Origin of the sequence: Massilia aurea (assembly GCF_040790145.1) — a bacterium.
Classification (GTDB): Bacteria; Pseudomonadota; Gammaproteobacteria; order Burkholderiales; family Burkholderiaceae_D; genus Telluria; species Telluria aurea_C.
The window spans coordinates 57672-115342 of sequence record NZ_JBFMMP010000014.1 but is presented as its reverse complement, the minus strand read 5'-3'; the positions used below and the strand labels follow the sequence as shown (position 1 = coordinate 115342).

Below are 57671 nucleotides of genomic sequence, written 5' to 3'. Positions count from 1 at the left end.
TTCGGCGGTCTCGCGGTCGCGGATCTCGCCGACCATGATCTTGTCGGGGTCATGGCGCAGGATCGAGCGCAAGCCCTTGGCGAAGGTCAGCCCCTTTTTTTCATTGACCGGGATTTGCAGGATGCCGGGCAGCTGGTACTCCACCGGGTCTTCGATGGTGATGATCTTCTCGCGCCCGTTATGGATTTCGGTCAGCGCCGCATACAGCGTGGTGGTCTTGCCCGAACCGGTGGGGCCCGTCACCAGCAGCATGCCGTAGGCTTCCTGGGCCAGGTGGCGCAGCGTGACGAGCGACGGCGCATCGAATCCCAGCGCCTCGAGGGTCAGCGAGCCATACGCTTCGATCATCGCGCGCTTGTCCAGAATGCGAATCACCGCGTCTTCGCCGTGGATGCTCGGCATGATCGATACGCGCAGGTCGATGTCGCGCCCGGCCGCCTCGACCCGGAAGCTGCCGTCCTGCGGCACGCGGCGTTCCGCGATATCGAGTTCGGCCAGCACCTTCAGGCGCGAGATGATGTGCTCGGCCAGCTCGATGCCGCCCACCGTCGTGGCGTGATCGAGCACCCCGTCGACGCGGTACTTCACGGCCAGGCCGCCGGCCGTGCTTTCGAGGTGGATGTCGGAGGCGCCGGCTTTCAGCGCATCGTACAGCGTGGAGTTGACCAGCTTGACGGCCGGGCTGCCCGCTTCGGACACCGACGCGAACGACAGCACGGTGCCGATCTTGCCGTCGCGCCGGCCGTCGGCGGCGCCGCCCACGAGCGAGTCGACGGCGCGCGCTGACTCTTCTTGCTTGGAGAGGTAGGCCTGGATGTCGGCCTGCTGCGCCAGGCACAGTGCAAGGGGTCGGCCAGGCGTGGCGCGGGCCTGGGCGCCGAGCCATGTCTGCAGGTCGAGATCGAACGGATCGGCCACCACGCCGACCAGGCGACCATCGGCGTGGCGCAGCAGCGCGCAGTGGCGCGACAAGGCCTGCGCCAGCGGCAGCAGGTCGAACGCCGGTGCGAGCAGCAGCATCTCGCCTGTTTCCATCACCGGCAGCGCGAACAGCGCGGCCAGGCCGTGCACCAGGTCGCGCGGCCCGCGGCCGCTCAGCGCTTCCAGTTCGGCCACCAGGCCCCGGCGCGACACGGTCGCCGCCGCGCGGGCCTGTGCCAGGATCGCGGCATCGAACGGTTCACCGGCCACGATGTCGAGGTGCGCGGTCACGACATGTCTCCGGCCAGGTCGAAGATCGGCATGTACAGCAGCACCACGATGGCGCCGACAACCAGGCCGATGGCGGCCATCAGGAGCGGCTCGAAGGTACGCGTGAAGCGGTCGATCCAGCGCCCGATCTCGCCGTCGTAGAACGCCGCCGACTGGGTCAGCATTGGCCCCATCTCGCCGGTGCGCTCGCCCACGCGCAGCATGCGCAGCGAGATCGGCGTGGTCAGGCCATTGGCCTCGAACGCGTTCGACATCGGCTGGCCCGACTCGATCGCCGCGCGCGCGGCTTGCAGGTTCTTCGCCAGATGCGGGGACACCATCTGCTGCACGGTATCGATGGCGCCGACGATCGTGATGCCGCCCTCGGTGAGCATGCCAAGCGTCAGGTACAGGCGCGAGAGTTCATACACGCGCGCACGCTCGCCGATGCCCGGCACGCGCCGCAGCAGGCGGCCCATGTCGCCGCTGCGGCGCAGGTGGCGAACGCCGGCCACGATGGCGGCGATCGCGAGCACGGTGCCGATCAGGATCGCCGTACCATGGCCGGATGCGAACTGGCCCCAGTCAAGCAGCAGCTGCGACATCCACGGCAGGTTGCGCCCCGCGCCCTGGTACACCTCGGCGAATTTGGGCACGACATAGCCGATCAGGAAGCCACTGACACCCCCACCCACCATCAACAGGATCAGCGGATAGATCGAGGCGCTGACGATTTTCGCGCGCACGGTGTCGATGCGCTGTTGGTAGTCGATGTAGCGCGTGAGCGCGCGCGGCAGGTCGCTGGTGCCTTCGGCGGCGCGCACGATGCCGATGTACAGCGGCGGGAACAGCGTCGGCTGGGCCGCCAGCACGGCCGAAAAACGCTTGCCTTCACGCAGCCCTCCGAGCAGCCGTTCGAGCACGGCGCGGGTGGGCGCGGCGCTTTCCTTTTCCAGCAACGCTTCGAGGCTCTCGACGATGCCCAGGCCCGCATTCAGGAGCGCCAGCAGCTCTTGGCTGAACAGGACGAGGGACAGCCTGGCGCCGCGCGAACTGGCCAGGCGCGCGCCACGCGCCGGTTCGACGGCGCTGACGAACAGTCCGCGCGCCTCGACCTGGCGGCGCGCATCCTGCGCGTCGAGCGCATCGACGACGAGGTTGGCGATCGACATGTCGGGCGCAAGGGTGCGAACGGCGAACTGCATGGGCGGCGCTGTCAGGTGGGTGATGCGAAAAACGTCGTTCAGTTCGACGTGATGTCGGCGTTGTCGCCGGCGCCGCCGGGTTGGCCATCCTTGCCGAGCGAGAGCACTTCGTACTCGGCCCGGGCGCCGGGCGCGCGGTACTGGTACGGGTTGCCCCAGGGGTCGGGTGGGACGGCTTTCTTTAGGTAAGGACCATTCCATTTGACACCGGCGCTCGGTGGCGCCGTCATCAGCGCGGCCAGGCCTTCTTCGGTGGTCGGGTAACGGCCGACGTCGAGCCGGTAGGTATCGAGCGTCTTGTCGAACGCGTCGATCTGGGCCTTGGCCGCGGTAACTTCGGATTTGCCGAGCTGGGAGAAATACTTCGGGCCGACATAGGCAGCCAGCAAACCGATGATCACGATCACCACCAGCAACTCCAGCAACGTGAACCCGGCGCTGCGATGTGCGGCGCCCCGTTTCATAGCAAAAACCATCGACCGACTCCTCGTTTACTTCACTGAATAAATCCCTCTGAACGGTAACACGCTGCATAGCACGAGGACAACTCTTGTTTAGCGATAGCACCCCAATGGAAAACCGGTGACCCCACGCATACGGCGATGAGCCTTCTTACCTTTAGTAACAATCCAGAAATCATCCGTATGACATAAAGCGACAAAACAAAGATCACCCGCAGTCAACGCCAAATTTAATCAATGATATTTATCAAATCTCAAAATTTTTATCGTTGAAATTTTTTAAACTTAAGTTGTTTCTATTGAAATATTTATTGGCAACGTAACGCCAGGTAGCCCCCCCCACCACGTCTCGCCGTATCGGGCGAGAAACATTTCAACGACAAAGGCACATCATGACCCGGCACGCGCGATTGGCTTCACCGACCTTCAGCCTTACCTTTGCAACGTTCTGCGGCGCTGCCGCCCTGGCCGCGCCGGCCCAGGCCGCAACCATCGGCTTCGAGAGCGGCTATGGCGCCGTCGCGCATGGCGAAAGCTATCAGGAGTCGGGCTTTTCGATGTACTTCGACGCCAACCGCCTCGGTGCCGACAGCAGCAGCGCGGTGGGCGCCTTTGTCGATGGCAGCGACCCGTGGGCCTGCGACATGGCGTGCCCGGTGAATAATGCGAGCAGGTACTACGGCGCGTTCAACGACAGCGTCGTCTGGATCACCGCCGATGACGATAATCCGTTCCGCATGCTGGGCCTGGACGCCAGCTTCATCGGCCACACAACCGAACTGGGCGGTTATCCAGCGGTGGCCGGGCTGCTGCGCGCGCAAGGCTTTCACGCCGATGGCACCTCATCCATCGTGACGCTGGCCCTGGACGGGCCGTCGAGCGGCGGCTTCGAGTTCGGCGCCTACGGCCTGGGTGCATTCAGCCAGCTGGCGTTCGTGGAAATCGCCTTGTTCGGTTTTGTTTGCAACCTCTCGGGAAATTGCTCGCCGTTCGGCACCAACCAGGGACAGTTTGCGATCGATAACGTGAACCTGGAGCTGGCCGAGGTCGCCGACGTGCCCGAACCGGCGAGCGCCCTGCTGTTCGGCCTCGGCCTGGCCGGCCTGGCCGCCGGTGCCCGCCGCCGCAGGAACAATCACGTCGCCAGCGCCTGATCCCCACAACGCCTCCAAGGAACGAACCATCATGACACTCCGTCCACTTTCCGCAGCGGTACTGCTGGTCTTGTCCAGCCTGACGATCACCGTCCAGGCCGACGACGTGCGCCGCCCCTATATCGTGCAACTGGCCGACAGGCCGGTTGCCGGCTACCTTGGGGACATCGCGGGCATGCCCGCTACCCAGCCGGTCGCTGGCGCCCGTCTCGACCTCGCGACCCAGAATGTCGTGCTGTACAACACCTACCTGATCCGCAAGCAGGCGGCCGTGCGCGCCGTCGTTGCCGGCGCCCCGGTGCTGCATGCGTACAGCGTGGTGCTGAACGGCTTTGCCGCCATGTTGACCGACGCCGAAGTGCGCACCCTGCTGGGGCGCACCGACGTGGTCACGATCTCGCCCGACGTGCCGCGCGAACTGACCACCACCTACACCCCGACTTTCCTGGGCCTCGATCGACCGGGCGGCCTGTGGTCGCAACTGGGCGGCCAGGGCGCTGCCGGCGAAGACATCATCATCGGCATCGTCGATGGCGGCATCTGGCCCGAGCACCCATCGTATGCCGACCGCGTTGACGCCAACGGCAAGCCGACCTTCGCCACCAGCGGCACGGTCGCGTACGACGCGCCGCCTTCGCGCTGGCAAGGCACGTGCCAGACCGGCGAAGGCTTTACCGCCGCCGATTGCAACAACAAGCTGATCGGCGCCCAGTATTTCGACGCCACCTACCGCTCGGGCAGCCGTGTCAGCCACTGGACCGAGTTCAATTCGTCGCCACGCGATTCGATCGGCGGCACCACCGGCGAAGGCGGCCACGGCACCCACACCTCGACCACGGCCGGCGGCAATGCCCGCTCGACCGCGATCGTCGGTGGCGTTCCCATCGGCGAGATGAGCGGCATGGCGCCGCGCGCGCGGATCGCTTCGTACAAGGTGTGCTGGACCTATCTCGATCCGGCCCAGGCCAATGGCCGGCGCAACGCCTGCTTCATTGGCGACAGCGTGGCGGCCATCGAGAAAGCCGTGGTTGATGGCGTGCACGTGATCAATTACTCGATCAGTGGCGGCGAGTCGATCATCGACCCGGTCGAGCAAGCCTTCTTCAATGCCTCGAACGCCGGCGTGTTCGTCGCCGCCTCGGCCGGCAACGCCGGTCCGGCGAATTCGGTCGCCCACATCAGCCCGTGGCAGGCGACGGTTGCCGCCTCGACCCACAACCGTGAACTGCAGGCCACGGTCACCCTCGGCAACGGCGCCAGCTATCGCGGCGCGTCGATGAATTCGACGGCGGTGGGGCCGGCGCCGGTCATCACCGCCGAATCGGCCGCCCTGCCGGGCGCGAACCCGGTGTTCTCGGCCCTGTGCTACAGCGCCGGCAGCAACGGCGGCCAGCCCGTGCTCGATCCGGCCAAGGTGACCGGCAAGATCGTCACCTGCACCCGCGGCACCAATGCGCGCGTGGACAAGAGCCTGGCCGTGCAGGAAGCCGGCGGCGTCGGCATGGTCCAGATCGACAACGGCGCCGGCCTGGTGGCTGAAGTGCATGCGGTACCGACGGTGCACGTCACCGCCACCGACGGGGCCGCGATCAGAACGTATGCCGCGACGCCTGGCGCCACCGCGTCGATTTCGACCTTCGTCATCGGCACCTCGAGCGTGCCGGCGCCGATGATGGCCAGTTTCTCGTTGCGCGGCCCGAACCGCTATGACCCGAACGTGCTCAAGCCCGACCTGACCGCGCCCGGCGTGGACATCATCGCCGCCGTCTCGCCGGACCTGACCGAGGCCCAGCGCCTGTCCTTGACCACCGGCACGCTCGCACCGGTGCCGCTGGCCTGGGCGTCGTACCAGGGCACGTCGATGTCGAGCCCGCACGTGGCCGGCCTGGCCGCCCTGCTGCGCCAGCGTTATCCAGATTGGTCCCCAGCCATGATCAAGTCGGCCCTGATGACGAGCGCCACCGACACCGCCCCTGATGCGATCGACTCCGGCGACACGCGCGGCCGGCTCCCGTTCGGCCAGGGTGCGGGCCACGTGAACCCGAACGCGGCGGTCAATCCGGGTCTGGTGTACGACATCACCGAGCTCGACTATCGCAAATACATGTGCGGCGCGGGTGTTGCGGCCCAGTGCGGCGCTGGCAGCATTGCCGGCTACGACCTGAACCTGCCATCGATCGCGGTCGGCAACGTGCTGGGCACGGTCACCGTCAACCGCTCGGTGACCAATGTCAGCGCCAGCGATTCGACCTACACGCCGACAGTGGCCATCACGGGCTTCACCGCCACAGTGAGCCCGGCCACGCTGGTGGTGCCGGCCGGCGCGACGCGCCAATACAGCGTGGTGCTCACGCGCACCAACGCCGCGGACGATGTGTGGCAGTTCGGTTCGCTGACCTGGTCGGACGGCGCCCACCGCGTGCGCAGCCCGATCGTGGCCCGTTCAGGCCGCCTGATCTCGGCGCCCGCCATGGTCGTGAGCGACCGTGCCAGCGGCGGCAAGTCGTTCTCCATCAGCACCGGTTTCGCGGGCAAGATGGGCGTGACGGCCGGCGGCATGAAGGAAATCAACCGCCTTGCCGGCACCGTGGACACAGCCGACCAGGGCGTCTTCGCGAGCCGGGAAACGATGCGGCAGGCCTGCCTGGCCGGCGTGCCAGGCGTGTCCGTATCACGCGTGGTCGTGCCGGCCAATGCGATGGTGGCGCGCTTCGAACTGTTCGATCGCGACACCACGGGCAACGGCATGAATGACCTCGACCTGCTCGTGCTCGACGGTGCAAACGTCGACGTGGGCTACTCGGGCAACGGCACGTCGGACGAGATGGTCACGTTGATCTCGCCAGGCGCCGGCACCTATACGGTGTGCACGCTGGGCTACGATACCGTGGACGGGGACGTGATCGGTTTCGGCCTGCATGCCGGCGTCGTCAGCACGACCGATCGCGCCTACAACTTCAAGGCACTGGTACCAAGCCAGGTATACGTCGGCGGCACGGCGACGGTCACCACGAGCTGGTCGGGGCTGCCAATCGGCACACGTCACCTGGGCGCGATTCGCCTGCTCGAACCAAGCGGCGCCATCGCCACGACCACGCTCGTGCAGGTCGAAACGGACGGGCCAATCCCGCGGGCAGTGGCAAGCCAGCGCAAGAAAGACCTCGGCCGGTAAGCGAATTGAGATGGTGTAATTAATTGGTGTCAAAAGACAAAGCGCGCCTCGGCGCGCTTTGTCTTTGTTGCGAGAAAAATTTAGTTGGCTGGCGCGCCGTTGCCCAGCTGGCAGGTACCTGCTACGCATACCGCACCTGGATCGGCCTTGAGCATGCAGGTCGAGACCGCGCCGCTGGCCGTGAGCTCGGCCTTGGTTTCGGCGTACGAGCGTTCGGACAGCGCGCGCAGCGCATTGGCGTCGCTCTTTTGCGTGGAATACGCCAGGTATTCCTGCGGACCGCCGCACGCCATGGCGCCCACCGGCAGCGAGCGGCATTGCGCGTTGTCGCTACAGGTCGGGGTGCCGATCTGGCGCCGGATGTCGGCCAGCGTGGCCGCAGGCGCCCTGCTGATGGAGGTTTCGCCCTTGACCTGGGCGCGGACGGGGCCTTGCGCCTGGGTCGTGCAGGCGGCGCAGCTGACTAGCAGCAATAGTAAGAGTTTGTTCATGCGGCCATCTTCGCGTGCAGGCGCCATGCGGTCAAGCGAATCGCATCCGTTGACCCGGCCATTACGCCCGTGGAGGACTGTCGCGTTCATGCCACGGCAGGCGCCGCATGGGAATAAATCTCCACACGAAATTTAATGGCACTCTCGCCACGAATTTCCCATCGGCATACAAAATCCGAGAACGTCGTCGATTTCGCTTTCCAAGAACTTAATATTTCGTGTTCACAAATCGCATTTTGTTGGCCTACGGAAAAATTTTCTCGCTACAATCGGCGCGTTACTGACCGCTTTATCGAGTTCTTCCATGCCGCGACTTCGCATTCTTCCCGCACTCTGCCTCGCCAGCGCCCTCGGCGCCTGCGGTGGCCAGTACAACATCGACCCAGCGCTTTCCCTGGCGACGACCACGATGGCGGCGCCAGCGCCGACCGCGACGACACCCGTCACCGCCCCCGTGGCCGTAGCCCCCAGCCTGGCCACGGCCAGCATGCCGGCCCCGGATTGTGCACCCGAAGGCTGCGCCAGCCTGCGCATCATCGACGGCAATGCCGAAGCCTGGCGCATCGACGCCGCACGCCGCAGCGAGCGCGACGCCGGCCAGCCACTGACCTGATCCGGCGTGATCGGTTAGAGCAGGCGCAGCGCCAGGCAGCGCGCCACGGCATGGGCCCGGTTCGCCACGCCGAGCACCCTGTAGCTGCGCTGCAGATGGTTCTTCACGGTGAGCGCGCTGATACCGAGCTGGCGCGCGACTTCGTCATTGCTGCGCCCGGCCCGCACCCCATCGAGCACCGCCAGTTCACGTCCGCTCAGCGGACGCACCGGCGTGCTGAGCGCCTCATTCCCGCTGGCGGCAGCGATCGGCATACGCAGCAATCCAAGATGCAGGTAGGGCAGCAGCAATTGCAGAAAATACGCCTGGCGCGTGTCGGGCCGTGACGGCATGCCCAGCAGCGCGAACACGGTGCCGATCGCGCCCCGCCCCGCGTTGCCATGCACGAGCCCATGTACGAGCCCATGTACGAGCCCATGTTCCACACCCGCCGCGCGCAGGGCAACGTCGTTCGCATCGACCACGATGGGCGCGGCGCACCCAGCCTGCCAGCGCGCCACCAGCGCCGGCGCCACCCGGGCCTTGAGCGCCGCCAGCGCAGCGCGGTCGAGCACGGTGCGGTGCAGGCACTCGACATGGTCGATCGTGCCCGCCGCATCGAGTTGCACGCACAGCATGATCTCGTGCGGCAGCAGCGCCTGAAAGGCGCCCTGGGTCCACAAGAACAGCTGGCGCCGCTCAGTCAGGCCGACACCCGACTCGATGGTGCGCAGCAGATATTCCTGCTCGCGCTTGTCGAGGATGGTCATGCCGCGTCCGCCAGGGTGGGTAGCCCAGCCGCGAAGCGGTAGCCGGCGCCGCGCACCGTCTGGATGCGCTCGCCCTGCCCGTCCGGGCCCAGCGCCTGGCGCAGGCGCCCGACGTGGGTGTCGACGGTGCGCTCATCGAGCACCGCATGCCGGCCCCATACCCGGTCGAGCAATTGCGGCCGCGAATGCACGCGCTCGGGATGGCGCATCAAAAATGCCAGCAGGCGAAATTCGATGGGCCCGAGCATGATCGGGCGGCCACCGGCGCTCACTTGCAGCGTGTCCGGATCGAGGTGCAGACCGCCGTCCCGCATCTCGGCGGCGCCGGCCGGCGCCAGGCGCCGCAACACCGACTGCGTGCGCGCCAGCAATTCGCGCGGGCTGAACGGCTTGGTGACGTAATCGTCGGCGCCCGATTCCAGCGCCAGCACCTTGTCGGCCTCGGCGCTGCGCGCCGTCAGCATGATCAGACCCAGTCCACGCGTGCGCGCGTGAGCGCGCAGCCGGCGCACGAGCGTCTCGCCGCTCTGGCCCGGCAAGTCCCACTCGATCAGCACCAGGTCCGGCAAGCCGCGCGCCAGGCGCACCAGCGCCGCTTCGGCATCCGGATAACAGTCGACCAGATAGCCGGCGCTGCCGAAGTTGAGTCGCAGTAGTTGCTGGACGGCGGGGTCGGGATCGACCACGAGAATCTGGACTGGCATGGTGGCATATGTAATGTCTGCGCGACAATACGATGACTATGCCCCAAGCCTTCGATGTTTATAAATACAATTTGTTTAATGTATTTAGATATTTAAAGAATAAATAAGGCGCAGCGCCCTGTCGGTCGCTGCGCCTTATTGGCTGCAATCGCGAGGCTCAGCCGCGCTGCTGCAGGCGACGGGTGGCGCCGATCAGCAGCAGGCCGGTGGCCAGCAGCAGCCACTCGCCTGGTTCCGGCACTTCGGCGACCTGGGCTACTTGCACCAGCCCCGGCGCGTTCACGGTAACCGCATCCGCGGTACCCGCAATGAGGTCGATCGTGAACAGCTCGGCGTCGGCGCCGAGGTAGGCGTCGAACGTGTCGTTGAGCAGCGCGACGCTGAACAGCGTGCCGAACAACTCGTCGCCGAGGTCAAAAGCAACGTCAAACGAGAACAGCCCGCCGAAAGTCACCGCCTGGGTGAAGAAATTCTCTCCGGTGCTATTGCCCAGCAGCGCGCCAGTGGCCACGTCGCCACTGGCATCGCCGACATGCGTCGCATCGCCCAGGAAACTACCGCTGAAGTTGCTCACACGCGCCGTGGACTGGCCCATGTCGCCACCACCGTTGAAGCCCAGGTCGAGAAAGCCGGTGCTACCGGCAAACGACGTCGTGTCGAGCGAGACCCGATACAGCGGGCCGGCCAGCGCGGCCGGTGCGCCAACCGCAATCGAGAACGCCAGCAAGGCGCGAAGGAACAGAGCGTAAAGGTTGTGCATGATATTTCCTGTTAAAGCGCGCCGGAGACCAGCTGCGGGGTGTAGGTGATGGACCGTTTGGCGCTGTTGGTGAACGTGGTCGTGAAGGTCACGCTGGCGCCCGGTGCGATGCTCGCCTGCGGCAGCGTCAGATACGGCGCGCCGCCACGCATGCCACTGCTGTTGTCGAGCGAAACGCCGGCTGGCAAGCCCTGCATGACGAAGTGCAGCCCCCCGGTGAGCAACGTGGCGCTCGTGTTGGTGACAGTGACCTTGCCGCTGTATTTGCCAGTGACCCGGTTGATGGTAAAGCCGCCCACGTCGACGTTCACGGCGGACGTGACGTCGCTGAAGGCCGGCGTCAGGTTCAGGCTCACCACCAGCGGATCGTGGTCCGACGCGCGGTAGGCGTTGTTGCGATACGGATCTTGCGCGGTATCGCCCAGGTTGTAATCGATGGTTTCCGGCTCATCCGCATTGCTGTGCCATTCGGCGGCGCCCGCCACCTGGCCCGCCAGAGAGCTGCTTGCCAGCGCGTGGTCGAGGTAGCCTGACAGGCCGTCGAACACGTACGAGTACGGCATCGCGTTCGGCCGCACGAAGCGTTCGAGCAGGTTGACCATGCCGGCCACGCCGGTCAGGTGGTTGATCGGGCTTTCGAACGCGTAGGCGTTCAGGTCGCCGATGACCAGCACGTCGGGGTCGCCCGCCGCCGCCACCACTTGCGGGATGAAGAACGAGGTCAAGCGCTGGGCCTGCTCGGTGCGGGTACGGTCCCAGCAACCTGCGCCATTGCCCGGATCGGTATCGCCAGCGCCGGCGCCGCTGCAGCCGCCCTTGGATTTCAGGTGGTTCACGATCACCGAGAATTTGCCGCCGCCATTGCTGGCCATGAAGGTCTGGGCCATCGGCGGACGGTTGTTGACCGCGTTGCCGTCCGACAGCGCGCCGCCCGCCAGCGACACGACCGACGGCTTGTAGATCATCGCCACGCGGATCGCATCGGTCCCCAGCGAGGCTGGCTGCGGCACGACGGCATACTTGCCCGGCGCCGTGGCGGCGTTGAGCTGCTCGACCAGGTAGCCCACCGCGATGTCGCGGTTGTTCTGGATTTCCATCAGGCCCACCACATCGGCGTCAAGCGCGGCGAGCGACGCGACGATCTTGTCGCGCTGGCGGATGAATTCGGCCTCGTTGTTCGCACCGCGGCATTCGCCGGCCGATGTCGAGTTGCCGATGGCGCAGCCCTGCCCCGTGCGGCCCCAGGCGTCGCGGCCGTCGGTGAAGGTGGTGAAGAAATTGAGCACGTTCGCGCTGGCGACCTTGACGCCGGCCGGCAGCGTCGGCGCCGGGGTGCGCTCGTTGCTGCGGGCGAAGGTCGGGGCGACTGTCGGCTGCAGCTTGAAGCCGGCACCGCCACCGCCCAGCGCGCCATAGTCGATCACGCCCGTCAGGTCGGTGACGGTGTCGCCGACGCGCACGGTGCCGTCGTCGGCCAGGTACGGAATCACGGCCGGCGCGACAAAAATGCCGTCGTCCAGCACGATCTGGTTGGCCAGGTGCTCCTGGTACAGCGCCGCTGCTTCAGGCGAGCCGAACGGGAAGCGATTGGTCGGATTTTCGCGGCGGCCATTGGCCAGGATTAGTTCGCCCCGGTCGCCCAGGTTGCGATTGCCATTCACGGTCAGCGGCGAGGTGAAGCGCACCAGCATGCCTTCGACGCTGGCCAGGTCGGCGTTCGGCAACACGATATTGGTCGGGGTGACGGCCGGACCCGCGCCCAGGCGCTCGACGCCGGTGACGTTGGTGAACTCGGTGTAGGTGCGGGCGGCGCCGGTCGGGCGGTATTCGACAATCGTGCCCGTCACGCGCACCAGCTCGCCGATCGGCGCATCGGTCGGCGTGCCGAAAACATACAGGCCGTCCGACGTCGAGGGGTCGCCATCGCCCGCAGCATCCTGGATGAAGAAGCCGTTGCCGACCTTGGCCGTAATCACGCCCTGCGTGGACTGGATCGTGTTGGCATACGGGCTGGTCGGGCCGGAACCCTGGATCGCCGGAATGCGCAGTTCGCCAGCGACATTGACGGCGACGGTGCAGGTGTCGACGTCGCCCTCGGCATTGCCGAACTGGACCTGGACCGGATAGCTGCCGGCGGCCAGGGTATCGGCGACGACCAGGCGCGCTTCGGCGCGCCCGCCCACGGCGCCGGCCGCTGCGAAGTCGATCAGGCTGATGCCGGGACGTGCGCCGGCGATGATGCTGGCGCTGTTGACGATGCTGTCGCCATCGATGGCCGACAGGATGGCCGACGAGCTGCTGCCCTGTGCGACCTGGAGCGCCGCCGGGCAGGTCAGCACGATCGGCTGGACGATCGGACCGCCGCACGACTGGATGGCTGAACCCATGCTGCGCGGGCCGGCCACCGGGGCGGCGGCAAAGTCATCGCGGTTGTTGTCGGTGTCCTGGCAACCGAGCGCGGCGCGCTGGATCGAGTTGACCGTGGACGGCGCCGGCGCCGGTGCGCCTTCAGCGTGGTTGGCGCTGCCGAAGCCCACGAGGTCGACCAGGTTCGTGCCCGCACCCGCCGGCATCTGATTCACGCTGCTTGACAGTGCCACCTTGCCACCGCCGGCGGCCATGTCGAAGCCGCTGCTGGTGATGTCGCCCGCGCCCACCGACGCGCTGCCGGCGTTGGTGCCGGTACGGCCCACCATCAGGAAATACTGACCCGGCTGCAGTTCCACGGCCGGCAGCCGCGTCACCGAACCCCAGGCGGTGCCGGTTGCGGACTGGTATTGCAGACTCATGCCATCCAGATTGACCGGCGAAGCGCTGCGGTTGAACAGCTCGACGAAGTCGTGGCTCCACTGGCCGCCACCGTTATTCGAGTGGGCGTACAACTGGCTGATCACGACGTTGCCCGGGGCGGCCCAGGCCGTCGCGGCAAAGCCCGCGATCAAGGTCGCCAGCAGCGTACGCCGTGGCATGAAGGATGCAAAGGTGGTCATGGATTCCCTGTTGGTTGTCATGCAAGACATGCTTGCGGCATTCATTAACAAATTCATAGTAAATGCGCAAATTGACAACATGATGACGCAGCATTGGTCCGAAAGAACCAATCTTCAACATGCATACAACACAATCTGGAAATGCCTGCTCAGGAAGATCGTCGTCGCAGCGCGGCCCAGCCCAGCATGCCAAGGCCGCTGAGGAACATGGCCCAGGCGCGGGGTTCGGGAATCGGCGCGACTGCATAGATTTCAAGCGCGTTAATGCGCATGAATTGCCCGCCATAGGTGCCGTCGATGATGCTGCGGCCTTCGAAGTCGGGGTCGCCGTAGGTCAGTTGCCACGAAATCGAGGTAGTCAGAAGGTCATCGACAAACAGGTCAGGGCCGGCGCCGAACGTGGGGCCATGGTCGAACCAGTTATAGGTCTGGCGCGACCCCTGGCTGGGCAGGATGTGGCTGGTGGGAACCTGGCGATACACGGCTGGATCGCTGTAGTTGAAAATGAAGCCGGTGCGTTGCCAGTCGCGTTCGGTGACGTGCCAGCCGTCGTTGGAAAACCAGCTTTGCGGGTTGTAGCCGCCGACGATCCAGCTGGCGCCGGCACTGTCGCTGACGCTCATGAGCGTAAAACTGCTGCCGCGCCCGTCGACAGCCGCGTGAAAGTCGAGCGAATCGTCGCCTGCCTGCCGCGTATAGAGATTGTCGAGGGACAGAGGGCCGGCCCCGAGCCAGCGTTCGAGCTGGCCGTACAGAACCTGGTCGAGCAACGGCGCATCTTGCGCCGTTGCCGGTGCTGCCAGACTAGCCAGGATGGCGGCCGCAACGACCGCCGCAACGTTCGCTTTCATGATGCCCCCTCGCCGAGACTCGAGAAGGCATTGTAGGCCACGTGCGGCGGGCCCTTCACACCGTAGCCGCAGTTACATTGCCGAAAAAAAATGCCGTACAAGACGGCATTTGTTCTGCATCCAGCGCGGCTGTTACGCCCGCTTGTAGATGTCTTCGAAGCGGACGATATCGTCCTCGCCGAGGTAGCTGCCCGACTGCACTTCAATGATGTGCAGCGGCAGTTTGCCCGGATTTTCCAGACGGTGGTTCATGCCGATCGGGATGTACGTCGATTCGTTTTCGGACAGAAGGCTGACCGTATCGCCGCACGTCACGCGCGCCGTGCCCGACACCACGACCCAATGCTCGGCGCGGTGATGGTGCATCTGCAGCGACAGCTTCTCGCCCGGCTTGACCGTGATGCGCTTGACCTGGAAACGGTCGCCCGCATCGATGCCTTCGTAGTGGCCCCACGGACGGTACACCTTGGTGTGGTGCAAGTGCTCGGTGCGCTCTTTCGACTTCAGGTGCTCGACCACCTGCTTGACGCGCTGCACCTGGCTCTTGCTGGTGACCAGCACCGCATCCTGGGTTTCCACCACGACGATGTCTTCCAGGCCGACCACGGCCACGATGCGGCTTTCGGCGCGCACCAGCGAGTTCTTCACGCCATCGAGGTACACATCGCCGCGCTGGGCATTGCCGTTGACATCCTTCGGCTGCGTTTCCCACAGGGCTGACCATGAACCGACGTCGTTCCAGCCGATGTCGGCCGGCACGACCGCCGCGTCGCGCGTGTGTTCCATGACCGCGTAGTCGATCGAATCGGACGGGCATGCCGAGAAGGCGGTTTCGTCGAGACGGCAAAAGTCGAGGTCGCGGTAGGCGGCGTGCATTGCCTGGCTGGCGGCGGCGGCGATTGCCGGCGCGTGCTCTTCGAGCTCTTGCAGGTAGCGCGCGGCGCCGAACATGAACATGCCGCTATTCCAGTAATACGTGCCTTCGGCAACGAAGCCTTCGGCCGTGGCGGCATCTGGTTTCTCGACGAAGCGCGCCACGTTGTAGCAATCGCTGCAATCGGCCACCGGCTCGCCGCGGCGGATGTAGCCATAGCCGGTCTCCGGGGTTTTTGGCACGATGCCGAACGTGGCCAGCTTGCCGGCCGCGACCAGGCGGGTGGCGCGCTCGACCGCTTCACGGAATGCCGGGGCATTCTCGATCACGTGGTCGGCCGGCAGCACCAGCATGATGGCTTCCGGGTCGATTTGCTGCAGATGGTGCGCAGCAGCGGCCACTGCCGGCGCCGTATTGCGGCCGACTGGCTCGAGCAGGATGCCGAGCGGCGTGATGCCCACTTCGCGCAACTGCTCAGCCACCATGAAGCGATGATCATTGCCGCACACCACCAGTGGCGCCATCAAACCCGGCCAGTTCGTCACACGCAATGCAGTGTCTTGCAACATGGTTTTGTCGGCAACCAGTGGCAGTAACTGCTTCGGCAGGACGGCGCGCGACAGTGGCCACAAGCGGGTCCCGGCGCCGCCGGAGAGGATGACTGGATAGATCTTCATGCGCTGACTTTCTCTTTCTGTAACTCGTTGGTGTCCGTGGTGTCCTTGCGGCGCGAACGACGACGGTCGCGCGCATTGAGCCACTCTTCGGAAGAATACTCGGAAGCGTGCTTCATTTCGCCTTTTCGGTCGACACTGTATTCCTTAAAGACAATCATTTCATTTAATGTTACATCATGCAACACCCGGGTGTACTCGAACAGTACGCTACGCACGACCTCGGCGCCCTCGCAGATGTGGCTGCCGTGACCGATCCAGGTCGGGCCCACGATGCGGGTACCGGCCTCGACTTTGCAGCCGGAGCCGATATACACCGGGCCCTCGATCGTCGTGCCTTCCCAGTCGATGCTGGTGTTCAGGCCCACCCAGACGCCCGGCTTGATCTGGATGCCCGGCACGTCCATGTGGTTCACTTCGCCGGTCAGCACGGTCTGCAGCACTTCCCAGTAGTCGCTCATGGTGCCGATGTCGAGCCAGTTGAATGGCCGGCCCTGGGCATAGAACGGCAGGCCACGCTCGGCCAGCAGCGGGAACAGTTCCGAGCCGATGTCGAACGAGACGCCTGATGGAATCAGGTCGATGACTTCAGGCTCAAAGATATAGATGCCGGTGGAAATGAAGTTCGACTTGGCATCGGCCTCGGACGGTTTTTCCTGGAATTCCTGGATGCGGCCGTCTGCATCGGTCACGACCACGCCGTACGACGAGACTTTGTCCCATGGCACTTCCTTGGTGATGACGGTGGCCATCGCGCCCTTGCGACGGTGTTCCATCAGAGCCGCTTTCAGGTCGAGGTCGATCAGCGCATCGCCGCACAGCACGACGGTGGTGTCGTCGAAGAAGCCGCCGAACTCCTGGATTTTCTTCATGCCGCCGGCCGAGCCGATCGGCATCGGCACGACTTCGCCATCATCCTTCGTGTAACCCTCGAACGAGTAACCGATCTGGACGCCGAACTGTTCGCCTTCGCCGAAGTATTCTTCGATTTTCTCATGCAGCCAGCTGACGTTGACCATGATTTCGGACACGCCATGTTTCTTGAGGTGATCCACCAGGTATGCCATCACGGGCCTGCCCAGCAGCGGGATCATCGGTTTTGGCAGGTCGTAGGTGAGCGGACGCACGCGCGTCCCTTTGCCTGCGGCGAGAATCATTGCTTTCATTCGATGTTCCTTATTTGGCAGTGGTTTGATAGCGCCATACATCGGCGCACATTTGAGCGACATCACGTTCGGCCGTCCAGCCGAGTTCTTCACGTGCCTTGGCCGGGTCGGCATAGCATTTCGCCACGTCGCCGGGGCGACGGTCAACGATCTGGTAGGCGACGGTGCGGCCGCTGGCCGCCTCGAAGGCGCGAATCATTTCCAGGACGCTGTTGCCCCGACCGGTGCCGAGGTTGTAAGCGACGATGCCCGGACCCTTGCCCAGGCGATCGAGGGTCTTTACGTGGCCGATGGCCAGGTCGACGACGTGGATGTAATCGCGCTGGCCGGTGCCGTCCGGCGTGTTGTAGTCGCCGCCGAAGACCGACAGCTTTTCGCGCTGGCCATTGGCGACCTGGGCAATGTAAGGCACCAGGTTGTTGGGAATGCCGCTCGGCTCTTCACCGATCAGGCCGCTCTCGTGCGCGCCCACCGGATTGAAGTAGCGCAGCAGCGCAATGCGCCAGTCGGGCTGGGCCCTGGCCAGGTCTTGCAGGATCTCTTCGATCATCAGCTTGCTGCGGCCATACGGGTTGGTGGCCGACAGCGGGAAGTCTTCGCGGATCGGCACCGAGGCCGGATCGCCATACACCGTGGCCGACGACGAGAACACGAGCGACTTGCAATCGAATTTGGCCATCGTTTCAAACAGCACGACGCTGCCCGAGACATTGTTGTCGTAGTAGCGCAGCGGCTCGGCCACCGACTCGCCGACCGCCTTCAGGCCCGCGAAGTGAATGACTGCCTCTGGCTTGTGCTCGGCAAACGCCGCTTCCATCGCCGCGCGATCGCGGATGTCCGCGTTGACAAAGGCGAACGGCTTGCCGCTGATGCGCTGCACCCGGTCGCGTACCGACAATTGGGCATTGGACAAGTTGTCGAGCACCACCACGTCGTGGCCTGCGCTTTGCAGTTCGACGACGGTATGCGAACCGATGTAGCCAATGCCGCCAGTAACGAGAATCTTCATGTGTTTGCTCTCTGCCTTCGTTTTCTGTGATGAATTACTGTGTGCAACCGCCTTATTTCCCGCTTTTTTTTACGTTCTTGCTTTTTACCACTTTCCTATTATTTGCCATTTTTACATTGTTCACCACTTCTTTGACGAAAAGCCAGAGAAAGGCCACGTCGTCGATAAAGTAGCGCCGCGCCATGCGGCGCGGCTCTTGCAAAAACCGGTAGAACCATTCCAGTCCTGACCTGCGCATCCACTGCGGCGCCCGCTTGATATGGCCGGCCGCCACGTCGAACGAGCCGCCGACACCCATCGCGAACGGCACCCCCATCTCGGCCAGGTATTTGCCGAGAAACTGTTCTTTCTGCGGCGACGAGATCGCCACGAACAGCAGGTCGGCCCGGCTGGCGCGAATCTCGCGCGCCACCTGCGCCGCTTCGTCATCGCCCTGCCAGTAACCGTTGCGCACACCGGCAACGATCAGGCGCGGATGATGACTAGAATACATCTGTGCGACCCTGCGCACGATATCTTCGCGTGCGCCCAGCAGAAACACGCGCCAGCCCTCGCTCGCGGCGCGCTCCATCAGTGCGTCGAACAGGTCGATGCCGGCCACCCGCTCCTTCAATGGCCGCCCCAGCAGGCGCGACGCCCACACCACCGGCATGCCATCGGCGCTGACAAGGTCGCATGCGTTGATGATGCGACGCAGTTCCGGATCGCGGCTGGCCTTGACCAGTTTGTCCACATTGACCGCCACATGCTGGTGCGGCTGGCCGGTGCGGACAAAGCCGGCGATCGTGTCCAGCGTCTGTTGCAACGAAAGATTATCTATTTTACAACCCATCAGGCTGATGTGCGCGCGCGTGTTCACGAAAATATTGCCGGTCGCTTTTTTCGTCACGCCAGCTCCCGCGCCAGGATGGCGACGATGCGGCCGGCGGCGTGGCCGTCCCACAGATGCGGACGGCGGCCCCGCTTGCCCCGGCCGGCCAGGATCTTGCGCGCCTCGTGCAGGATGGCGGCCGGGTCGGTGCCGGCCAGCACGTTCGAGCCCTCGTCGATCGTGACTGGCCGCTCGGTGTTCTCGCGCAGCGTGATGCAGGGCACGCCCAGGGCCGTCGTTTCTTCTTGCAGCCCGCCGCTGTCGGTGAGCACCAGCGCGGCATCCTTCCACAGATCGAGAAACGCCATATAGCCCTGCGGCGCGGTCAATGCAATATGCTCGCCCAGGTCAATGCCGAATGCGGCGATATTGGCACGCGTACGGGGGTGGACCGGAAACACCAGCGGCAGCTCGCGCGCGAGCGTACGGAGTGCACCGGCGATGCGGGCAAAGGTGGCGGGGACGTCGACATTGGATGGTCGGTGCAGCGTGACGACACCGTAGCGCCCTGCTCCGTGGCGCGCCTTGAATCGGCCTGCCTCGCCGCCGCCCGTGGCGGGCGACAATTGCGCCACCTGGTGCAATACATTGTCGACCATCACGTGGCCGACGTAATGCACGGACGCGTCAAGCTTGCCTTCGCGCCGCAGATGCTCGAGCGCGGCCGGCTCGGTGACGAAAAACCAGTCGCTGATGCTGTCGGTGACGAGGCGGTTGATTTCTTCCGGCATCGACATGTCGCCGCTGCGCAGGCCAGCTTCGACATGGGCCACGGGAATGCCGAGCTTTTTGGCGGCGATGGCGCAGGCCAGCGTTGAATTGACATCGCCGACGACCAGCACGGCGTCGGGGCGCTCGCGCAGGCACAACGTCTCGAAGCCAACCATGATCCTGGCGGTTTGTCCGGCATGGGTGGCGCTGCACGCGCTACCGGCGTCGGCAGCGTCCAGTGTCATGTCCGGCGGCGGGATGCCGAGCTCATCGAAGAACACGTCGTTCATGGTGCGGTCACTGTGCTGGCCTGTGTGCACGAGCTTGAAGGCAACCCGACCGTCGGCGCGCAGGGCGCGCACGATCGGTGCAATCTTCATGAAGTTCGGGCGGGCGCCGGCGACCAGATAAAGCAGCATGGAACGATTCTCGGGCTTAACTATTTATCATCGATCAATGTGATGGTAAACCTGCATTCGACCGGCACGGCGGACGATACGGTCGAGATACGCAGCACCTCGCATGGCACCTTGGACTGGTACGTTGCCGAATACCAGCCAAGCGGCGGATTCTCGGCGCCGCGCACCAGTTCAAGGTGCAGATCTTCACCGCTGGCCTGCATCTGCAGCACGAAGCGGCGCCCGCGCACGGCCAGGCCGTTACTCGTCAGGCGCACGTCCAGCCCGGGCGCGAAATGCCAAAATAGTTCGACCTTGTGCGGCTTCCTGGCCGACACTTCGTCGCGCACGGTCAGGGTGTTGCTGGCGCCCTCGAAGCGGACACTGCGCACATGACGCACCGGATCGGACAGGCGCGCGTACCCATCGTGCGAGCCGCGGAAATCGAATTCGTGGGGCGAGGCCGGCATGCGCTCGATGCTGGCCACTGCCTTGCGCAACCACATGAAGCGCCCGCCCGATACCGACTGGTCCAGGCCGTCGATGCGCACGGTGTTGTGGCTGGAGGTGCCGCGGAAGTAATCGCGCCATTTGTCATCTTGCCCGTACGAATAGGTGCCGGGATCGACCAGGCACGGCTCGCCCGCCACCGATAGCGCCAGCGCCAGCGCATCGGCGTGGCCGTGGGCGGCAATGCCCAGGTAGCCCAGCGGACCGCAGTCGAGCAATCCCTTGATCTCGTCCGCTTCGCCAAAGCGATGGCCGAACAGCAGGTAGCCGCCATCGGGGAATGCCCAGCCGGTATCGACCTCGTGCGGATCGCAGTCGGGCCGCACGCCCGGCAGCGTATGCAGGAGCCAGCGTACGCCCGGGTGACTGTCGGCATGGCCGCCGAACACGGTCTCGCCCAGCGCCAGCAACTGCGCGGCGCGGTCCATGCTTGACACGGCCAGGCGAAACACGCAGCCGTCGTCGGCGTCGCCCACGGCCGGCACATGGCCGCCGACGTCGCGCACCGAGCGCAAAAAGCGCAGCGCGCGCTGCAGACCCGCCCAGTAGGCGCGCGAAAACGGTTGCAGCCCATGGCCGCCTGTCTGGGCCAGCAAGCCTGCCACGAACAGGAATTCGCACACGAACAGATGGTAGCCAAACGCTTGCTCGCGGTTGACGCCATCGCGCGAAAATTGCGCCTGGGCCTCGATTTCGAGCTCGGCCTGCGCCAGCGCTTGCCAGTCGCGCGACTCTTTCCAGCATGGCCAGGTAACGGCGCCCATGTACAGGCCGGCCAGTTCGCCGATCAGGTGGTTGTTGGCCGACGAATGGCGCGACAGATGGCGCGCGATCGTGCGGCAGTGCGCATGGATGCTGCCGAGCCAGTCGGCGCGCAGGCGGCGCCCGGCGTCGCCTTCGAACATCGCGCTGCGGTCGCCGCCGATCAATTGCCAGATCAGGCTCCAGTTGATGAGCCGGATACCGAGCTCCATCGAGCTGGTCCAGTTGGGACCGGTCAGCGGTGGACACTGTTCGAGCCAGCTGCGCAGGTTTTGTGCAAGGGCGGACATCCAGCGCTCGTCGCGCGTGAGCGACCAGGCCTGGGCCAGGCGCACGAGGTGCAGGTGCCGGTTCAGCTCCCAGACATGCTTGATGTCGCCCACCAGTTCGCGGTCGGCGATCGCGATGTCGCCGCGGTACACGGCCGGCGCGGTCACGCCGGTGTCGGGATCGCGGTTCCAGGCGGTGGGCACGCCCACGTCGAAGCGGCCATCGGCGAACAGGACGACGTGGCCGGCGCAGATGCGTTCGGCGTCGAGCAGCAAGGCCTCGATCTCGCGTGCATCGAGCTCGGGCGCGCCGCGCACATCCAACGCCAGCGTCGGCACCGATGGCGGCGCCGCCCGCGCCAGCGCCAGACGGGCGCGGCCCGCCATGCCCCGCCCCAGCCGGATCGCGGTCGCCTGCTGCACCCGATACCCCATCTCGGCCACCGACATGCAGCGCATCCGGTTCACCAGCCACACCATGTTTGATCCGTTCATCGCGCTTCCTTCATGCTGAACTCCGCTCCGTCAACCGTTTGCCCCTTGGCCCATGCCCATGGCCATGGCCATCAGCCATCAGCGATTCGCCGCCAGCCGTGCATAGATCGCAGCGAGCCGCCGGCACATCTGGTCCATCGAATAATCCATTTCAATCCTGGCGCGCGCGCCCTGCGCCAGACTGGCCCCGAACGCCGGATCGCACAACACCCGTTCGAGACCCGCCGCCAGCGCCATCGCGTCGCGTGGCGGCACCAGTACGCCGTCGACGCCGTCGCGAATCACGTCGAGCATCCCGCCCACCGCGCTGACCACCACCGGGCGCCCGGCAGCCATCGCTTCGAGCATGGCCATCGGCACGCCCTCGGCCCACGAAGGCAGGCAGAACACCGAGGCGCACGCCAGTTGCCGTGTGCATGCGGCCGCGTCGAGCCAGCCCGGCAGGTCGACCTGCCCGCCAATCCCGCGCGCAGCGGCACGCCGGCGCGCCCAGTCCAGCTCGCCCTCGCCGGCCAGCACCAGGCGCAGTTGCGGGTAACGCGGCGCCAGCAGCGCGCACGCGTCCAGCAATTCGCCGACACCCTTGGCCGGATGCACGCGGCCGAGAAACAGGATGCGCGGTGCTGCGCCGGCGCCGGTCCATGCCATGTCTGGCATCGGCACCGGCACCGGCACCGCATTGGGTACGACCTCCACCCGTGCCAGTGGCGCGAACGCCCGCACAAACACGGCCCAGCCGGGCGAGAGCGCGATCACGCAACTGCTCGCCTCGAGCGTGTGCCGGATCCAGCGCTGCAGCAGCGGGCTGGCCCGCCCCGTGGCGAACCGGTCGAACGCACCGCCATGCAGGTGAAACACGGTGCGCGCGCCCGTCAAGCGCCCCAGCGCCAGCACCAGCGACTTGCGCACGAAGCTGGCGCCGGACGACGCGTGCACATGGACAATCGCTGGACGCCGCCCCATGCACAGCACCGCCGCCTGCCACACGCCGCGCAGCGCGCAGCCCAGCTTGACACGTCCGCTGCCATCGACGTGGGTGGCGATGAACACCACCCCCTCGCGCTCGAACAGGCCAGCCGCGCGCAGCGCCGCTACCGCACTGGCGACCCCGCCCCGCCCCCCGGGCGCCGTGCCGGCCATGAGCACGCGGCATCGACGTGCCCGCAACATCGTTGTCATCGCGCTCGCAGACTTGGTAAAGGCACAATTTTTCGGATCATACATGGAACTGTTTCAGATAGTTCGCACGATTCATGGGTCGTGCACGATGAAGGCGAACTTGCCATTCGGCCCACGCGCGACGGCCTCGACATGGGCGATTGCAACGTCGACACCTGGCACGCGCAGCAAGAATGCGTCGTTCAGCGCCCCCTCGTCACGCGCCGTCCACCCCGCCCCCGCCACGATCTGCAGCGTGAATCGCCCTCTGCCGTGATAGCGCACCTGACCTTCGACCAGCCTGCCATCGAAGCCCTGGAACACGCGGTCGAGCCGGGCCAGCATGCGCCCGTCGGGCAGCGTCAGGATGGCTTCCTGGCGACCGACGACAGCGTCTACGACGGGGTAGATGCGGCCGCAGGCACACACCAACGGTTGGGACACAACAACAAAATCACCGGTGCAATAGCGAGTCAGTGGCATGGCGGGGTTGTTCAGCGTGGTACCGATGATTTCGCTGCGGCCATCCGGCCCGCGCCGCAGTTCGACGCCGCCATAGTCGGTCAGCACGTGATAGCGCCCCAGCTCGCAGGTACCGATGGCGGCCGCCCGCTCGGCCTGGCCATACCAGTCGAACACGTTCACGCCAAAGGCATCCGCGATCGCGCTTCGCACGGCGGGCTCGAGCGTCTCGGAGGACGTCATCACGCCCCGCAGCGCCCTGCCCCGATACCGCCGGCCGCACGCCTTGAGCCAGTTGGCGAGCGCGCCAATCGACGACGGGTATGCCTGGATCACGACCGGATCGAAAGCTTCCAGCGCGGCGACATAGCCGCCCATCGTCGAGCCGGACAAGTGATACGACGACAGCATGAGCACGTTGCCGACCCAGTCGCGGCACCAGTAGCGGCCATCGGGCGGCTGCGCATCGCACACGATGTCGCCGCGAATCCAGGCGCGCCGCCCGCCCGGACGCCAGCCGATCCAGCGCAACTGCCGGTGTACAAATGCCTGCTCGCGGATCACCGCACCCAGCGATTGCACGACCGTTAGCGGTGAGCCCGACGTGCCGCTGGTGCGGATTGTGGTACGCAGCAGCGAGCCGGGGCGGCGCGGCCGCAGGTGGCGCGCCGGATGCCGCCGCAGGTCGGGCTTTGTAAGCAGCGGTGCCGCCGGCGGCACCGGGCGCAGCACCGCAGGATCGGGCGCCACCGACAGACCCAGCGCGTGTGCGCGACCGGTTACGTAGTCGCGCAGTGCCTGCGCTGAGCGTTCGTTGCGGACCAACGACGGGTAGACCAGCAACCGCGCCCACAGGTCGCGCAGCAGGAAGCGCAGCAGCGAGTGCAGCGACAGCCGGAGCGAATGGCGCCAGCTCATGGCGCCCCCCTTGCCAGTAGCGCGGTGTAGGCCCGCGCGACCTGTTGCCCGAGGATGGCGTAGCTGCGGTGGCCAGCGACCCAGGCCGGACCGCGCGCGGCGAAGGCGGCTGCCAGCAGCGGTTCGTCGAGCAGGCGGCGCACGGCGGCGGCGAAGGCGGCGGGGTCCATCGGCACGCACAGGCCGGCGCCGCTGGCCGCGATGACGTGCGCCTGGTCGGGAATGTCATTGGCCACGCAAGGGATGCCCAGCGCCAGATATTCGACCAGCTTGGTTGGCGACGACACATCGAACAGCGCGCCACGCGGAATCGGCGAGAGCGCAGCATGGGCCCGCACCGCGTAACCGAGGGCGGTGCGCTGCGGCAGCCAGCCCGTGAGCAGCACGTGCCGCCCCAGCGCGCGGCGCGCGATCTGCGCGCGCATCCAGGCTTTTTCGTCAGCCGACGGGGCGTCACCGGCGATCACCAGCAGCACATCGGGATCATGGGTGCGCAGCAGCGCCACGACGTCGAGCAGGAAGTCGGACTGGCGCGATTGCGCCACGCTCCCCAGGTACAGCACGACCCGCCGGCCGTCCAGGCGCGGATCGAGGCTTGGCGTGATGTGGCGACGGTCGAACAGGGCGGTATCGACGCCCATCGGCACCGCCGTCATGCGCGCGCGCGGCACGCCGCGCACGGCCAGCGCGGCGGCCATGGCGTCGCTCTGCACGAACACATGGCGTGCGCCAGGCAATACGAACCCGTACAGCACCGTGCGCGCGACGACGGCGCGCAGCGCATGCGGCAACCAGGCCAGCACCCTGCCCTGGCGCCAGATGGCGTCGCGCCGCACCGCATACCCTTCGACGATCGGGAACGACAGCCAGACCACGAACGGCACTCCGAGCACGGCGGCGACGATGCGCGCGAGCACGCCGGAAGCGACCTTGTCGCGCACCTGGATGCAGTCGGGCCGGCTGCCCGGGGCGCGCCACGCACGCAGCAGCCCCAGGCCATCCCACAGCGGCGTGAGCAGGCTGGCAAAGCGGCTCGAGAAGCGCCCGACCGCATACATGCCGCCGCCACGCCATGGCGGGCCGGCATGCTCGCCCGCCTGGCCCACCAGTGTGGCGCCGATGCCATGGCGCGGCATCTCGGCGCCGAACAGCCTGAGCAGGTCGGCGCGCGTCGGCGGCAGCGGATCGCGCACAATGCAGGCGATGTGGGCGATCGGAAACGGTGTGTGCATGGCGGCTCGTCGTGATGGGCAAACCGATGGGTAAGCCCGTCATTGCTAGACCGGCGCCATGCACGCTGGTTCCATCAGAAGCGCGGCGGCGCGCGCTGGCACAGACAAACGCCACGAATTCAATGTGGATCCGCGCCGCCGCGTCAGTCGCTGCCGCGCTTGCCGGGCGAACGCACGAACGCGAGGATAACCAGGCCGAACAATGCACTCAGTACGGCCGTGCCTTCACGCCCCATGCCCGCGGCAACGCCGATGGCGGCCGTCATCCAGACGCTGGCGGCCGTGGTCAAGCCCTTGATATCGTTCTGTTCGCGCTGCTTGAGAATGGCCCCGGCGCCAAGGAAGCCAATGCCAGCCGTGACACCCTGCAACACGCGCGACAGATCCTGGATCGTCATCCCGGCCTGCAACGGAATCAGCACGAACAACGCCGAGCCGACCGAGACCAGCATGTGGGTGCGCAGGCCGGCCGAGGCGCCCTTGGTTTCGCGCTCGTACCCGAGCAAACCGCCGAGGACGGCCGCCACCAGCAGGCGAACGACAATGACTGTCACATCCTCGGCATTGCCCAGATCGGAAAATTCACGTTGAATCGTCAGCCAGCTTTCAGTCCACCACACTTGCATGTCCTCCATCCTTGATCATTTTTTCTTCGAGGGAAATAATGCCATCCATGCAAGAAGTGTGTCGCCACGCTTATCGTGTTGACGCTGCGCGGCGCAATCCGTCTCCCTCGTATAATCGCGGAGGCAGGCCAACGTTGACGAAGGAGATGAGCCATGGAAACGATGGAAATCCATCGGGGACGCCTGATCGACCATATCCAGCTGGTGGTGCTTGACCTGGCCGCATCGCGCCGTTTCTATACGGCCGTGTTCGAAGTACTGGGCATTCCAATTGCCGGCTCGGGCATTGATTATTTTTGGGCCGACGAGCTGTTTGTGTCGACGCCCGACAGCGAAGCGGCGCAGGGCCAATTGACGGGGCGCCATCACCTGGCGTTCCAGGCGCGCGACCGTGCCATGGTCGACGCCTTCCATACAGCGGCGCTGGCCGCCGGCGGCACCGACAACGGCGCGCCCGGCGAGCGGCCGTATCATCCGGGCTATTACGGCGCCTTCGTGATCGACCCCGATGGCAACAATATCGAGGCGGTGTACCACGGCGAAGCGACCTTCAGCGCCCGGGAGATCAAGATCACGTTCGATGCCTAGACCGCTGGCAGGCGCTTGCCACGCCTGCCAGGGCGCTGATTCAGCGTTCGTCGAGCATTAGTTGAGCACTAGTTGAGTGTGACGCTCTGGCCGGCGACGGTGACGGTGCGCACCGTCCCGGCCGTGCTGACCGTCACCGCCGGCTGCTTGCACCCGACGTCGAGCAGCACCAGAAATTCGGCGGTCGACTTGCCGTCGTTCTTGAGATAGAACGCGCCATGGTCTTCCACCACATTGACCTTGGCGCCAGGCCCGATCCACTTGGCAAAGGTGGCTTGCGCATTCAGCGAACGCAGGCACACCGACTGGCTGCCCGCGACCACCTTGACGTTCAGCGCATCGACCACTGTCATGATGACGGGCGTGTGGATATTCCATTCGTAGGTGCGCGCCAGCGTGCTGGCCAGGCGATCGCGCACCAGGATCGCATTGCCGGCATTGCGCAGTTGCCACACCTGGCGCTTGGCCATCGTCAATTGCCCACCATACGCGGCAGTGGCGTCGCCCTCGACATAGTCGTAGCTCGGCTGCGCTGCAAAGCCGGTGATCTTGCCGTTGCGCTGCAGTTGCTCGCGGTAGCCCGTCACCATCTGCCCCTTGCCGCCATCGAACGTGATGGCGTTTTGCGAGCGGGTCTGGTGGTACCAGTCGTTCCAGTAAGGCGAGCCGTACCAGTCGTACCAGCCGGCCTTGACCAGCAGCGGCTGGCCGGCGCTCGACAGCAGGATGCCGTTCTGGTCGCCGTGGCTATGGTTGAACGACCCGTATGGGCTGGACTTGAAGTACAGCGAGGCGCGGCCCGTCGAACCGATATCGGTATGGAACGAGGCCCAGCCCACGCTCGGGTAGTACGCCGAGTTCGCCGGCGGCGACTTGGTCTGGGTGCCATTGACCGGCATCGGGTACGGCGCTTGCAGCAGGCTGAGCGTATCTTCGGTGCCGCCCAGGCTGCTCACATACCAGGCCGCGCGCGGCGAGACCATGCGCGAGCCGAATGCATGCCAGACACGGGTGTCGGGCTTGGTCTCGGAGCCGTCGCCATAGGCGTGCACGCGCGAGCCCGGCGGGGTGAACTGGGTGGCGAAATCGAGCAGCCCCAATGCCCATGGCTTGGCATAGAAGTTGACGCCGGACGCTTGCGACATCGGATCCCACAGCGCGACCAGGTAGCCGGCTGCGTACTCGGCGTAAGCGGTGCCGTTGGCGTAGCCGCCTTCCGGCCCGCTCCACGGGGACGGCGCGTTGGCGTAGGCGCGGAACGAGAAATCGAACCATTTTTGCGCTTCGGGAATGTCGCCCAGCGCCAGCGTCGAAATCAGCGACAGGAAGATCAGGCTCGTGTTGCCGTGCGAGTCGAACGGATACTGGTCAAGACGGCCGTTGTCGCCGGCCAGGTTGCCGTAGATTTCTTCGGTCCGCACGCGCACCGTGCTCAGCCAGCGCGCGCGTCGCGGCGCATCGAGGTCGCCGGCCAGGATGTCGATCGCCTTGATCAACGACACCGAGATCTGGCGCGTGGCCTGATCCTGGTTGTTGTAGCTGGTCGGGCCCTTGGGGTCGAGCGCGGCGATCTGGTCGCCGCGGCGCAGCGCCTCTTGCAAAAACAATTGATCGCCCTTCATGCGCCACATCACGGCCGACGCTTCCAGCTGGCGTGCCGCCTCGTTGATACGCTGGCGGATATCGGTCTGCTGGGTCGCCATCGCGGCAGTCAGTGGCGAAGCGATCACGATCGGCCAGCGCGCGTCCGACAAGGCCGGTAAGGCGCCGATCTGCAGCTTGATCTCGTTCGTCATGCGGCTCACGTAGGGGTCGAGCTCGCCGCGCCGCGCGGGGTTCCAGCTCGCATACGGCGTGAACGATGACGGCAGTGAACGCGGGCGCGCCTTGCCCGTGATGCGGGCGCGCAGCGTGGCGTTGTCGGGCACTTCGAACAGGTTCGAGCGGGCCGTGATCGAGAAATTGCGCGGGGTCGACCACTCGCCGCCGCTGACGGGCCGCACGCGCCAGGTGTAATTGCCCAGGGCCAGGGCCTTGGGCGGCAGATACCAGTTACGCTCGGTCACGACCTTGATCGGCGCGGCGCCGACCGGCGTGATCTCAAGCTCATAGGCGGCCGGCCCGGTGGCGTGGCGCGCCCAGGTGAAACCCGGCGGATTTTGCGCCTGGACGCCATTCATTTCCGGGCTGGGCTGGACCACGAGCGGATCGGGAGACTGGACCCAGTCCGCGTGCGCGCTGGCGCATGCCAGCAGCGACGCCAATGCCGCCGCGCGGACCAGATCTTTCCGGTGAAAATTCATGCTGAAACTCCGAGAGAAACGAGAATGCCGAGGATTGGCGTCGCCAGTGGACGCTGTCGTGAAACCTGCTGCATGCGTCAGAAAAGAATTTCCTGACGAAAATAATGTTACCGCAGGTTTTTTTGAACACGAGTAAATTCCCCGTAGAAATCAACGCTTTTTCGTTTCCTTCGCGCAAAAAAGACACCGAATATTTTACATTTTGCGAACAGGCATACCCGACTGTTTACTGTCGTGGCGCGCCTGCAAAGACAATCGGACAAGATTCTTGCTATCCAGATTTTCGTGTTTGCTGTTCATTTAGACGCGGCCAGCGTCCGGTTTCGCGTTGAGCGCCCGCAGCCGTTTCAGGTAGCGCAGGCAATAGATTGCGAACGCCACCGGCGCCTTGCCGGCATGACGCCGGCGCACCGCGAACTCTTCGCGACGCGCAGCGCGCTTGTTGCTCGACGAGACGCTGCCTGGATGATCGCGAAACACAGCCAATGGCCGCGCGATGACGGCCGGCTGCGATATCGCGCCCAAGCGCAGCCACAGATCGATATCCATGGCATAGCGCAAGTGTTCGTCGAACAGCCCGACCTGCGCGAAGGCGGCGCGGCGCACGAACACGGCCGGGTGCGGAACCGTCGCCGAGCCTGCAGCAAAGGCACGGTAAGAAAATGGTGGCAGCGGCAGCGGCGGCAACAGCTGCCCGCCCTTGCGCACACGGATCGCGCCGAACACCCAGTCGAGCGGCCGGCCCGCGGCCTCGGCGCGCGCGAACGCATCACTGACTGTCGCCAGCACGTCGGGGTCGGCGTAGTAATCGTCGGCATGCAGATGCGCCACGATGTCGCCGCTGGCGGCTGCGATGCCGGCGTTCATGGCGCGGCTGATGCCGCCGCCGACATCGCGCAGCAAGCGGGTGTTGCCCGTACAACCTGCAAGCAGCCCCAGCGTGCCGTCGACCGAGCCGCCGTCGACGAACACCTGCTCGACGTCGCGGCAGGTCTGGGCCCGGACCGACGCCAGCGTGTCAGCCAGGGTGGCTGCGCTGTTGAGCGTGCAGGTGATGATCGAGAACGTTGGTGGGTTCGGCATACAGCTCCAGCAGTTGGGGCAGCAAACGCGCGGTGTCGGCACCGAAGCTGGCGGGTGGCGTTGATCGTGACCTCGTTTGCCGGGCAGGTTCGTCCAGCCGGCGCAGCGCCAGCGTGACCAGTTCGTCCATGCTGTTCGCCAACGCCAGTTGGCCGGGATACAGCGCGTACTGCGCCAGTTCTGGCGTCCCGCCGCGCGCCAGCGCCACACAGGGCCGGCCCAGGGCCAACGCCTCAAGCACCGTCGTGCTGCAGGCTTCCTCGCACAACGATGGCACCACGCACAAGTGGGCGCGCGCGCTCAGGGCCAGCACGTCCGGGTAAGCCTGCCAGCCGGCAAAGTGCACCTGCGGCCCGGCATGGCGCTGTGCCAGCGCGGCCTGCAACGGGCCGTCGCCGGCCACGATCACGCTGGCGTGCTGCGGCAAGCGAGCGGCTGCAACAGCGAGGAATTCGCCGAACCCCTTGCCGGCATCGATGCGCCCGGCCAGCAGAAGCAGGCCCGGCGTCGGCGCCGACGAAGCATCCAGTACCGCCTGCAGGCGCTGGTCATCAATGAAATTATGGATCACGCGGCTACGCGACAGGTCGGCTTCGGGCACGGCGCGCAGGAAGTGGCGGCGCAGGAACTCCGACACGAACACGGTCTTGTGGCGGGCAAACGCACGCGCGCTCAGGCGGCGGTAGTCGTCCACCGCCCTGGCGCTGATCGCTTGCCGCAGCGGGCCGGCGTCGCGCCGGATACAGGCTGCGCACCGTCGTGGCACCAGGTTGTCGCACACGGCCCCGTCGCGAAAGCGCAGGTGCGTGAGGCATTCGCTGCCCTGGTCGTGACGGGTCTGGACAAAATTGACGCCGGCGTCGATGTACAGGCCCGTCATCGGCAGATGACCGTGGTAGTGCACGACGTCGACCGGGCCCGTGCGCGCCATGTCCGCCATGTGCGCCCGGATGGCACGGGCGATGCGGCGCGCGAACAGCGGGCGCTTGAGCGGATTGAACACGCCCATCCGCGATTCTTTCCAGCCCGGCCGGGGGAAGGCGAAGCCGGGGCGAAAGCGTCCCGCAAACCCGATCTGCGCCGCGTAGTCGGCCGGCGCGCGGTCGCTGCGCCCGAGGATTTCCACATCGTGACCAGCGCGCAGCAAGCGGTTGGCGAGCGTGACAACGTGCTTGCCCAGCCCGCCGATAAGTTCACCCGGCAGGTCTTCGGACACCATCAGGATGCGCATGTCAGCGCCCTGCCTGCCGGCGCCACGTTCGCCAGCGGGACCAGGCCAGGTCACGGTCATCCGGCGCAACCACGAACAGCGCGCCGTGCAGTATGAGCAGGAGCATCATCGCGCCCATGCTCAGCACGATGTCGAGCGGGCTGCCGCCCAGCAGGCGTGCGGCGGCGCCTGCCGCGATCGAGACCAGCCCGACGCCAGCCAGCCCCGGCAGATAGCCATGCAGCAGCAGGCGCCCAAGCGGCGTCGGAACGGTCCGCCCATGCACGTAGACCAGGAAAGCCCCGGTGAACATCAGCGCGCCGGCCAGGTGCGCCCAGGCTGCGCCGACGATACCCCATCCCCCTATGCCGGCGTACAGCAGCACCATACCAACCAGTGCCCGCGTGACGGCAAACAGGCCCGACACGCGCGGATGCCCCATGCCGTCATTGACGAGCGACGGCAGGCTGGTGAGCGAATCGACAAATTGCGACAGCGCCATCACTGCCAGGATGAGTGCGCCGTGCCGCGCGAAATCGGCGTTCATCCACCATGCGAGGATCGGATAGGCGAACACGGCAAGCAGCGCCAGGATCGCCGCATTGACGAACACGACGTAGCGCGTGGCCTTCACATAGGTTTGATCGAGGCGGCGTAACTGGCCGGTTGCGGCCAGGGCGCTGGTGGCCGGGAAGAAGACACCGGATAAGCGGAAACCCAGACTCAGCACGCGATTGGCGAGCGTGGCCGCCACCGTAAAATACGCCAGGGCCGTCACGCCGGCCAGGGCGCCGATGATGAGCTTGTCGGCGTGGGCATACGACAAGGTGGCAAAGCGCGACAGGAAACTCCAGCCTGAAAAACGGAGCAACGCGGCGCGCGCGTGGGCGCCAGGCCAGCGCAAGCGCAATGTCGGCAGCAGGCGCCCGATCGTGCGCCACAGGATCAGGCCATGGACCATGCTGGCCACGACACGCAGCGCAATCACGTCCGCCAGGCCGCCACCCAGCAGCAGCACGCCGACCGTGGCCAGCGGCACCAGGACGCCGAAGACGATCTCGACCCGGCCCGACATGTCGTAGCGCATCAGCGCCTGCGGCACGCTGTTCAGGTAAGCCTGCATCTGGCCGAACAGGAAGCCCGGCGCGGCCAGTTGCAGGGCAGCGCGCGCGTCTGTGCGAAGCGCCTCCGGCACCGCGAACACGGTGTCGACCAGCCAACCCGCGCAGACAAAGATGCCCGACCCGCCGACGAGGCCAATGGCGCCATAGCTGGCCAGGCCGAACGAGACGGTTTCGGCGACCTGGTCGTCGTCGTCATTGGCCTTGTGCTGGGCGATGTACTTGACCGAACCGGCCGTCACGTTGATGTCGATCACCGCGAAGTAGCCGACGATGGCCGTCACCAGCGAATACACGCCATAGCCCGCTTCGCCCAGCCCGCGCACCACCAGCGGCACCGTCACCAGCATCACCAGCGCCGGGATTGCGGCCGCGAGCAGGTTGGCCATCGCATTGCGGGCCAGGCGCAGTTGCATCATGCCCTCGCGAGTTGATGTGGCGGCGACGCTGCTGCCCTGACGCCAGGCCCGACGCGCTGCGCGGCGCCATCGTGCATGCATGCCAGCGCCACATACGGCAACCCCAGGCACAGGGCCAGCATCTGCGTGGTGCGAACCTGCGGGAACGGCGTGCCCACGAGCAAGTCAGGCAGCATGAAGGCGAGCCCCGCGACGCCCGCCAGGCCCAGCCCCAGCAAGGCCGGCGGCAGGGTGCGCAGAGCACGGTGGGCACAGATTACAAACGCACCGATCGTGCCCGCCAGCAGGAGCAAGCCCGGCATGCCGCTCTTGAGGGCGATGTGCAATACGCCACTGTGCAGAAACAGGCCGCCATCCGGACTGTCCTGCCACGAGATCGCCCCATAGCCGTGGTAGCGTCCCCAGGCGCCGATGCCCGTCAGCGGATGGGTCAGGAAGTCGGCCAGCGCCAGCTTCAGTTCAAGCACGCGCTCGCTTTCGGGACCGAAGCGGCCCGACTGCATGTCGTACAGCAGGTTGCCGACACCGGCGCCGCCCTCGATGGCGCCTCTCGGATGGGGCTGATCCAGCCGCCGCACCGCCACCCATGCCAGCATCGCGCCGATGGATGGCACGCCGGCCGCCAGCCAGTGCAGGCGGGCCCTGGGTGGCAGGCGCAGCACGATCACCGCGCACGCCAGCACGAAGCCGATCCACGCCGTGCGGCGATACGACAGCACCACGCACAGCGCGGTGGCGACCAGCGTCAACCAGCAGACAACGCGCCACCACTTGCCCGATGCAAGACGTGGCGCCTGGAACAGCGTGACGGCGGCGATGGCAAACGCCATGGTGCACAACAGGCTGTCGTTGATGTCGAAGAACGTCAGCCGGATCTGGAGCGCGTTCATGTTCGCGTAGATATTGTTGGGATCGCCCCCGAGCGCCGCCCAGCGCCCAAGACCGAACAACGCCCGGCCCAGTCCTGCGAGCAGGATGAACCGGGCCAGTGCAATGGCGTGCTCCTGTGTGCGAAACGCCAGCAACAGCAGCGAGACCAGCGGCGCCATCCAGACGATATTGGAAAAGCCCGACGGCGCCAGCGATGCGGCCACCGGGATGCCCGTCACGAGCCCAATGGCGACATGACCGGCCAGCAACGCGGACCAGGCCCAGAACCAGGGCCGCAGACTGCAGGCCGGCGTCGCGTCGCGACCGAACCCGGCGGCAACGCGCGCGCACAGCCAGGCGCCGAGCATGGCCCACAACACCACGCCGAAAAACAACACGCCGGAGCCGCGGCTATAGATGCTGCGCGAGGCGAACACGGCCAGGCTTCCGTAGCTTGTGGAAGTGATCCAGAAGAACACCAGCAAATAGGGATAGACCAGCCAGCGAGGCCACACGACCCCGACCGCCATGCCGGCCACGACTGCCACCGACAGCCCGATAACAGCCAGCCACGGCAACGAGTAATAGATGTAGAGAACGATGTCGTTCATCGCGTGGCCGGGCGGGGTCGGTCAGGCCGCAAATCGGCGCCCGACGTCGTTGACGTCTGCGTCGGCTGTGCTCCCGGCCGGGACCGGCGTATCACTGGCGATGCGCTCGCCAGGGCGGCCGGTGCACTGTCATGGCCGATCAGATGGGCCCGCTCGGCGGGCGCAAGCGCCGCCAGCAGCGCGGCGATGAAGCGGTCTTGCACTGCGTAGGCGTGACGCTCGTCGCTGGCGATCGTCGACACCCGCACCAGCATGCCATCAGGAACTTCGCCGGACAAGCCGTACGCCAGGCGCCGCAGCTTGTGCTCGATGCCGGCCTTGCTGGCTTTATCGCCGATCGTGATCCAGTAGGTAATCGGCTCGTTGCGTTCCTGCAAGCGCGCCACCAGGCGCTTGACCGGCAGCGCGCCATAGCGCGTTGCCAGCACGTCGTTGCCTTCAGTGACCAGCTGGAAACCCTGGGCCACGTAGCAGATTTCGGGCAGGTGCAACTGCAGCGACTTGCTCTGGTCGCCACCATAGGCGATCGACAACATCACGCGCTGGCCGTGCGCACCGACATAGGTGCGCGAGAGCGTCTGGTCGTAGATTTTTTCAAGCATGCCCTGCTGCGCCGGATCCGGCTGCACCGGCGCCACGCCCGGATCGACGGCCCAGGCGTCGAAACGGGCCGGAATCATCTGCGCCAGGCTGAATTGTTCATGCGGCAAGGGCGCACGCGGCGTTGGGGTGACGGCGCTGGTGAGGATCGCGGTGAGCGCCATGGCGACACCAGGCACGATGCTCACGACCAGTGCGCGGCGTTGCGCGGCGATCATGGCGGCCCCTTCATTGCAGGCTCGTGGGCATGTCCGGTTGTTCGATCGGTGGATAGCCCGGCCGGTGCGGCCGTCGTATTGCCTGCGGCGGTACGATGGCCACCCCGGCCGCCGGGCTTCTGCCTGACACCCCATTGCAAGGCCGAATCGACGGCAAGGATCATCAACAGCGCCGTCACGAACAGCACCATCCCGGCGAAGCCGTGCAGGAAGCCCTGGCCGGCGGCGTCACCATGATAGTAGGTAATCAGCGTCAGCGTGATCACCCGGATCACATTGGCCAGGAACGAGATCGGCACGATGAGGACAGCCAGTGTCACATTGCGCACGCCGGACGGATGACGCATCAGGTTCAGGTAAAACAGGCCCAGCGCTTCAAGCGTCAGCAGGGTCTGCAACCCGGCGCAGGCATCGGCCACGAGCAACTGATACTGCCCGATCTGCAGCACCACGCCCGAGCGCGAAACAGGATAACCGACCATGAACAGCAGGTGCTCGGTTGCCCACGACACGGCCATCTTCATCGGCATCGTCACAGCAGCGACCAGCTCGCTTGGCAGCGGCACCATGAACAGCATGAAAAAGAAGGGAAACCACAATACCCTCAGCGCCAGCCCGCCCAGCTTGAGCAACACGATCGCCGCCAGCACGACAAGGATCGAACCCACTTCGAACATCAATATCTGCTGCGAGCGGCCCAGCAGATGAATGGCCAGGCCGAATGCCAGCACGGCCCAGCCGGCTGGATGCGACAGGGAGCGCGCGCACGGCGTGGCGTCGGCTGTTGGGCCTGCTGTCTGGGCTGTCTGGGCTGTCTGGGCTGCCTGGTTTGCCGGGTTTGCGGCCGGGTTTGCGGCCGGATTTGCAGCCGGATTTGCGGCCGGATTCACGACCGGGTGTACGACCGCATGGGCAGCCGGGTATGCCGTTGACTCGGCAGCTCGATGGGCGGCTGCATGTGCTGCCGGGTGGGCTGCTGGAGTGACCATGGCATCGGCCATGTCTCCTGCGGCCAGCACATCGGGCCACTTGCGCCAGATGAGCCAGATGGCCAGTGCGAAGATGATCGGGCCATGGCCCTGCGCTTCCCCGATCCACGCGCCGGTGAACAGGCGGTGAAAGGTGGGCACGAACAGGATCGCCAGGCCGAGCAACACCGGCCACCACGCCGGCAGAGCGCTGCGCCACGCAGCGCGCGAACGGCTACGCTCCCCGTCGTTCGCCCCGTCGTTCACCCCTTCGTTCGCCCCGTCCCTCGCCCCGCCATGCGCGTCTGTTCCCTCCATCTTGCCTGCCGCACCGTCTAGGCGGCGACCGCGCTTGCGGTTGGCGCCGTCTGCCGTCCGTGTCGAACCCGGCAAGATGGCCATGTCAGTCCCCGACCACCACTGAACCGACCACGTCGGCGCCCGCTTCGGCCATCTGCGCCGCCATCCGGCTGACGTCGGCAATCAGCGTGCGGTGCTTGCCCGCCACCAGCAATACGCCACCCGCATGCGCCGCCACCGCCAATGCGTCGGCCGCAGCCGAGTACGGCGGGAGGTCGTACAGCACGACGTCGTATTGGCTGACCAACTGGGCGTGCAGTCGGCGCAAGCCGTCACGCGCCAGCAGTTCTTGTGGATTGGGCGGCAGGGTTCCCGCCGGCAGCAGAGACAGGTCGGGAAAGCCCGCCACCGGCGTGATCACCTCCAGCCCGGTACGTCCGGCCAATAAATCGGACAATCCCTGGCGCGACCTGATCCCAAACAGGTGATGCTGGCGCGGGTTGCGCAGATTGGCGTCGATCAGCAGCGTTCCCTCGCCGAGCTGGGAGAACACCAGCGCCAGGTTGGCAGTAAAGTGGCTGGCGCCGTCGTCCGGCGACACGCCGGCAATGGCCAGTGCGCGCCGGCCGCGCGCGAACCAGCGCAGCATCAACTGGCTGCGCACCGCGCGCAGCGCTTCGACCGGGGCCGAGAACGGCTCGTAGGCCGCGACCAGATCAGGGGACAGCTCGGACTGGCCTTTGGCCAGGTACGGATACGCAAATTGCTGCGCCAGCGCTTGCGCGATATCGGCGTCGTTCACCAGCCCGAGCCGTACCGCGGTTTCACCGAAGCGCAGGCCGAGTTCTTGCTGGGCCTGCAGCACGCGCTCGGCATCGTCACCCGACAGCTTGCCCGCATCGCGCAACAACATACCCATGCTGGCGTCGCCAGCGTGACCGATCGGCAAGGCGGATAGCACGGTTGAATTCATGGCGTCTCCTTAGTTCAGTCGCAGCAGGCGGCGTGGTGTCAGCAGGCGACGTAGGCGTGCGCCGTTGCCCGGCGCAGCGTGCCAGCTCACGCTGCCCAGTACCGGTATGCCCAGCATGTCGTGGATATCAGCCGTCGAACGCACCGGGCGTGTGAGCAGTTCGAGCAGCAGCGCGATGCCAACGCCGAGGATCGTGCCCAGCAGGATCGACACCAGCGTATTGAGCAGCACGCGCGGCGCGGCCGGCTCGGTCGGCACAACGGCGGGGTTGAGCACCGAGATATCGGATTGCTCGGATTGCGCCTCGATCCGGGTTTGCGCATGGCGCTGGCTGGCGGAATCGAACGCGCGCTGGGCGCCCTCCAGGTCTTTCAGCAGCGGCCCGAGTTCATCGCGGGTACGGTTCAATGCCAGGATGCGTGTGTTCTGTTGTGCCAGCGCGCTGCGAATCTCGGCTTCGCGCTGGCGCAGCACCTCGGCATTGGCGCCGACGCTGCGCGTCACCGTGTCCAGGGCGCTGCCCAGTTCGGCGCGCAGTTTCCCGACCTCGGCGCTGGCGCTCTGGTATTGCGGATGGTTGCGGCCGAAGCGGGCCCCGGTCTCGGCCAGCCTGGCATCGGCCGCAGCCAGGTTCATGCGCAGGTTCTGGATCAGTGCATTGTTGGCGACATCGGGCGAGTTGACCGCCGAGCGTGCGGCGCGTTCGCGCGAGCCGGCTTCGATCGCGGCAGTCTGCGCCACGACCAGCTGGGCCGACAGATCATTCAGGCGCGACAGCTCCACATCGACCCGGTTGTTGTCCAGACTGACGATGCCCTTTTCTTGCTGGTAAGCGGACAGGCGCGCCTGCGCCGCTTCGAGCTGGTCGCGCAACTGCCGCGTTTGTTCATTGAAGTAGACCGATGCATTCTTGGCCGGCTCGGCCTTGAGCTGCACGGTGGCGCGTTGATATTGCACGGCGAACGCGTTGGCGACGGCGGCGGCAAAAGCGGGATCGGCGCCGCCGAACGTGATTTGCACCACGCTCGATTCGCGCGACGGCATGATCTCGAGTTTTTGCAGCAGCAGATCGGCCAGCCAGTCGCGCACCGCGCCCTTGCCATCGGTGGCTTCCTGAAATTGCTGGACAACGGCCGGGCTCGCTGCCAGGCCCAGCGCATCGACCACCCGCAGCGCCACATTCTTGCTGCCGATAATGTCCATTTGCGTCGCCATATAGCCTGGCATCAGCTGCCCTGGCATGGTCAGGCCGGTCAGCGGATCGACGCCTTTGTAGTTCAGCAGCACCGACGCCGTCGCGTCATAGGTTTTTTGCTGCACCAGGCTCCAGCCCAGCGCCAGCAGCACCGTGACCAGCAGCGTCAAGAGGATGAAGTTCTTCCTGGCTTGCAGTACCAGCAAAAATTGATGGAAGTTCATTGCCTGATCCTTTGCAGTGTGAGACTGCCGTGCTGCGCATCCGGCCCGACGAGCAGGCGAACCGGCGGCGACCCGGCGCCATGCCGGCAGGTGCCTGCCCGCCATCGCATCGCGTGAGAAGCCGCTCAGAACCAGCTTTCGCGCACGACGATCACGTCATCGACCTGGACCGCGTCGCTCGCATTCGCGTCCAGCGACACCGGATTGCCACCGGCATCCTTGCGGGTGATGCGGATGCCGTTGCTGCTACCGCGCGGGCTCAGGCCACCGCCCGCCGACAATGCCTGCTGGACCGTCATGCCACGCTCGAGCCGAAACGGCCCCGGGCGGGTCACTTCGCCGGCGACATAAGCGCGCGGCGCCCGTTCGACAAAGATGATGTCGCCACCCGCAACCTCGACGTCCTTGTCGAGCTCGCCCCTGCGCACCATGTCGACCAGGTCGATGGCCTCGCGCGTGGTCTTGCCGTCGCGGGTGCGTACCAGGCTGATCATGTCGCCGCCTTCGCTGTGGATGCCACCGGCCAGCGCCAGCATGTCGAGCACGCGGCGGCGCCCTTCGACGGGATAGCGACCAGGTCGGTTCACATGACCAAGTACCGAAATCTGCTGGCTCGCCAGGGTTGTTACCAGCATATTCACCTGGGCCTGCTTGATGTAACCGCCCTTTTCAAGCAAGCCTGCGATCTTTTTTTCGGCCCCAGCCACCGGCATGCCACCGACGGCCACCTGCCCCAGCAGCGGGAACGTGAGATGGCCGCTTTCACTGACGCGGGTTTCAATCGACAGGTCGGGACTGCCATACACCGACAGCTTGACCACGTCACCCGGCCCCAGCAGCACCTCCGCTGCACCGGCCGCGCCCATGCCCAAGATGAAAACCAGCCCCACCATCCATGTCACGACACGCTTCATGATTCCTCCGTCAGCATCGGTTAACGTTGCAAAGTTCGAGCGCCTTACCTGAGACCGGCCACTCCGCGCTCGAGCGCCGCCTTGTCGGCATTGCTCTCGTTTGCGACGGTCTCTGCGCCCATTTCTGCGCGGGTTTCCATGCCGGCTTCCGCCCTGGTTGCTGTCACTGCACCAGAGCCCGAAGCGGTCGCCTCCGTGGCCAGCGGACCGGCCCCGGCGACCCTGGGCGCGCCTGGCCCGCCGGCCAGCGACGCGACCGCCGCAGGCTTGCCGCCCGGTGTGGCCGCATCGGGCGCAAGGTCCTTGTTCAGGTAGGCGATATCGGCCGTCGCGCGCAGGCGCCCGATCTCTGCCTGGGCCAGTTCGCGGCTCTTGCGGGTAGCCAGATATTCTGTGATCTGCGGCGCAGCGATGACCAGCGACACGGGCGCGGCGCGCACCCCGGTCAGCGCGGTGAGCAGCGCACGTGGGCCTTCTTGCACGTAGAACAGCTGGCCCTTGGGCATCGCCAGTAATTTGGCGGCAACCTCGGGTTTCAGGTCGGCCGTGCTGCGCGTGACCTGCGCGCGGCCGTAGCCAATCTGGCGGGCGTCGAGAAATTGCGTCACGTCGTCCAGCGACGAGGAACGGTCGAACGTGGTGCGCAGTGCCGGCGTGACGGCCGACGCCGGCATGATGAGCTGGTCCATGGCGAACTGGCGGCGGCTGGCAAAGAATTGCGGATGCGCCTTGAAATAGGCGTCGACTTCGGCCTGGCTGGGCCGCCCGGCCTCGCCAATGCGCTGCTGCATATAGGCTTGCGCGATGATCAGGGAGCGCGCGCGCGCAACCGCCTGCATCACCTTGGGATCGCGGTCGAGGTCGCGCTTCGCTGCTTCGCTCTCGAGCAGCGTGCGATCGATGAGTGCTTGCAGCAGTTGCTTGCGCGCGCGCTCCTGCTGCATTGCCGGCACACCGGCGCGCTGTATCTCTTCATTCAATTGCAGCACGGTGATTTCTTCGCCGTTGACGCTGGCCAGCGCCTGGCCCGGTCTGGCCGGCTCGTCGGGCGAGTTGCGGTTGCAGCCGGCCAGCAGCAGGCCTGCCATGAGAAGGATCGCGCACAGTGCGCGCTGCGCCGGCCACGCCATCGAGGCCACGCCAGTGATCGAATGAAAGTTGTTCAAGTGCGTCTCCATGACATGGTGGACCGCGTGCCTGCCGCGTGGTGCATGGTCTCCATGGGCGCCACGTCGGCGTCCACATCAAGCCCCTCGCGCTCCCGTTCGCGCTCAGGCCCCTGCTCGCCAAGAAACGCCGCATACGCACGCTGCAAGCCTTCGGCCAGTGGTGTACTCGCGCGCCAGCCCAGCGCCGACAGCCGCGATACGTCGAGTAATTTGCGCGGCGTGCCGTCCGGTTTGCTGGCGTCGAACACGATCGCACCGCGGTAGCCCACGGTGGCGCCGACCAGGCGCGCCAGTTCGGCGATGGTGACGTCGTGGCCGGTGCCGACATTGATGTGCGAATGCATCGGATCGGTGTGCGCGGCGTACACCGCGTGCGGGAGATTCATGACGTGGATGCTGGCGGCCGCCATGTCGTCGACATACAGGAATTCGCGCATCGGCTTGCCGCTGCCCCAGATCACGACCTCGGGTGCGGTTCGCACGTTTGCCTCGTGAAACCGCCGCAGCAAGGCCGGTATGACATGGCTGTTCTCGGGGTGATAGTTGTCGCCCGGGCCATACAGATTGGTGGGCATCACGCTGCGATAATCGGTGCCGTACTGGCGGTTGTAGCTTTCGCACAGCTTGATGCCGGCAATTTTCGCCATGGCATAGGGCTCGTTGGTCGGCTCGAGCACGCCGTTCATGAGGTAGTCTTCGTGGATCGGCTGCGGCGCCATGCGCGGATAGATGCAGGACGAACCAAGGAACAGCAATTTGTTCACGCCCGCGCGCCAGGCAGCATGCACGACATTGGCCTGCACCATCATGTTGTCGTAGATGAATTCGGCCGGATAGCGGTGATTGGCGTGGATGCCGCCGACCCTGGCTGCTGCCAGGTAGACCTGGTCGATCTGTTCGCTTTCGAAGAATGCGCGCACCTGCGCCTGGTCGGTCAGTTCGAGCGCGGCATGGCTGCGCGTGACGATGGCGCCGTGGCCCCTGGCCCGCAACGCCCGCACGATGGCCGAGCCGACCAGGCCGCGATGACCAGCAACATAGATACGAGAAAGATCGGCCACGTGTGCTCCCATGGAAGTGCCTGCGATGACGGCGACGGGTCGGCCAGAACATGCCCGACATGTGATTCGACGCGCCTGCAACCCATCGGTTCCTTCGCAATGCGGCTAATCTGCCTGACTTAGCGCCAGCGCAATCAATACGCGTTTTCCCGCGAAAAAACCACCTTCACGGTCTTGAGCATGATCCATACATCGAGCCACGGCGACCAGTTGCGCAGATAGTCGAGGTCGTACTGGATGCGCGCTTCCATCTTGTCGAGCGTGGCCGTCTCCCCGCGCAAGCCATTGACCTGGGCCCAGCCGGTGATGCCCGGCTTGACCTTGTGCCTGAGCATGTAGCCCTTGATGAGCTTGCGATACAGCTCGTTGTGCGCCACCGCGTGCGGGCGTGGCCCGACCACGCTCATCCGGCCTTGCAGCGCATTGATGAACTGTGGCAGCTCGTCGAGCGAGCCGCGGCGCAGCAGCCGTCCCAGGCGCGTCACGCGCGCATCACCCTGGTGCGCCTGGACGATGTGCGGCCCGTCGTCGGTCACCGACATCGAACGGAATTTATAAATGGTGATCGCTTCACCATACAGCCCGTAGCGGCGCTGCCGGAACAGTACCGGACCGGGCGAATCGAACTTGATGGCAATGGCGATCAGCACCATCAGCGGCGCCAGCAGTAGCAGCGCGGTCACGCTGACGACCAGGTCGACGCCGCGCTTGATGACGCTGTTGAACCCCATGAACGGCGTTTCGCTGATCGCGATCACGGGCATGCCGCCCACGGTATCGAAACGGGCCTGCATCAGGTCGAACACATACACATCGGGCAGGAAATAGACCGAGGCGGTGGTGTCCTGCAATTCGTCGATCAGGCCGCGCATGCGCGGCTGGGCCGATACCGGCTGGCTGATGAAAATCATCTTGATATTCTGTTGACGCACATAGCCGGGAATATCGGCCATGCGGCCCAGCATCGGATAGTTCAGGTCCTCGGGATGACGCCCCGCGCCGCGGTCATCGAAGAAACCCTGTACCTGCATGAACAGGTTCGGATGCCGCTCGCACACGTCGGCGAACTTCAGGCCCACGTCGTTGGCGCCGGCCACGACAATCGACCGTACCGAGTGTCCCGCGTTGCCTGCGCGCTGGCGGCTTCGCACGCGCACCGCGATGTGACTGGCCACGATGATGAGCGGTGTGGCAATGGCCCAGGCCAGGAGCACACGCACGTCGTAGTAGTAGCGCATGCCGCTGGCCGAGCCGAGGAAGTACAGCACGGCCAGCGTCAGGCACCAGCCGAACAGCGTGTCGCGCGCGTAAGCCAGCATGCGGCCGCTGCGCCAGGTGCGGTAGGGGTCAATGTGCTGGTACACGGCCGATGAGATAAAGAACGCCAGCACCATGAGCACCAGGCAATAGCCCGAGAACGGTTGGCCGAACACCAGCGTGGCGAGGTACAGCACGCCCATCACGATCAAGGGATCGAGCACGCGCTGGAAAAACGAAATGATCGGAATGTCGTTGACCGTCATGGGCCGCCCGGTCGCCTGGATTGTCGTCAGAACAGGACGTTGGCGCCGACCTGCACCACGTTGGCATCGAACTTGCCGGTGCCGAGCAGCGCCGAACCGCTGCGCGCCTGGTGGACGCAGGCGGCCACCACCTGCACCTTTGGCCGCACCTGCCACACGGCGCGCACACTGGCCGAGCGGATCGCGTCGCGCAGCGCGTCGGCCCCGGCGAAGTCGCCGCGCGCCGTATAGCTGCGCCGCTCGTAGATGGCGTTGGCTTCGACCGTTACCTTGGCGCTGGCAAACCAGGAGGCGCCGATGCTGGCGCCCTTGTTGAGCGTGTAGCTGACGAACGGGCTTTCGATGGGCGCGAACTCGCGCCACACGGCCGCGTTATAGCTGATCTTGCCGCCTGGCGTATGGAACGCGCTGACGCGGCCGTTGACACCGCTCGTGGCGCCCTCACCGTACGATGGCTGCTCGCGCCGCACATAGCCGGCCAGGCCCTGGATGGTCGTGGCACCGGAGGCCAGCCAGTTCACGCGCAGCTTGAGTTCGTCCTGGGTGAAATCGTCAAGCAGGACACTGCCGATGAAAGGGCGCCGGTACGGATAATTGCCCTTGACCCGGCGCGCCACCAGGCCGATCGCGCTGCCGGTCCTGGGCTGATACAACAGCTCGGTTTCGAACGTTTTTTCGGTGCGATTGTTGAAGCGCTGGATCGCCAGCTCGTAGCTTGCCTTGTCGCGCGCGGCGCCGACGCGCAATTTCCAGCTCGGGTGCATGTTCCAGCCGGCGTCGAATTCCTGGCGGCGCTGCTCGCGCAGGTTGCGCTGGTCGCTGTTGAAGTCGGTGTACGGCGCGAGTGTCTGGATAGACAAGCCCTTGAGATGGCCCTCGAACTGGCTGCCGATGTCCCAGAACCAGGTGGCTTGAAGATCACGCCCGTCGTAGTCGAGCTGGTCGAAATGATCGAATGCGACCTTCGACACTTTGGCCGTGGCCGCGATGCGCTGGCGGCTGATGCGTTTGTTGTACACCACACCGGCTTCGAGCGTGCGATAGCTGTCGCTGCGCTGGCCATCGAATGCGGGCGCGCCATCGACCTGGCGCAGGAGGTTGTCGTCGTGAGCCCAGCCGATGCCGGCAAGGAGTTGCATGCCTTCTTCTGGCGGCGTGGCGGCTGCCGCTGAAGGCAGCCAGAAGGCACCGGCGAGTAGCGCGACCGGCGGGAGGCGATGCAACACTGAGGAGGCTGGCATGTTCGTCGTCTTTCCACTGGTCGTGCTACCGGAGGAATTACCAGAACTGCCAGCCTCCTGTGCAGACGACCCAGAAGCCCAGCAATCCGTTCGTGACAGCGTGGGCCAGGATGGGCGACCACAGATTGCGGTGCCGCATGTACAACACGCCGTAGGCCACGCCGGCCACAATGCCGGCCAGCCACAGCGTGTGTTCAAAGCCGAACAGCACGCATGGGATCACGAAAGCCTTGAATCCGATACGCGCCGGATCAACGAGTTTGAAATTGGCCTGTTCGACCCACCGCATCAAGAAAGAGCGCCAGAACAACTCTTCCATGACGGGCACAATCAGCGCGGCGCCGGCGATGCGGATCGTCACCAGCAGCCAGTCGATCTCGCCATCCGTGCGCGGATCGTAGCCGGGCGAGCTGCCGATCGTCATCCATGGCAGGTCGAGATTGACCCACAAGACCAGCACGATCACGCCGACGCCGATGGCAACGAGCGTGTGCGTGAAGCGCAAGGCAAACCGGTGCAATTCGTCGTACTGGCGCCAGCAGATGGCCAGCAGCGCCAGCACGGCGCCGACTTGCACCGGATACAGCCAGCGCAGCTCGGCGCGGCTCATGCCCATGCGCTCGAGCAGGTCGCCGAGCGCGATGAACAGGATATAGGTGCCGAATGGCAGGATGCGCGCCCAGGCGGCGCGGGTCAGGAAAGGCTCCCCGGCCACGGGGGCCGCGGAACCGGGGTGCTCTGGCAGTGCGGTACGCGATTCGTGGTGGTCAGTCATACAAGTCGTTCCGCACAGCCATTGCCCTTACAAATCACACGCCGCGCGAGCGCGCTTCGATCGTTTCCCAGCGCTCGAGCGCGTCGAGCAGCAAGTCTTCGATTTCGGCAAAGCGCGCATTGATGCGCTTGGCGTCGGCCGGGTTCTGCTTGTAGAAATCAGGACCGTTCAGCTGCGCCGTGATGGCGGACTGTTCATCTTCGAGCGTGGCGATCAACTTCGGCAATTCTTCCAGTTCACGCTGCTCCTTGTAGCTCAGCTTGACCTTCTTGGCGGCCGGCGCGGCCGTGTCGTCCGCTTTCGGCGCGCTCGTCTTGACCGGCGCCTGGACCACTGGCGTTGCCGCCTTGACGCGTTCCCAGTCGGTGTAGCCACCAACGAACTCGCGCCACTTGCCGGCGCCTTCGGCGACGATCACTTGCGTGACGACATTATCCAGGAAGGTGCGATCGTGGCTGACCAGGAACACGGTGCCGGTGTACTCTTCCAGCAGCTCTTCAAGCAGTTCGAGCGTGTCGATGTCCAGGTCGTTGGTCGGCTCATCGAGCACCAGGCAATTGGCCGGCTTGGCGAACAGGCGCGCCAGCAGCAGGCGGTTGCGCTCGCCACCGGAGAGCGACTTGACGGGCGAGCGCGCACGTTCCGGCGAGAACAGGAAGTCGTTCAGGTATGTCATCACGTGACGGCGCTGGCCATTGATCTCGACCCAGTCGCTGCCCGGCGCAATGGTGTCGGCCAGGCTGGCCTCTTCATTGAGCTGGGTGCGCATCTGGTCGAAGTACGCGACATTGAGCTTGGTACCCAGGCGCACTTTGCCGCTGTCGGCGGTTTCTTCGCCCAGGATGATCTTGAGCAGCGTGGTCTTGCCGGCGCCGTTCGGGCCGATCAGGCCGACCTTGTCGCCGCGCATCAGCGTACCGGTGAAGTTGTCGACGATGACCTTCTCGCCGTACATTTTCGAGATGTTCTCGAGATCGGCGACGATCTTGCCCGAGCGTTCGCCCGTGGCCACGTCGAGCTTGATCTGGCCCTGCTGGTCGCGGCGCACCGAACGCTGCGCGCGCAACGCCTCCAGCCGGCGCACGCGGCCTTCGTCGCGGGTACGGCGTGCCTGTACGCCCTTGCGGATCCACACTTCTTCTTGTGCGAGGAATTTATCGAACTTGGCGTTCTCCACTTCTTCATTGGCCAGCAGCTCTTGCTTGCGCGCCTGATAGGTGGTGAAGTTGCCCGGGAACGACAGCAGACGGCCGCGGTCGAGTTCAATGATGCGGGTGGCAACGTTGTCCAGGAAACTACGATCGTGGGTGATGAACAGGACCGAACCGCGGAACTCGCGCAACAGGCTCTCGAGCCATTTGATCGACGTGAAGTCCAGGTGGTTGGTCGGCTCGTCGAGCAGCAGCACGTCCGGCGCCGACACCAGCGCCACGGCCAGCGCGACGCGCTTTTGCATACCACCCGACAGCGTGCCCATCAGGGCGTCGCCGGCCAGGTTCAGGCGATCGAGCGTGGTCTCGACCTTGTGCGCCAGGTTCCAGCCGTCGTTCGCGTCGAGCTTGGTTTGCAGCACGTGCATGCGGTCCATCAGCGCGTCGTCATCGCCCTGGCCGAACTTGCCGGTCAGCTCTTCGTATTCGGTCAGCATCGCCTGCTGGTCGCCCATGCCGCCGGCGACGACGGCGAATACGCTCATGCTCAGGTCGAACACAGGCTCTTGCTCGACATAGGCGATGGACACGCCCTGCTGCATGACCAGCAAGCCATCGTCCAGGCGCGAGCGGCCCGAGATGACTTTCAGGAGCGAGGATTTGCCGGTGCCGTTGCGGCCGATGAGGCCGACACGTTCGCCGGTCTCGAGGGAGAAATCAGCGTGGTCGAGCAGCGGCACGTGGCCGAAAGCAAGTTGAGCGGAACTAATGGAGATGACAGCCATGATCGGTATGCGTTTCGTCGCGCGAAGAAAAAACCTGGCGCGGGGGGAAAAGGTGCGTTGATTGAGTAAGGGGCACATTGTACCGACTCAACGGCTTGCGCCCTCATTTCTTTCCCCATCGGCGATGGAGGCGGGAACGAAGATCCGGGACAACGAGGCAGGACTGGTGTCGCCAGCAGGAATCGAACCTGCATCTAAGTCTTAGGAGGACCTTGTACTATCCGTTGTACTATGGCGACACGCGAGCCGAATTGTACCAGCCGCTAGCGGCTTAGGGCAGTGCCTTGATGCACATGCCGGCTACACCCCGTCATCCACCCGCAAACTGCGCTTCATGGTCGACAGCAGCGCGATCATCGTCGCCTTGTCTTCCGGCGCCACATCGGCCAGCATCTCTTCGATCCAGCGCTCGTGCACCGCCGCCATTTCGTCGAACGCCGCGCGCCCCGCCGGCGTGAGCTTGACGGCCGATGCGCGCCGGTCGTTCACGTCCTGCACCCGCACCACCAGCTGCTCGCGCTCGAGCTGATCCGTGATCCCGGTGATATTGCCGCCGGTGACCATCATGCGCTTGGACAGTTCGCCCATGCGCAGGCCATCCGGATGACGCTCGAGCTGCGCCATCAGGTCGAAGCGCGGCAACGTGATGTCGAACGTTGTGCGCAGGCGGCTGCGGATTTCGTTCTCGATGCGCGTCGTGCACGACAGCATGCGCAGCCACAAGCGCAGCGATTGGTGATGTTCGTCCGTCAGGCGGCTTTCCATGTCCAGCTCGGCTGCCCCGCCCATTGCTGGGTCTTGTTCACGTCCATCAACTTCCTGCATGCTTTCCTCAATCTGCGTTCGTGCGTAATTTAAAGCGTTGTAGTTTACCGGTTTCGGTGCGAGGCAGTTGTTCCTTGAACAAAATGGCCCTCGGGTATTTATACGGTGCGATCTGTTCTTTCACGAATTCTTGCAATTCGTGCGCCAGATTGTCCGACCCCACCTGCCCCGCGCGCAGCACGACGTGGGCTTCGACCACCTGCCCGCGATCGGGGTCGAGCCGCCCTACGACGCCGCACTCGGCCACCGCTGGATGGTGCAGCAGCGCGTCTTCCACTTCGGCGCCGGCGATGTTGTAGCCGGCCGAGATGATCATATCGTCTGTGCGCGAGCGGTAGTAGAAATATCCGTCGGCGTCCATCTCGTAGGCGTCGCCCGTGATGTTCCAGCCACCCTGCACGTAATCGAACTGGCGCTCGTCGTCCAGGTAGCGGCAACCGGTGGGGCCTTTCACCGCCAGGCGCCCGGTCACGCCCGGGCCGACGGGCCTGCCCTCGGCATCGAGGATGCAGGCCTGGTAGCCAGCGACTGGCTTGCCGGTCGCGCCGGGGCGGATGGCCGCGCCCGCGCTGGCGATGAAGATGTGCAGCAGTTCGGTCGCGCCGATCCCGTCGATCATCGCCAGGCCCGTCGCCGCCTCCCAGGCGTCGCGCGTGGCCAGCGGCAGCGGCTCGCCCGCCGACACGCTGGCGCGCAGACTGGCCAGGTCGAAGCGCGCCGCCTGCACCGCCATCAGACGGTAAAAGGTGGGCGCCGTGAAGCACACGGTGGCGCGGTAGTCGGCAATCGCCGCCAGCAGCGTTTCGGGCGTGAGGCGTTCGAGCAGGACGCCCGCGCCGCCCACGCGCAGCGGAAACAGCAGCAGGCCGCCCAGTCCGAACGTGAACGCCAGCGGCGGCGTGCCGATGAAGATATCGTCGGCACGTGCACCGAGCGTGTGGCGCGGGAAGCAGTCGCACACGGCCAGCACGTCGCGGTGAAAGTGCATGGTACCTTTGGGGATGCCGGTGGTGCCGGACGTAAAACTGATCAGACATACGTCATCGCGCGCGGTATCGGCCGCGATGAACGGGGCGTCGTAGCCGGCCATGCGTTCTTCGAGTGCGTCGGGCGCCGGATCGTCGTACACCAGCACCGGGATGCGCAGGCCGAGCGCGTCGATTTCGTCGACCAGGCCACCGGCGCACAGCACCGCGTTGATGCGCGCCTTGTCGGCGATGGCGCCCAGCTCGCGCGCGCGCAGCAGCGGCATTGTTGGCAGCACGATGCAGCCGGCCTTGATCGCGCCGAGGATGCAGGCCGCCATCATCGGGCAATTCGCGCCACGCACCAGCACCCGGCTGCCGGTGGGCAGGCCCAGGTCGTGGCGCAGCACGTGGGCGACGCGGTCGGCCTGCGCCAGCAACTGCGCATAGGTCAGGCGTTCATGCGCGCCGATCAGCGCCGTGCGCCCGCCCCAGCCGCGCGCGATGGCGCCGTCCAGCAGTTCGCTCGCGCAGTTCAGGCGCGCGGGATACTGCAGCTCGGGCAGGTCGAACAGGAAGTCGGGCCAGGCGTCAAGCGGCGGCAGGTGCGCGCGCGCAAAGCCGTCGGTATGGCCCGAAAGGGACAGCGTTGCCTCAGTGGCCTCAGTGGCCACATTGGTGAGGGTCTTCGTGACGTCGTTCATGGTGATCCCGACTAAAAACGAAGCAGCCGGCCGGCAGCGCCGGCCTGGCAACAAGCGTGGGATACTTTAAATCCAAAGCAAATCACCGGCAAGCGGATTTCTCGCGCGGTCATGCCGCCGGCATCAACCATTGGAAGCCGCCAATTCACGCACCCGCCACGCGTGCGATCTGGCGCGCCACCGCCACCTGCGCCAACGCCAGGCCTGCCGCCAGCGGAGGGCGATCGAGCGCCGCTGCGGCGTCGTGCAGGCCAAGCATGACGCAGCCCTCACGCAAGCGCGCCAGTTGCCCCGCACCTTCGCTCACCCCGCCCTGCGCCGCCTGCAACTGGTGCAACAGGCCATCGAGATACAGGCGCAGGCGATCGAGGTCGATGCCGAGCCGGCGCGCCACGGCGTCCGGCGCTTCGTCGTTCGCGTCAAACGGTGGAAAGAGGCGCTCGAACTGGGCCCGCACGTCCTCCTGGCGAAACGGCTTGACGATGTAGCCGCTGGCGCCGGCCAGCGCCGCCTCGTCCATCGTGGCGCTGTCGGACGCCGCCGAGACCAGCACGAACGGCAGCGCGGCCAGCGGTGCGGCCTGGCGCACGCGCTGCAGCAGTTCGAGGCCGGACAGGTGCGGCATGCGCAGGTCGCAGAACACGATGTCGGGCCGCAGCCCCTGTTCGAGCTGGCGCCAGGCGTCGGCGCCATCGTCGGCTTCGACGATCGCATGGCTGCCGCAGCTGTCCACCAGATGCAGCAGCATCATGCGCGCCACCACGTCGTCGTCGATCACCAGCACCTTCATCGCGTCTCCACCAGCTTCGTCACGGACCTGCATTATAAGCAGGTGTCATGACGGCGCCCCCGTTTCGAAGGTGTCGAGAAATTCGGCCAGCTGCGGCAGGCCGGCGCGCAGGCGCTGCGCGTCCTGCCTGTCGGCGGCTGCTTCCAGCTCGCCGCACAGCGTTTCCAGCGCCGGCTCGCTCAGGTAGGCAGCGCTGCCGCGCAGGCCATGCAGGATGCGGCCCGCGGCCTCGTAGTCATCGCTCGCCAGCGCGGCGCCCAGTTCGGCGCGCCGGCGCGGCAGGTCATTGCAGAATGCAGTGCGCAAGCGAAGCGCCAGGGCGTCGACGGGTGCGGCCGGTCGTGGCGACGCCTGCACGCCGAACATCGCGTCGAGAGCGGCCGGTGTGGGTGCGGCTGGCACGGATGCAGGCGTCGGCGCGGCCACCGGCTGCGTTGCCATCAGCGGCAGGGAAAACCCGCGCTGCAGCTGCCGTTCGATGGCGCGTGCCAGTTGCAGGTGCAGCGCCGCTTCGTCGATCGGCTTGGTCAGGAACGCATCCATGCCGCAGGCCAGGTAACGGGCGCGGTCTTCGCCGCTGGCGTTGGCGGTGAGCGCCACGATCATCACGTGCTGGTCGAGCACCGGCGCGTTGTGCGGCCCGCCGCTGCGGATCAGGCGCGTGGCGCTGGCGCCGTCCATCTCCGGCATGCGCCCATCCATCAGCACCAGGTCGTAGCGCTTGCGGGCGCACGCGGCCACCGCGAGGGCGCCGTTGTCCACGATGTCGATCGCATGGCCCATCTCTTCGACCATCAGGCGCGCGATGATCTGGTTGGTCGGGAAATCCTCGGCGCACAGGATCGCCAGCCGGTGGCTGTGCGGCGCGCGCGCCACGTGCGGGATGTGGGCCGGCTCGATACCGTCGCGCAGCGGCAGCAGCACCGAGAACACGCTGCCCTCGCCTTCGACGCTGTTGACGCCGATGGTCCCGCCCATCAGCTCGACCAGCTGGCGGCAGATCGCCAGGCCCAGGCCCGTGCCGCCGTAGCGGCGCGTGGTGGTGGTGTCGGCCTGCTCGAATTTCTGGAACAGGCGCGGCAAGGCGGCGGCCGGGATGCCGATGCCGGTGTCGCGCACCGTGAAGCGGATCATATGGTGTTCGTGCACGCCATGCTGATCGCCCGGCCGGCACGCCACATGGATCGTCACGCCGCCCACCCGGGTGAACTTGAAGGCATTGCCGACCAGGTTGACCAGCACCTGGCGCACGCGCGTCGGATCGCCCACCACGTAGCGCGGCACGTTGTCGTCGACCAGCACCGAAAATTCCAGGTCCATCATGGCCGCCTGCTCGTGGAACAGGCTGGCCACGTTGCGCATCTTGACGTGCAGGTCGAAGTCGATCCGCTCCACCGTCAGCTTGCCGGCCTCGATCTTCGAAAAGTCGAGCAGGTCGTTGATGATCGCCAGCAGGGCCTGGGCATTGGCCTGGCCGCGCAGGATCTGCTCGCGCGTGTTCTCGCGCAGCGCCAGGTCGCGCAGCGCGAAGCCCAGCATGCCGATTACACCGGCCAGAGGCGTGCGCATCTCGTGGCTCATATTGGCCAGAAATTCCGACTTCTGGCGCGTCGCATCTTCGGCGCGCTCCTTGGCCTGGCGCAGCACCTCTTCGTTGTCCTGCAAGGCGCGGTAGGCGCGCGCCAGCTCGTTGCTCTGATGGCGGCCGCGCCGCTCCTGCTCGCGCAATTCCTGCGTCTGGTGCTCGAGCATGCGGTTCTGCTGCTCGACCTGTTCGGTGCGCGCGCTCACCTGGTGCTCCAGGCGCTCCTTCTGGCGGCGCAGGCTGGCAAAGCGGATGCGCATGCCGATGTAGATCGCGGCGCAGATCGACATGATCAAGCCGATCCGGAACCACGCGGTGCCCCACGGCGGCGGCTCGATCGTGATGGCCAGCGCGGCCACGTCTTCGCTCCAGATATCGTCCTTGTTGGCCGCCCTCACCCGGAACACATAGGTGCCCGGATCGAGATTGGTGTAGGTCGCAAAGCGCTTGTCGGCGCCGGCATTGACCCAGCCCGCATCGAAACCATCAAGGCGGTAGGCGAAGCGGTTGCGCTCGGGCGCAGCGAAATGCAGCGCCGCAAACTCGATCGTGATCACGGCGGCGTCGGACGGCAGCGTGATGGTGCTGGCATGCTCGACCGGTCCCGGCAGCAGGCCCGGAAACACCTGCTCCACTGGCCGGTTGAACACCTGCAGGCCGGTGATCACCGGGCGCGGCGGGATGCGGTTGTCATGGATCGCGCGCGGATCGAACGCGGTCAGCCCATTGAAGCCGCCGAAGTACAGGGTGCCGTCGCTCGTCCTGAGCGCGGCCGAATCGAAGAACGCGCCTTCGCTGATGCCGTCGGCCGCCCTGTAGCTGCGCCAGCGTCCGCTGGCCGGGTCGAAGCTCGAGATGCCGCTCGAGGTGCTGGCCCAGATGCGCCCGTCCGCGTCTTCCAGGATGGCCGACACCGAATCGTCGACCAGGCCGTCGCGCGTGGTGTAGCGTGTGAAGCTCAGCGTGCCGTCCGGCCCCGTGGCCATGCGGTTCAGGCCCACGCCGGTGCCGATCCAGATATCGCCCCGGCTGTCTTCGAGCAGCGACTGCACTTCGTTGTGGCTGATGCTGTTCGGGTCGAACGGATCGTGGCGGAAGTGGCGGAACCGCCCGCTGGCGCGGTCCAGCAGTTCCAGGCCCGAGAACGTCCCGACCCAGAAACGCCCGTGCCGGTCTTCCAGCATCGGCCGCACGATGTTGTCGGTCAGGCTGGTGAACCTGGCCGGGTCGTGCCGGTAACTCGTCACCGCGCGCGTGCCGGCCGCCAGCCGGTGCATGCCGCCGCGCGTGCCGATCCAGATCGCGTCGTCGCGATCGACCAGCATCGAGCGCACCTGGTTGGCGTCGGCGTCCCCAGGCAGCACCTGGCGCCGGAAGCGCCGCGTGGCCGGATCGAAGCTGGTGACGCCGCCACGGCTACCGATCCACAGCAGGCCGGCGCGATCGCGCACGATGGCCGCTGCCGGCACGTCGATCAGGCTGTTCGGGTTATCCTTCTGGTGCCGGTACACGTCGGCCTTGCCGGTGGCCGGATCGAACCGGTGCAGCGCGGTGGCCGAGCCGACCCACAGGTGGTCACCATCCTGCAGCAGCGCGCGGATCTTGTTGTCGGCCAGCGAATCGGGTGCGCCGGGGCGCCCGACGATGCGCGCGAAGCCGCCGCCGCCCAGGTCCACGCGAGAGACCCCGCCGTACCAGGTGCCGGCCCAGAAGGTGCCCACGCGGTCGCGATACAACGCCGATACATAATTGTCGGCCAGGCTGTGGCGGTCGGCGACAGCGTGACGGAAGGCGTCGAAGCGGTCTCCCTGCGCGCGCCAGCGGTACAGGCCTTCGTCGTGCGTTCCCACCCACACCGTGCCTTCGGCATCCTGATGCAGGGTAGTGATCCATTCACTGCCGATGCCGTCGGCCGGCCCGAAGCGGTGCAGCACGCCCTGGCCCGGCCCGCCCGGGCCGTGGCGTTCGAGCCGTCCGTTACGGCCTACCCACAACCGCTGCTGGCTGTCGACCAGCAGCGCATGCACCGGAACGTCGCGCCCGGCCAGATCAGATGCGTGGTGCTCGATGCGCAGGCGGTCCGCACTCAAACTGTCCAGGCCTGCCGCACTGCCGATCCACAGGCGTCCGTCGCCGCCCAGCGCCAGGGCGTCGATATTATCGTCGCGTAGCGTGCGCGGATCCTTTGGAAGGTGGTGCCAGACCGTGAACTTGCCGGTGTCGATGTCGAAGTGCTGCAGGCCGTCGGCCGTGCCGATCCACAGGCCGTCCTGGCCATCGCTGATCATCGTCTTGATCTGGCGGTTGCCGGCCCCGCGCCGCGCCGGCTCGTTCGGCGCGTACAGTGTAAAGCTGCGGGTGGCCGGGTCGTAGCGATTCAGGCCGCCATCGGTGCCAAGCCACATGCGCCCGTGGCGATCGCGCAGCATCACGCGCACCCAGTTGCTGGCCAGGCTGCGCGGGTTGCCGATCTCGCTGCGGTAGTTCACGAAGCGGTAGCCGTCGTAGCGCGACAGGCCGGACTGGGTGCCGAACCACATGAAGCCATCGCGGTCCTGCAGGATCGACAGCACCGACTCTTGCGCCAGGCCGTGCTGCACCGACAGGTGCTCGAAGCGCAGCGTCGGCTCGGGCGCCGTGGCCCGCGCGACCGGTGCGAACACGATGGTCAGCGCCAGCAGCGCCAGGATCAGGAAAGACCGCAGCACCGTCACTCCGCGAAGAAGGCCAGTACGTCGCCGCGCCGCGCCAGGGTATCGTGCTCGCCAAGGCGAATCAGCTCGCGCGTGTAGCTGGCTTCGAACAGCAGGTACGACGCCAGCGTCGCCCCGCGCGATTCAAGCGCGCCGAGTGCGCCAAGCAGCGTGCGCACGGGCGCCGGCAGGCTCGATGTGTGGCGCGCCGCGATGTCGTCGAGCCGCTCGGACGGCGAGATCATCAGCAGTTTTACTTCACGCAGCGGCATCTGCGCGCGGGCTTCGGGCGGGATGCGCGCCAGCGTGTCGTTCACGCGTTCGAGACGCTCGACGTCGGCCGCCAGGCTATCGAGAAAAATCGATGACAGCGCATGGCCCGCCACCTGCGCCAGGCTCGGATAGCCGCCCTGGCCCGGATCGTCCACGCGCGGCTCGGTCACGCGCCCGGCGCCCACGACCAGCACGCGCGTGGCGCCCAGGTGGATCGCCGGCGCGATCGGCGCCGCCTGGCGCATCGAGCCGTCGCCGCAGAATTCGCGGCGCCCGGCCAGGTACAGCGGCACGGCCGGAAACACGAAGGGAATGGCGCTCGAGGCCAGCAAGTGCTCGACGCCGATCTGCGTGGCCAGCGCCACACGGCCATGGCGCACCCACGGTTCGACCCGGGCCGCGCTCTGGTAAAACGTCAGGTGATGGCCGCTGCTGTACGACGACGCGGTGATCGCCAGCGCGTGCAGCTTGCCGTCGGCGAGATTGGCGTCCAGGCGCGGCAGGTCGAGCACGCGATGCAGCAGGCCCGCCAGCGGCGTGTTATCGAGCAGGGACGCGGGCGGCGCGGCGCGCCACTGGCGCAGCAACCAGCCGAACGACAGCAGCGAGAGCCAGCGCGCGCCCGAGCGCAGCACCGACAGCGAGTCGGCCCGGTACACGGCGCCGACCTGGACGTTTTCCCACACCGCCAGCAAGCCGCGCACGGCGCTGACGAAGTTATCGGCGCGGCAGGCCAGCGCGGCAGCATTCAGAGCGCCGGCCGAGGTACCGCAGATGATATCGAACGGCATCTTCTCGGGCGGATGGCCGGCCTCCTGCAAGATGCGGGCGATGGCGTGCAAAACCCCGGCCTGATAGGCGGCGCGCGCTCCTCCCCCTGTCAGGATCAATCCGGTTTTCTGTTTGCTGTCCACGCCAGCAGGTTAGCAAATTCTGCTTGTCTTGAGGCAAATAAGGGGTGGAAATGACACGAATATGTCGCTCACTGTCGCCTGGCTGTCGGGATTGACCCGGCAGAGACCGTGGCAGACATCGATCGAGAGCGTGCGCGTCGTGCGCGTCACATGTCCCAGTTCGTGTAGAGATCGATGAATCGAATCCAGCGATACAGTGCACCGTACAGCCCGACCACGCCCAGCAAACCGTACTCCCACGCGCCGTTGAACCCCTGCGACAATCCTTGCAGCCCGCCCCAGAGCGCGTATGCGCAGACGAAAGTGATCGCCAGATTGATATGCAGCGCGTCACTCTTCGCCTTGCTTTTCTCGCATGCGACCTTGTCGACGATGTTGTTACTTTGCCTCATACCTGCCTCGATCGGTTTTCGTCAACCGACTATTTTACCGGAGCTTGTACTTACGCGCACGGCATCAATCGATTCGCCCGGGAAGGCAATGGCGCTGTGCACGTTATCTATGATTGCGAACTGAACACTCGATCATATTCGGAGGCACTATGGCAAGCGACGTGTACCTGCAAATAGATGACATCAAGGGCGAATCACAGAACAGCGCTCACAAGGACTGGATCGAGTGTTCCTCTGTTCACTGGGGCATCATGCAGCCCCGCTCGGCGTGTTCGTCTTCCAGCGGTGGTCATACCGCAGAGCGCTGCGAGCTTGACGACATCATGTTCCACAAGCTGGCCGACCTGTCTTCGCCCATCCTCATGCAAACCTGCGCGACCGGCAAGACGATACCGAAGGCCAAATTTGAATTCATGCGCGCCGACGGCGATGGAACGCCGATCAAGTACTTCGAGATCGAGCTGGAGAACGTGCTGATCGGTCAGGTGACGCCGGGCATCGAGGCGGGCTCCCTGCTGGCGGAAAACATCTGTTTGAAGTTCTCCAAGGTGCGCTGGAAGTACAGCCAGCAGAAGATCAGCGGTGGTGGTGGCGGGTCCACGGTTGGTGGGTGGAATCTGGCGCAGAACAGAACCGTGTAGGTATCGACATGCCTGTTGATGTCGAAACATACACCACTCACCTACGGAACAATGCGAAACAGTACAGTCAGGGGATGTGTGCCAAATATGTCCGCCTGGCCTTGGCTGCTG

Annotated in this window: 46 protein-coding genes, 1 tRNA gene and 2 pseudogenes (2 of these 49 cut by a window edge); 6 read left to right on the top strand and 43 right to left on the bottom strand. The window is 65.8% G+C overall.

The features are described from left to right. The 3 genes in view from AB2N08_RS18000 to gspG are tightly spaced (at most 38 nt apart) and all read right to left on the bottom strand, a layout consistent with a single transcriptional unit that may run on beyond the window. On the bottom strand, positions 1-1212 hold the 5' portion of the coding sequence (locus AB2N08_RS18000) for a GspE/PulE family protein (protein ID WP_367612264.1). It extends 495 nt beyond the left edge of the window; 1212 of the gene's 1707 nt are visible here — the first part of the coding sequence; it begins with the start codon at positions 1210-1212; its stop codon lies off the left edge, out of view. Then, entirely contained in the window at positions 1209-2396 is a 1188-nt protein-coding gene (locus AB2N08_RS17995) for a type II secretion system F family protein (protein WP_367612263.1), read from the bottom strand. The genes AB2N08_RS18000 and AB2N08_RS17995 overlap by 4 nt, the downstream gene beginning before the upstream one ends. 38 nt (positions 2397-2434) lie before the next feature. Beyond that, a complete protein-coding gene (gspG, locus tag AB2N08_RS17990; RefSeq protein ID WP_367612262.1) occupies positions 2435-2872 on the bottom strand; it encodes a type II secretion system major pseudopilin GspG in 438 nt (145 codons plus the stop codon). A 377-nt stretch (positions 2873-3249) separates the two neighbouring features. Here gspG and AB2N08_RS17985 point away from each other — a divergent pair, with 377 nt between their 5' ends. Continuing rightward, positions 3250-4011 carry an NF038120 family PEP-CTERM protein gene (locus tag AB2N08_RS17985; protein ID WP_367612261.1) on the top strand — a complete coding sequence of 254 codons (762 nt, stop codon included), beginning with the start codon at positions 3250-3252 and terminating at the stop codon, positions 4009-4011. A gap of 31 nt (positions 4012-4042) precedes the next feature. After that, positions 4043-7183, top strand: a complete 3141-nt coding sequence (locus AB2N08_RS17980) for a S8 family serine peptidase (protein WP_367612260.1) — start codon at positions 4043-4045, stop codon at positions 7181-7183. An 80-nt stretch (positions 7184-7263) separates the two neighbouring features. On the opposite strand, the gene AB2N08_RS17975 is transcribed toward AB2N08_RS17980, so the two are convergent. Next, the gene (locus AB2N08_RS17975; RefSeq protein ID WP_367612259.1) at positions 7264-7674 is read right to left on the bottom strand and encodes a hypothetical protein; all 411 of its coding nucleotides are present in this window, start codon (positions 7672-7674) and stop codon (positions 7264-7266) included. A gap of 304 nt (positions 7675-7978) precedes the next feature. Here AB2N08_RS17975 and AB2N08_RS17970 point away from each other — a divergent pair, with 304 nt between their 5' ends. After that, the gene (locus AB2N08_RS17970; protein ID WP_367612258.1) at positions 7979-8287 is read left to right on the top strand and encodes a hypothetical protein; all 309 of its coding nucleotides are present in this window, start codon (positions 7979-7981) and stop codon (positions 8285-8287) included. Positions 8288-8301: 14 nt separating this feature from the next. On the opposite strand, the gene AB2N08_RS17965 is transcribed toward AB2N08_RS17970, so the two are convergent. The 15 genes from AB2N08_RS17965 to AB2N08_RS17895 all read right to left on the bottom strand — a co-directional run bounded on the left by AB2N08_RS17965 (position 8302) and on the right by AB2N08_RS17895 (position 26476). After that, positions 8302-9036, bottom strand: a complete 735-nt coding sequence (locus AB2N08_RS17965; RefSeq protein ID WP_367612257.1) for a LuxR C-terminal-related transcriptional regulator — start codon at positions 9034-9036, stop codon at positions 8302-8304. After that, entirely contained in the window at positions 9033-9740 is a 708-nt protein-coding gene (locus AB2N08_RS17960) for a winged helix-turn-helix domain-containing protein (RefSeq protein ID WP_367612256.1), read from the bottom strand. Before AB2N08_RS17960 ends, AB2N08_RS17965 begins: the two co-directional genes overlap by 4 nt. A 157-nt stretch (positions 9741-9897) precedes the next feature. Further along, positions 9898-10500 (bottom strand): NF038129 family PEP-CTERM protein, encoded by a 603-nt coding sequence (locus tag AB2N08_RS17955; protein WP_367612255.1) that lies wholly within the window; start codon positions 10498-10500, stop codon positions 9898-9900. Between the two features lie 11 nt (positions 10501-10511). Beyond that, complete coding sequence (locus AB2N08_RS17950; RefSeq protein WP_367612254.1) at positions 10512-13490, bottom strand: ExeM/NucH family extracellular endonuclease; 2979 nt, start codon at positions 13488-13490, stop codon at positions 10512-10514. Positions 13491-13639: 149 nt separating this feature from the next. Then, entirely contained in the window at positions 13640-14341 is a 702-nt protein-coding gene (locus AB2N08_RS17945; RefSeq protein ID WP_367612253.1) for a PEP_CTERM-anchored TLD domain-containing protein, read from the bottom strand. Positions 14342-14473: 132 nt separating this feature from the next. Further along, positions 14474-15892, bottom strand: coding sequence for a mannose-1-phosphate guanylyltransferase/mannose-6-phosphate isomerase (locus tag AB2N08_RS17940; protein ID WP_367612252.1), 1419 nt, complete (start codon positions 15890-15892; stop codon positions 14474-14476). After that, positions 15889-17055: a sugar phosphate nucleotidyltransferase gene (locus tag AB2N08_RS17935; RefSeq protein WP_367612251.1), complete on the bottom strand. Its 1167-nt coding sequence runs from the start codon at positions 17053-17055 to the stop codon at positions 15889-15891. Before AB2N08_RS17935 ends, AB2N08_RS17940 begins: the two co-directional genes overlap by 4 nt. A gap of 10 nt (positions 17056-17065) precedes the next feature. Continuing rightward, positions 17066-18064: a UDP-glucose 4-epimerase GalE gene (gene galE, locus AB2N08_RS17930; RefSeq protein WP_367612250.1), complete on the bottom strand. Its 999-nt coding sequence runs from the start codon at positions 18062-18064 to the stop codon at positions 17066-17068. A gap of 52 nt (positions 18065-18116) precedes the next feature. After that, positions 18117-18953: a WecB/TagA/CpsF family glycosyltransferase gene (locus tag AB2N08_RS17925; RefSeq protein ID WP_367612249.1), complete on the bottom strand. Its 837-nt coding sequence runs from the start codon at positions 18951-18953 to the stop codon at positions 18117-18119. Beyond that, positions 18950-20065 carry a non-hydrolyzing UDP-N-acetylglucosamine 2-epimerase gene (gene wecB, locus AB2N08_RS17920; RefSeq protein ID WP_367612248.1) on the bottom strand — a complete coding sequence of 372 codons (1116 nt, stop codon included), beginning with the start codon at positions 20063-20065 and terminating at the stop codon, positions 18950-18952. The genes AB2N08_RS17925 and wecB overlap by 4 nt, the downstream gene beginning before the upstream one ends. 20 nt (positions 20066-20085) lie before the next feature. Further along, complete coding sequence (locus AB2N08_RS17915) at positions 20086-22080, bottom strand: heparinase II/III family protein (RefSeq protein ID WP_367612247.1); 1995 nt, start codon at positions 22078-22080, stop codon at positions 20086-20088. Positions 22081-22158: 78 nt separating this feature from the next. Continuing rightward, positions 22159-23259, bottom strand: coding sequence for a glycosyltransferase family 4 protein (locus AB2N08_RS17910; RefSeq protein WP_367612246.1), 1101 nt, complete (start codon positions 23257-23259; stop codon positions 22159-22161). A gap of 72 nt (positions 23260-23331) precedes the next feature. After that, complete coding sequence (locus tag AB2N08_RS17905; RefSeq protein ID WP_367612245.1) at positions 23332-24618, bottom strand: phenylacetate--CoA ligase family protein; 1287 nt, start codon at positions 24616-24618, stop codon at positions 23332-23334. Next, a complete protein-coding gene (locus tag AB2N08_RS17900) occupies positions 24615-25850 on the bottom strand; it encodes a glycosyltransferase (RefSeq protein ID WP_367612244.1) in 1236 nt (411 codons plus the stop codon). Before AB2N08_RS17900 ends, AB2N08_RS17905 begins: the two co-directional genes overlap by 4 nt. A 143-nt stretch (positions 25851-25993) precedes the next feature. Continuing rightward, on the bottom strand, positions 25994-26476 hold the full coding sequence (locus tag AB2N08_RS17895; RefSeq protein ID WP_367612283.1) for an MgtC/SapB family protein: 483 nt from the start codon (positions 26474-26476) through the stop codon (positions 25994-25996). A gap of 153 nt (positions 26477-26629) precedes the next feature. Here AB2N08_RS17895 and AB2N08_RS17890 point away from each other — a divergent pair, with 153 nt between their 5' ends. Continuing rightward, entirely contained in the window at positions 26630-27064 is a 435-nt protein-coding gene (locus AB2N08_RS17890; RefSeq protein ID WP_367612243.1) for a VOC family protein, read from the top strand. A gap of 68 nt (positions 27065-27132) precedes the next feature. Here AB2N08_RS17890 and AB2N08_RS17885 read toward each other — a convergent pair whose 3' ends face one another. The 24 genes and pseudogenes from AB2N08_RS17885 to AB2N08_RS17770 form a co-directional block, all read right to left on the bottom strand. Next, complete coding sequence (locus AB2N08_RS17885; protein ID WP_367612242.1) at positions 27133-29367, bottom strand: heparinase II/III domain-containing protein; 2235 nt, start codon at positions 29365-29367, stop codon at positions 27133-27135. A gap of 300 nt (positions 29368-29667) precedes the next feature. Further along, positions 29668-30450 carry a glycosyltransferase family 2 protein gene (locus AB2N08_RS17880; RefSeq protein ID WP_367612241.1) on the bottom strand — a complete coding sequence of 261 codons (783 nt, stop codon included), beginning with the start codon at positions 30448-30450 and terminating at the stop codon, positions 29668-29670. Beyond that, complete coding sequence (locus AB2N08_RS17875) at positions 30386-31681, bottom strand: glycosyltransferase family 4 protein (protein ID WP_367612240.1); 1296 nt, start codon at positions 31679-31681, stop codon at positions 30386-30388. Before AB2N08_RS17875 ends, AB2N08_RS17880 begins: the two co-directional genes overlap by 65 nt. Before the next feature lies 1 nt (position 31682). Continuing rightward, a complete protein-coding gene (locus AB2N08_RS17870; protein ID WP_367612239.1) occupies positions 31683-33200 on the bottom strand; it encodes an oligosaccharide flippase family protein in 1518 nt (505 codons plus the stop codon). Continuing rightward, positions 33197-34681, bottom strand: a complete 1485-nt coding sequence (locus AB2N08_RS17865) for an O-antigen ligase family protein (protein ID WP_367612238.1) — start codon at positions 34679-34681, stop codon at positions 33197-33199. The genes AB2N08_RS17870 and AB2N08_RS17865 overlap by 4 nt, the downstream gene beginning before the upstream one ends. Then, the gene (gene epsI / locus AB2N08_RS17860) at positions 34678-35499 is read right to left on the bottom strand and encodes an exosortase-associated protein EpsI, B-type (RefSeq protein ID WP_367612237.1); all 822 of its coding nucleotides are present in this window, start codon (positions 35497-35499) and stop codon (positions 34678-34680) included. Before epsI ends, AB2N08_RS17865 begins: the two co-directional genes overlap by 4 nt. Then, positions 35496-36242, bottom strand: a pseudogene (gene xrtB / locus AB2N08_RS17855) (exosortase B); the annotation flags it as partial. The gene epsI and the pseudogene xrtB, both read right to left, overlap by 4 nt. Before the next feature lie 279 nt (positions 36243-36521). After that, positions 36522-36785 (bottom strand): annotated as a pseudogene (locus AB2N08_RS17850) (archaeosortase/exosortase family protein); the annotation flags it as partial. An 85-nt stretch (positions 36786-36870) separates the two neighbouring features. Continuing rightward, positions 36871-37740 carry a chain length determinant protein tyrosine kinase EpsG gene (gene epsG / locus AB2N08_RS17845; RefSeq protein WP_367612236.1) on the bottom strand — a complete coding sequence of 290 codons (870 nt, stop codon included), beginning with the start codon at positions 37738-37740 and terminating at the stop codon, positions 36871-36873. A 9-nt stretch (positions 37741-37749) separates the two neighbouring features. Beyond that, positions 37750-39159, bottom strand: coding sequence for a chain length determinant protein EpsF (gene epsF, locus AB2N08_RS17840; RefSeq protein WP_367612235.1), 1410 nt, complete (start codon positions 39157-39159; stop codon positions 37750-37752). A 125-nt stretch (positions 39160-39284) separates the two neighbouring features. Beyond that, complete coding sequence (gene epsE / locus AB2N08_RS17835; protein ID WP_367612234.1) at positions 39285-40073, bottom strand: polysaccharide export protein EpsE; 789 nt, start codon at positions 40071-40073, stop codon at positions 39285-39287. 44 nt (positions 40074-40117) lie between these two features. Beyond that, positions 40118-41239 (bottom strand): EpsD family peptidyl-prolyl cis-trans isomerase, encoded by a 1122-nt coding sequence (locus tag AB2N08_RS17830; RefSeq protein ID WP_367612233.1) that lies wholly within the window; start codon positions 41237-41239, stop codon positions 40118-40120. Next, complete coding sequence (gene fcl, locus AB2N08_RS17825; RefSeq protein WP_367612232.1) at positions 41236-42315, bottom strand: GDP-L-fucose synthase; 1080 nt, start codon at positions 42313-42315, stop codon at positions 41236-41238. The genes AB2N08_RS17830 and fcl overlap by 4 nt, the downstream gene beginning before the upstream one ends. Positions 42316-42437: 122 nt before the next feature. Beyond that, on the bottom strand, positions 42438-43826 hold the full coding sequence (locus AB2N08_RS17820; RefSeq protein ID WP_367612231.1) for an undecaprenyl-phosphate glucose phosphotransferase: 1389 nt from the start codon (positions 43824-43826) through the stop codon (positions 42438-42440). A 26-nt stretch (positions 43827-43852) separates the two neighbouring features. After that, positions 43853-45067, bottom strand: coding sequence for an XrtB/PEP-CTERM-associated polysaccharide biosynthesis outer membrane protein EpsL (gene epsL, locus AB2N08_RS17815; protein WP_367612230.1), 1215 nt, complete (start codon positions 45065-45067; stop codon positions 43853-43855). Positions 45068-45104: 37 nt separating this feature from the next. Then, on the bottom strand, positions 45105-45842 hold the full coding sequence (locus AB2N08_RS17810) for a CAAX prenyl protease-related protein (RefSeq protein WP_367612229.1): 738 nt from the start codon (positions 45840-45842) through the stop codon (positions 45105-45107). A 34-nt stretch (positions 45843-45876) separates the two neighbouring features. Further along, a complete protein-coding gene (locus AB2N08_RS17805) occupies positions 45877-47778 on the bottom strand; it encodes an ATP-binding cassette domain-containing protein (protein ID WP_367612228.1) in 1902 nt (633 codons plus the stop codon). Between the two features lie 164 nt (positions 47779-47942). Beyond that, positions 47943-48017, bottom strand: a tRNA-Arg gene (locus AB2N08_RS17800). A gap of 61 nt (positions 48018-48078) precedes the next feature. Next, positions 48079-48603: a MarR family winged helix-turn-helix transcriptional regulator gene (locus AB2N08_RS17795; RefSeq protein ID WP_367612227.1), complete on the bottom strand. Its 525-nt coding sequence runs from the start codon at positions 48601-48603 to the stop codon at positions 48079-48081. 7 nt (positions 48604-48610) lie between these two features. Then, complete coding sequence (locus tag AB2N08_RS17790; RefSeq protein WP_367612226.1) at positions 48611-50272, bottom strand: AMP-binding protein; 1662 nt, start codon at positions 50270-50272, stop codon at positions 48611-48613. A 145-nt stretch (positions 50273-50417) separates the two neighbouring features. Then, positions 50418-51095 carry a response regulator gene (locus AB2N08_RS17785; protein ID WP_367612225.1) on the bottom strand — a complete coding sequence of 226 codons (678 nt, stop codon included), beginning with the start codon at positions 51093-51095 and terminating at the stop codon, positions 50418-50420. Positions 51096-51107: 12 nt separating this feature from the next. Further along, entirely contained in the window at positions 51108-55355 is a 4248-nt protein-coding gene (locus AB2N08_RS17780; RefSeq protein WP_367612224.1) for a hybrid sensor histidine kinase/response regulator, read from the bottom strand. A gap of 2 nt (positions 55356-55357) precedes the next feature. After that, positions 55358-56503, bottom strand: coding sequence for a patatin-like phospholipase family protein (locus AB2N08_RS17775; protein ID WP_370662434.1), 1146 nt, complete (start codon positions 56501-56503; stop codon positions 55358-55360). 170 nt (positions 56504-56673) lie between these two features. Next, entirely contained in the window at positions 56674-56919 is a 246-nt protein-coding gene (locus AB2N08_RS17770; RefSeq protein WP_367612222.1) for a hypothetical protein, read from the bottom strand. A 149-nt stretch (positions 56920-57068) separates the two neighbouring features. Here AB2N08_RS17770 and AB2N08_RS17765 point away from each other — a divergent pair, with 149 nt between their 5' ends. After that, complete coding sequence (locus AB2N08_RS17765) at positions 57069-57560, top strand: Hcp family type VI secretion system effector (RefSeq protein WP_367612221.1); 492 nt, start codon at positions 57069-57071, stop codon at positions 57558-57560. Positions 57561-57568: 8 nt separating this feature from the next. Further along, a protein-coding gene (locus tag AB2N08_RS17760; RefSeq protein WP_367612220.1) for a hypothetical protein crosses the window boundary here: on the top strand, positions 57569-57671 show its beginning. Its footprint extends 281 nt past the window's final position; only the first 103 of its 384 coding nucleotides appear in the window; the start codon lies at positions 57569-57571; the stop codon falls past the right edge of the window.

Bases quoted from the DNA above. Each gene is read 5' to 3' on its own strand.
- AB2N08_RS17995 (WP_367612263.1), bottom strand. From the start codon at position 2,396: ATGCAGTTCGCCGTTCGCACCCTTGCGCCCGACATGTCGATCGCCAAC.
- gspG (WP_367612262.1), bottom strand. From the start codon at position 2,872: ATGGTTTTTGCTATGAAACGGGGCGCCGCACATCGCAGCGCCGGGTTC.
- AB2N08_RS17985 (WP_367612261.1), top strand. From the start codon at position 3,250: ATGACCCGGCACGCGCGATTGGCTTCACCGACCTTCAGCCTTACCTTT.
- AB2N08_RS17980 (WP_367612260.1), top strand. From the start codon at position 4,043: ATGACACTCCGTCCACTTTCCGCAGCGGTACTGCTGGTCTTGTCCAGC.
- AB2N08_RS17975 (WP_367612259.1), bottom strand. From the start codon at position 7,674: ATGAACAAACTCTTACTATTGCTGCTAGTCAGCTGCGCCGCCTGCACG.
- AB2N08_RS17970 (WP_367612258.1), top strand. From the start codon at position 7,979: ATGCCGCGACTTCGCATTCTTCCCGCACTCTGCCTCGCCAGCGCCCTC.
- AB2N08_RS17965 (WP_367612257.1), bottom strand. From the start codon at position 9,036: ATGACCATCCTCGACAAGCGCGAGCAGGAATATCTGCTGCGCACCATC.
- AB2N08_RS17960 (WP_367612256.1), bottom strand. From the start codon at position 9,740: ATGCCAGTCCAGATTCTCGTGGTCGATCCCGACCCCGCCGTCCAGCAA.
- AB2N08_RS17955 (WP_367612255.1), bottom strand. From the start codon at position 10,500: ATGCACAACCTTTACGCTCTGTTCCTTCGCGCCTTGCTGGCGTTCTCG.
- AB2N08_RS17950 (WP_367612254.1), bottom strand. From the start codon at position 13,490: ATGACCACCTTTGCATCCTTCATGCCACGGCGTACGCTGCTGGCGACC.
- AB2N08_RS17945 (WP_367612253.1), bottom strand. From the start codon at position 14,341: ATGAAAGCGAACGTTGCGGCGGTCGTTGCGGCCGCCATCCTGGCTAGT.
- AB2N08_RS17940 (WP_367612252.1), bottom strand. From the start codon at position 15,892: ATGAAGATCTATCCAGTCATCCTCTCCGGCGGCGCCGGGACCCGCTTG.
- AB2N08_RS17935 (WP_367612251.1), bottom strand. From the start codon at position 17,055: ATGAAAGCAATGATTCTCGCCGCAGGCAAAGGGACGCGCGTGCGTCCG.
- galE (WP_367612250.1), bottom strand. From the start codon at position 18,064: ATGAAGATTCTCGTTACTGGCGGCATTGGCTACATCGGTTCGCATACC.
- wecB (WP_367612248.1), bottom strand. From the start codon at position 20,065: ATGCTGCTTTATCTGGTCGCCGGCGCCCGCCCGAACTTCATGAAGATT.
- AB2N08_RS17915 (WP_367612247.1), bottom strand. From the start codon at position 22,080: ATGAACGGATCAAACATGGTGTGGCTGGTGAACCGGATGCGCTGCATG.
- AB2N08_RS17910 (WP_367612246.1), bottom strand. From the start codon at position 23,259: ATGACAACGATGTTGCGGGCACGTCGATGCCGCGTGCTCATGGCCGGC.
- AB2N08_RS17905 (WP_367612245.1), bottom strand. From the start codon at position 24,618: ATGAGCTGGCGCCATTCGCTCCGGCTGTCGCTGCACTCGCTGCTGCGC.
- AB2N08_RS17900 (WP_367612244.1), bottom strand. From the start codon at position 25,850: ATGCACACACCGTTTCCGATCGCCCACATCGCCTGCATTGTGCGCGAT.
- AB2N08_RS17895 (WP_367612283.1), bottom strand. From the start codon at position 26,476: ATGCAAGTGTGGTGGACTGAAAGCTGGCTGACGATTCAACGTGAATTT.
- AB2N08_RS17890 (WP_367612243.1), top strand. From the start codon at position 26,630: ATGGAAACGATGGAAATCCATCGGGGACGCCTGATCGACCATATCCAG.
- AB2N08_RS17885 (WP_367612242.1), bottom strand. From the start codon at position 29,367: ATGAATTTTCACCGGAAAGATCTGGTCCGCGCGGCGGCATTGGCGTCG.
- AB2N08_RS17880 (WP_367612241.1), bottom strand. From the start codon at position 30,450: ATGCCGAACCCACCAACGTTCTCGATCATCACCTGCACGCTCAACAGC.
- AB2N08_RS17875 (WP_367612240.1), bottom strand. From the start codon at position 31,681: ATGCGCATCCTGATGGTGTCCGAAGACCTGCCGGGTGAACTTATCGGC.
- AB2N08_RS17870 (WP_367612239.1), bottom strand. From the start codon at position 33,200: ATGATGCAACTGCGCCTGGCCCGCAATGCGATGGCCAACCTGCTCGCG.
- AB2N08_RS17865 (WP_367612238.1), bottom strand. From the start codon at position 34,681: ATGAACGACATCGTTCTCTACATCTATTACTCGTTGCCGTGGCTGGCT.
- epsI (WP_367612237.1), bottom strand. From the start codon at position 35,499: ATGATCGCCGCGCAACGCCGCGCACTGGTCGTGAGCATCGTGCCTGGT.
- epsG (WP_367612236.1), bottom strand. From the start codon at position 37,740: ATGAATTCAACCGTGCTATCCGCCTTGCCGATCGGTCACGCTGGCGAC.
- epsF (WP_367612235.1), bottom strand. From the start codon at position 39,159: ATGAACTTCCATCAATTTTTGCTGGTACTGCAAGCCAGGAAGAACTTC.
- epsE (WP_367612234.1), bottom strand. From the start codon at position 40,073: ATGAAGCGTGTCGTGACATGGATGGTGGGGCTGGTTTTCATCTTGGGC.
- fcl (WP_367612232.1), bottom strand. From the start codon at position 42,315: ATGGGAGCACACGTGGCCGATCTTTCTCGTATCTATGTTGCTGGTCAT.
- AB2N08_RS17820 (WP_367612231.1), bottom strand. From the start codon at position 43,826: ATGACGGTCAACGACATTCCGATCATTTCGTTTTTCCAGCGCGTGCTC.
- epsL (WP_367612230.1), bottom strand. From the start codon at position 45,067: ATGCCAGCCTCCTCAGTGTTGCATCGCCTCCCGCCGGTCGCGCTACTC.
- AB2N08_RS17810 (WP_367612229.1), bottom strand. From the start codon at position 45,842: ATGACTGACCACCACGAATCGCGTACCGCACTGCCAGAGCACCCCGGT.
- AB2N08_RS17805 (WP_367612228.1), bottom strand. From the start codon at position 47,778: ATGGCTGTCATCTCCATTAGTTCCGCTCAACTTGCTTTCGGCCACGTG.
- AB2N08_RS17795 (WP_367612227.1), bottom strand. From the start codon at position 48,603: ATGCAGGAAGTTGATGGACGTGAACAAGACCCAGCAATGGGCGGGGCA.
- AB2N08_RS17790 (WP_367612226.1), bottom strand. From the start codon at position 50,272: ATGAACGACGTCACGAAGACCCTCACCAATGTGGCCACTGAGGCCACT.
- AB2N08_RS17785 (WP_367612225.1), bottom strand. From the start codon at position 51,095: ATGCAGGTCCGTGACGAAGCTGGTGGAGACGCGATGAAGGTGCTGGTG.
- AB2N08_RS17770 (WP_367612222.1), bottom strand. From the start codon at position 56,919: ATGAGGCAAAGTAACAACATCGTCGACAAGGTCGCATGCGAGAAAAGC.
- AB2N08_RS17765 (WP_367612221.1), top strand. From the start codon at position 57,069: ATGGCAAGCGACGTGTACCTGCAAATAGATGACATCAAGGGCGAATCA.